At 67.2% G+C, this 54,388-nt stretch carries 62 protein-coding genes and 1 tRNA gene (1 of these 63 cut by a window edge); 31 read left to right on the forward strand and 32 right to left on the reverse strand.

Annotated elements, in window-relative coordinates; all coding sequences use genetic code 11:
• A partial coding sequence (locus SLQ33_RS29870; protein WP_319457546.1) for a hypothetical protein occupies window positions 1–926 on the reverse strand: 926 nt, incomplete at its 3' end.
• A gap of 282 nt (window positions 927–1,208) precedes the next feature.
• Here SLQ33_RS29870 and SLQ33_RS29875 point away from each other — a divergent pair.
• Window positions 1,209–1,282 (forward strand) — tRNA-Pro (locus tag SLQ33_RS29875).
• Window positions 1,283–1,351: 69 nt separating this feature from the next.
• On the opposite strand, the gene SLQ33_RS29880 is transcribed toward SLQ33_RS29875, so the two are convergent.
• From SLQ33_RS29880 to SLQ33_RS29890, 3 genes are all read right to left on the reverse strand, one after another.
• Window positions 1,352–1,492 (reverse strand): hypothetical protein, encoded by a 141-nt coding sequence (locus SLQ33_RS29880; protein WP_319457547.1) that lies wholly within the window; start codon window positions 1,490–1,492, stop codon window positions 1,352–1,354.
• Complete coding sequence (locus SLQ33_RS29885; protein ID WP_319457548.1) at window positions 1,465–2,271, reverse strand: tyrosine-type recombinase/integrase; 807 nt, start codon at window positions 2,269–2,271, stop codon at window positions 1,465–1,467. Before SLQ33_RS29885 ends, SLQ33_RS29880 begins: the two co-directional genes overlap by 28 nt.
• Before the next feature lie 277 nt (window positions 2,272–2,548).
• Window positions 2,549–3,154: a helix-turn-helix transcriptional regulator gene (locus SLQ33_RS29890; RefSeq protein ID WP_319457711.1), complete on the reverse strand. Its 606-nt coding sequence runs from the start codon at window positions 3,152–3,154 to the stop codon at window positions 2,549–2,551.
• Window positions 3,155–3,231: 77 nt separating this feature from the next.
• Here SLQ33_RS29890 and SLQ33_RS29895 point away from each other — a divergent pair, with 77 nt between their 5' ends.
• Complete coding sequence (locus SLQ33_RS29895) at window positions 3,232–3,429, forward strand: helix-turn-helix domain-containing protein (protein ID WP_319457549.1); 198 nt, start codon at window positions 3,232–3,234, stop codon at window positions 3,427–3,429.
• A 14-nt stretch (window positions 3,430–3,443) separates the two neighbouring features.
• On the opposite strand, the gene SLQ33_RS33660 is transcribed toward SLQ33_RS29895, so the two are convergent.
• Window positions 3,444–3,776, reverse strand: a complete 333-nt coding sequence (locus SLQ33_RS33660; RefSeq protein ID WP_413467747.1) for a DUF2510 domain-containing protein — start codon at window positions 3,774–3,776, stop codon at window positions 3,444–3,446.
• Window positions 3,777–3,980: 204 nt separating this feature from the next.
• Here SLQ33_RS33660 and SLQ33_RS29900 point away from each other — a divergent pair, with 204 nt between their 5' ends.
• From SLQ33_RS29900 to SLQ33_RS29910, 3 genes are all read left to right on the forward strand, one after another.
• Entirely contained in the window at window positions 3,981–4,199 is a 219-nt protein-coding gene (locus tag SLQ33_RS29900) for a hypothetical protein (protein WP_319457550.1), read from the forward strand.
• A 1,264-nt stretch (window positions 4,200–5,463) separates the two neighbouring features.
• Window positions 5,464–6,258, forward strand: a complete 795-nt coding sequence (locus tag SLQ33_RS29905) for an Rv3717 family N-acetylmuramoyl-L-alanine amidase (RefSeq protein ID WP_319457551.1) — start codon at window positions 5,464–5,466, stop codon at window positions 6,256–6,258.
• A gap of 59 nt (window positions 6,259–6,317) precedes the next feature.
• Window positions 6,318–6,797: a hypothetical protein gene (locus SLQ33_RS29910; protein ID WP_319457552.1), complete on the forward strand. Its 480-nt coding sequence runs from the start codon at window positions 6,318–6,320 to the stop codon at window positions 6,795–6,797.
• 11 nt (window positions 6,798–6,808) lie between these two features.
• Here the strand turns inward: SLQ33_RS29910 and SLQ33_RS29915 are convergent, their stop codons facing one another.
• The 3 genes from SLQ33_RS29915 to SLQ33_RS29925 are packed head-to-tail and all read right to left on the reverse strand — an operon-like array spanning window position 6,809 to window position 8,452.
• Window positions 6,809–7,060, reverse strand: a complete 252-nt coding sequence (locus tag SLQ33_RS29915; protein WP_319457553.1) for a hypothetical protein — start codon at window positions 7,058–7,060, stop codon at window positions 6,809–6,811.
• A gap of 59 nt (window positions 7,061–7,119) precedes the next feature.
• On the reverse strand, window positions 7,120–7,584 hold the full coding sequence (locus SLQ33_RS29920; RefSeq protein ID WP_319457554.1) for a GatB/YqeY domain-containing protein: 465 nt from the start codon (window positions 7,582–7,584) through the stop codon (window positions 7,120–7,122).
• A 10-nt stretch (window positions 7,585–7,594) separates the two neighbouring features.
• The gene (locus SLQ33_RS29925; RefSeq protein ID WP_319457555.1) at window positions 7,595–8,452 is read right to left on the reverse strand and encodes an SRPBCC family protein; all 858 of its coding nucleotides are present in this window, start codon (window positions 8,450–8,452) and stop codon (window positions 7,595–7,597) included.
• A 66-nt stretch (window positions 8,453–8,518) separates the two neighbouring features.
• Between SLQ33_RS29925 and SLQ33_RS29930 the strand changes: the two genes are divergently transcribed.
• From SLQ33_RS29930 to SLQ33_RS29950, 5 genes are read left to right on the forward strand one after another with little or no spacing between them, the layout of a single operon-like run.
• The gene (locus SLQ33_RS29930; protein WP_319457556.1) at window positions 8,519–9,814 is read left to right on the forward strand and encodes a hypothetical protein; all 1,296 of its coding nucleotides are present in this window, start codon (window positions 8,519–8,521) and stop codon (window positions 9,812–9,814) included.
• Between the two features lies 1 nt (window position 9,815).
• Window positions 9,816–10,466 carry a DUF4129 domain-containing protein gene (locus SLQ33_RS29935; RefSeq protein WP_319457557.1) on the forward strand — a complete coding sequence of 217 codons (651 nt, stop codon included), beginning with the start codon at window positions 9,816–9,818 and terminating at the stop codon, window positions 10,464–10,466.
• Complete coding sequence (locus tag SLQ33_RS29940) at window positions 10,463–11,599, forward strand: DUF4350 domain-containing protein (protein ID WP_319457558.1); 1,137 nt, start codon at window positions 10,463–10,465, stop codon at window positions 11,597–11,599. The genes SLQ33_RS29935 and SLQ33_RS29940 overlap by 4 nt, the downstream gene beginning before the upstream one ends.
• On the forward strand, window positions 11,596–12,552 hold the full coding sequence (locus tag SLQ33_RS29945; protein ID WP_319457559.1) for a MoxR family ATPase: 957 nt from the start codon (window positions 11,596–11,598) through the stop codon (window positions 12,550–12,552). Before SLQ33_RS29940 ends, SLQ33_RS29945 begins: the two co-directional genes overlap by 4 nt.
• Window positions 12,552–13,874, forward strand: a complete 1,323-nt coding sequence (locus SLQ33_RS29950; RefSeq protein WP_319457560.1) for a DUF58 domain-containing protein — start codon at window positions 12,552–12,554, stop codon at window positions 13,872–13,874. Before SLQ33_RS29945 ends, SLQ33_RS29950 begins: the two co-directional genes overlap by 1 nt.
• Window position 13,875: 1 nt before the next feature.
• Here the strand turns inward: SLQ33_RS29950 and SLQ33_RS29955 are convergent, their stop codons facing one another.
• A complete protein-coding gene (locus SLQ33_RS29955) occupies window positions 13,876–14,868 on the reverse strand; it encodes a stage II sporulation protein M (protein WP_319457561.1) in 993 nt (330 codons plus the stop codon).
• Window positions 14,869–14,896: 28 nt separating this feature from the next.
• On the opposite strand from SLQ33_RS29955, the gene SLQ33_RS29960 reads away from it, so the two are divergent.
• The 3 genes from SLQ33_RS29960 to lfrA are packed head-to-tail and all read left to right on the forward strand — an operon-like array spanning window position 14,897 to window position 17,991.
• A complete protein-coding gene (locus SLQ33_RS29960; RefSeq protein ID WP_319457562.1) occupies window positions 14,897–15,772 on the forward strand; it encodes an RDD family protein in 876 nt (291 codons plus the stop codon).
• Between the two features lie 48 nt (window positions 15,773–15,820).
• The gene (locus tag SLQ33_RS29965; RefSeq protein WP_319457563.1) at window positions 15,821–16,396 is read left to right on the forward strand and encodes a TetR/AcrR family transcriptional regulator; all 576 of its coding nucleotides are present in this window, start codon (window positions 15,821–15,823) and stop codon (window positions 16,394–16,396) included.
• Window positions 16,397–16,419: 23 nt separating this feature from the next.
• A complete protein-coding gene (gene lfrA, locus SLQ33_RS29970) occupies window positions 16,420–17,991 on the forward strand; it encodes an efflux MFS transporter LfrA (protein ID WP_319457564.1) in 1,572 nt (523 codons plus the stop codon).
• On the opposite strand, the gene SLQ33_RS29975 is transcribed toward lfrA, so the two are convergent.
• Window positions 17,936–18,433 (reverse strand): DUF1772 domain-containing protein, encoded by a 498-nt coding sequence (locus SLQ33_RS29975; RefSeq protein WP_319457565.1) that lies wholly within the window; start codon window positions 18,431–18,433, stop codon window positions 17,936–17,938. The genes lfrA and SLQ33_RS29975 overlap by 56 nt on opposite strands.
• Window positions 18,434–18,515: 82 nt before the next feature.
• Here SLQ33_RS29975 and SLQ33_RS29980 point away from each other — a divergent pair, with 82 nt between their 5' ends.
• Window positions 18,516–19,478: an AraC family transcriptional regulator gene (locus SLQ33_RS29980; protein WP_319457566.1), complete on the forward strand. Its 963-nt coding sequence runs from the start codon at window positions 18,516–18,518 to the stop codon at window positions 19,476–19,478.
• Here SLQ33_RS29980 and SLQ33_RS29985 read toward each other — a convergent pair.
• Together SLQ33_RS29985 and SLQ33_RS29990 are read right to left on the reverse strand one after the other, a co-directional pair.
• Complete coding sequence (locus SLQ33_RS29985; protein ID WP_319457712.1) at window positions 19,427–20,557, reverse strand: cation:proton antiporter; 1,131 nt, start codon at window positions 20,555–20,557, stop codon at window positions 19,427–19,429. The two genes, SLQ33_RS29980 and SLQ33_RS29985, sit on opposite strands and share 52 nt — an antisense overlap.
• 57 nt (window positions 20,558–20,614) lie before the next feature.
• Window positions 20,615–20,992 carry a hypothetical protein gene (locus tag SLQ33_RS29990; protein WP_319457567.1) on the reverse strand — a complete coding sequence of 126 codons (378 nt, stop codon included), beginning with the start codon at window positions 20,990–20,992 and terminating at the stop codon, window positions 20,615–20,617.
• 82 nt (window positions 20,993–21,074) lie between these two features.
• Between SLQ33_RS29990 and SLQ33_RS29995 the strand changes: the two genes are divergently transcribed.
• Window positions 21,075–21,332: a hypothetical protein gene (locus SLQ33_RS29995; protein ID WP_319457568.1), complete on the forward strand. Its 258-nt coding sequence runs from the start codon at window positions 21,075–21,077 to the stop codon at window positions 21,330–21,332.
• On the opposite strand, the gene SLQ33_RS30000 is transcribed toward SLQ33_RS29995, so the two are convergent.
• Window positions 21,329–22,630 (reverse strand): carotenoid oxygenase family protein, encoded by a 1,302-nt coding sequence (locus tag SLQ33_RS30000; protein WP_319457713.1) that lies wholly within the window; start codon window positions 22,628–22,630, stop codon window positions 21,329–21,331. The two genes, SLQ33_RS29995 and SLQ33_RS30000, sit on opposite strands and share 4 nt — an antisense overlap.
• A gap of 177 nt (window positions 22,631–22,807) precedes the next feature.
• Between SLQ33_RS30000 and SLQ33_RS30005 the strand changes: the two genes are divergently transcribed.
• From SLQ33_RS30005 to SLQ33_RS30030, 6 genes are all read left to right on the forward strand, one after another.
• Entirely contained in the window at window positions 22,808–23,515 is a 708-nt protein-coding gene (locus SLQ33_RS30005; RefSeq protein ID WP_319457569.1) for a GntR family transcriptional regulator, read from the forward strand.
• A 131-nt stretch (window positions 23,516–23,646) separates the two neighbouring features.
• Window positions 23,647–25,194 carry an NCS1 family nucleobase:cation symporter-1 gene (locus SLQ33_RS30010; protein WP_319457570.1) on the forward strand — a complete coding sequence of 516 codons (1,548 nt, stop codon included), beginning with the start codon at window positions 23,647–23,649 and terminating at the stop codon, window positions 25,192–25,194.
• Window positions 25,195–25,255: 61 nt separating this feature from the next.
• A complete protein-coding gene (locus tag SLQ33_RS30015) occupies window positions 25,256–25,783 on the forward strand; it encodes a PadR family transcriptional regulator (RefSeq protein WP_319457571.1) in 528 nt (175 codons plus the stop codon).
• 96 nt (window positions 25,784–25,879) lie between these two features.
• Window positions 25,880–26,596: a PadR family transcriptional regulator gene (locus tag SLQ33_RS30020; protein ID WP_319457572.1), complete on the forward strand. Its 717-nt coding sequence runs from the start codon at window positions 25,880–25,882 to the stop codon at window positions 26,594–26,596.
• A 99-nt stretch (window positions 26,597–26,695) separates the two neighbouring features.
• The gene (locus SLQ33_RS30025) at window positions 26,696–27,064 is read left to right on the forward strand and encodes a hypothetical protein (RefSeq protein ID WP_319457573.1); all 369 of its coding nucleotides are present in this window, start codon (window positions 26,696–26,698) and stop codon (window positions 27,062–27,064) included.
• An 84-nt stretch (window positions 27,065–27,148) separates the two neighbouring features.
• Entirely contained in the window at window positions 27,149–28,033 is an 885-nt protein-coding gene (locus SLQ33_RS30030; RefSeq protein WP_319457574.1) for an oxidoreductase, read from the forward strand.
• Window positions 28,034–28,085: 52 nt separating this feature from the next.
• On the opposite strand, the gene glpK is transcribed toward SLQ33_RS30030, so the two are convergent.
• Window positions 28,086–29,606 (reverse strand): glycerol kinase GlpK, encoded by a 1,521-nt coding sequence (gene glpK, locus SLQ33_RS30035; protein ID WP_319457575.1) that lies wholly within the window; start codon window positions 29,604–29,606, stop codon window positions 28,086–28,088.
• A 132-nt stretch (window positions 29,607–29,738) separates the two neighbouring features.
• On the opposite strand from glpK, the gene SLQ33_RS30040 reads away from it, so the two are divergent.
• From SLQ33_RS30040 to SLQ33_RS30060, 5 genes are read left to right on the forward strand one after another with little or no spacing between them, the layout of a single operon-like run.
• On the forward strand, window positions 29,739–30,116 hold the full coding sequence (locus SLQ33_RS30040) for a hypothetical protein (protein WP_319457576.1): 378 nt from the start codon (window positions 29,739–29,741) through the stop codon (window positions 30,114–30,116).
• Between the two features lie 22 nt (window positions 30,117–30,138).
• The gene (locus SLQ33_RS30045; RefSeq protein ID WP_319457577.1) at window positions 30,139–30,900 is read left to right on the forward strand and encodes a class I SAM-dependent methyltransferase; all 762 of its coding nucleotides are present in this window, start codon (window positions 30,139–30,141) and stop codon (window positions 30,898–30,900) included.
• A gap of 9 nt (window positions 30,901–30,909) precedes the next feature.
• Window positions 30,910–32,388 (forward strand): glutamate--cysteine ligase, encoded by a 1,479-nt coding sequence (locus SLQ33_RS30050; protein ID WP_319457578.1) that lies wholly within the window; start codon window positions 30,910–30,912, stop codon window positions 32,386–32,388.
• 52 nt (window positions 32,389–32,440) lie between these two features.
• Window positions 32,441–33,115, forward strand: coding sequence for a class I SAM-dependent methyltransferase (locus SLQ33_RS30055; protein ID WP_319457714.1), 675 nt, complete (start codon window positions 32,441–32,443; stop codon window positions 33,113–33,115).
• An 11-nt stretch (window positions 33,116–33,126) separates the two neighbouring features.
• A complete protein-coding gene (locus SLQ33_RS30060; protein ID WP_319457579.1) occupies window positions 33,127–33,564 on the forward strand; it encodes a hypothetical protein in 438 nt (145 codons plus the stop codon).
• A 3-nt stretch (window positions 33,565–33,567) separates the two neighbouring features.
• Here the strand turns inward: SLQ33_RS30060 and SLQ33_RS30065 are convergent, their stop codons facing one another.
• Window positions 33,568–34,158, reverse strand: coding sequence for a hypothetical protein (locus SLQ33_RS30065; RefSeq protein WP_319457580.1), 591 nt, complete (start codon window positions 34,156–34,158; stop codon window positions 33,568–33,570).
• A 93-nt stretch (window positions 34,159–34,251) separates the two neighbouring features.
• Between SLQ33_RS30065 and SLQ33_RS30070 the strand changes: the two genes are divergently transcribed.
• Entirely contained in the window at window positions 34,252–34,626 is a 375-nt protein-coding gene (locus SLQ33_RS30070; protein ID WP_319457581.1) for a VOC family protein, read from the forward strand.
• 74 nt (window positions 34,627–34,700) lie between these two features.
• Entirely contained in the window at window positions 34,701–35,318 is a 618-nt protein-coding gene (locus SLQ33_RS30075) for a dihydrofolate reductase family protein (protein ID WP_319457715.1), read from the forward strand.
• On the opposite strand, the gene egtE is transcribed toward SLQ33_RS30075, so the two are convergent.
• The 16 genes from egtE to SLQ33_RS30155 form a co-directional block, all read right to left on the reverse strand.
• A complete protein-coding gene (gene egtE / locus SLQ33_RS30080) occupies window positions 35,313–36,413 on the reverse strand; it encodes an ergothioneine biosynthesis PLP-dependent enzyme EgtE (protein ID WP_319457716.1) in 1,101 nt (366 codons plus the stop codon). The two genes, SLQ33_RS30075 and egtE, sit on opposite strands and share 6 nt — an antisense overlap.
• Window positions 36,413–37,378, reverse strand: coding sequence for an L-histidine N(alpha)-methyltransferase (egtD, locus tag SLQ33_RS30085; protein WP_319457582.1), 966 nt, complete (start codon window positions 37,376–37,378; stop codon window positions 36,413–36,415). The genes egtE and egtD overlap by 1 nt, the downstream gene beginning before the upstream one ends.
• The gene (egtC, locus tag SLQ33_RS30090) at window positions 37,375–38,067 is read right to left on the reverse strand and encodes an ergothioneine biosynthesis protein EgtC (RefSeq protein ID WP_319457583.1); all 693 of its coding nucleotides are present in this window, start codon (window positions 38,065–38,067) and stop codon (window positions 37,375–37,377) included. Before egtC ends, egtD begins: the two co-directional genes overlap by 4 nt.
• A complete protein-coding gene (gene egtB, locus SLQ33_RS30095) occupies window positions 38,060–39,334 on the reverse strand; it encodes an ergothioneine biosynthesis protein EgtB (RefSeq protein WP_413467748.1) in 1,275 nt (424 codons plus the stop codon). Before egtB ends, egtC begins: the two co-directional genes overlap by 8 nt.
• An 11-nt stretch (window positions 39,335–39,345) precedes the next feature.
• The gene (egtA, locus tag SLQ33_RS30100) at window positions 39,346–40,629 is read right to left on the reverse strand and encodes an ergothioneine biosynthesis glutamate--cysteine ligase EgtA (protein ID WP_319457585.1); all 1,284 of its coding nucleotides are present in this window, start codon (window positions 40,627–40,629) and stop codon (window positions 39,346–39,348) included.
• A gap of 135 nt (window positions 40,630–40,764) precedes the next feature.
• The gene (locus tag SLQ33_RS30105; RefSeq protein WP_319457586.1) at window positions 40,765–41,406 is read right to left on the reverse strand and encodes a sensor domain-containing protein; all 642 of its coding nucleotides are present in this window, start codon (window positions 41,404–41,406) and stop codon (window positions 40,765–40,767) included.
• A gap of 2 nt (window positions 41,407–41,408) precedes the next feature.
• The gene (locus SLQ33_RS30110) at window positions 41,409–41,837 is read right to left on the reverse strand and encodes an organic hydroperoxide resistance protein (protein ID WP_319457587.1); all 429 of its coding nucleotides are present in this window, start codon (window positions 41,835–41,837) and stop codon (window positions 41,409–41,411) included.
• A gap of 35 nt (window positions 41,838–41,872) precedes the next feature.
• Window positions 41,873–42,409, reverse strand: a complete 537-nt coding sequence (locus tag SLQ33_RS30115) for a hypothetical protein (protein WP_319457588.1) — start codon at window positions 42,407–42,409, stop codon at window positions 41,873–41,875.
• Window positions 42,410–42,694: 285 nt separating this feature from the next.
• The gene (locus SLQ33_RS30120) at window positions 42,695–43,102 is read right to left on the reverse strand and encodes a hypothetical protein (protein WP_319457589.1); all 408 of its coding nucleotides are present in this window, start codon (window positions 43,100–43,102) and stop codon (window positions 42,695–42,697) included.
• Between the two features lie 146 nt (window positions 43,103–43,248).
• The gene (locus SLQ33_RS30125; RefSeq protein ID WP_319457590.1) at window positions 43,249–43,683 is read right to left on the reverse strand and encodes a hypothetical protein; all 435 of its coding nucleotides are present in this window, start codon (window positions 43,681–43,683) and stop codon (window positions 43,249–43,251) included.
• Between the two features lie 163 nt (window positions 43,684–43,846).
• Entirely contained in the window at window positions 43,847–46,063 is a 2,217-nt protein-coding gene (katG, locus tag SLQ33_RS30130) for a catalase/peroxidase HPI (RefSeq protein ID WP_319457591.1), read from the reverse strand.
• A gap of 42 nt (window positions 46,064–46,105) precedes the next feature.
• Window positions 46,106–46,510 (reverse strand): Fur family transcriptional regulator, encoded by a 405-nt coding sequence (locus tag SLQ33_RS30135; RefSeq protein WP_319457717.1) that lies wholly within the window; start codon window positions 46,508–46,510, stop codon window positions 46,106–46,108.
• A gap of 319 nt (window positions 46,511–46,829) precedes the next feature.
• Window positions 46,830–47,162 (reverse strand): hypothetical protein, encoded by a 333-nt coding sequence (locus tag SLQ33_RS30140; protein ID WP_319457592.1) that lies wholly within the window; start codon window positions 47,160–47,162, stop codon window positions 46,830–46,832.
• Window positions 47,163–47,234: 72 nt separating this feature from the next.
• On the reverse strand, window positions 47,235–48,314 hold the full coding sequence (locus SLQ33_RS30145; RefSeq protein ID WP_319457593.1) for a DUF4185 domain-containing protein: 1,080 nt from the start codon (window positions 48,312–48,314) through the stop codon (window positions 47,235–47,237).
• A gap of 38 nt (window positions 48,315–48,352) precedes the next feature.
• On the reverse strand, window positions 48,353–49,399 hold the full coding sequence (locus tag SLQ33_RS30150; RefSeq protein WP_319457594.1) for an aspartate-semialdehyde dehydrogenase: 1,047 nt from the start codon (window positions 49,397–49,399) through the stop codon (window positions 48,353–48,355).
• A complete protein-coding gene (locus SLQ33_RS30155) occupies window positions 49,399–50,664 on the reverse strand; it encodes an aspartate kinase (RefSeq protein ID WP_319457595.1) in 1,266 nt (421 codons plus the stop codon). Before SLQ33_RS30155 ends, SLQ33_RS30150 begins: the two co-directional genes overlap by 1 nt.
• 101 nt (window positions 50,665–50,765) lie before the next feature.
• On the opposite strand from SLQ33_RS30155, the gene SLQ33_RS30160 reads away from it, so the two are divergent.
• Window positions 50,766–51,359: a nitroreductase family protein gene (locus tag SLQ33_RS30160; RefSeq protein ID WP_319457718.1), complete on the forward strand. Its 594-nt coding sequence runs from the start codon at window positions 50,766–50,768 to the stop codon at window positions 51,357–51,359.
• Here the strand turns inward: SLQ33_RS30160 and SLQ33_RS30165 are convergent.
• A complete protein-coding gene (locus tag SLQ33_RS30165) occupies window positions 51,356–51,823 on the reverse strand; it encodes a hypothetical protein (RefSeq protein WP_319457596.1) in 468 nt (155 codons plus the stop codon). The two genes, SLQ33_RS30160 and SLQ33_RS30165, sit on opposite strands and share 4 nt — an antisense overlap.
• Window positions 51,824–51,974: 151 nt before the next feature.
• Between SLQ33_RS30165 and SLQ33_RS30170 the strand changes: the two genes are divergently transcribed.
• On the forward strand, window positions 51,975–53,228 hold the full coding sequence (locus SLQ33_RS30170) for an ammonium transporter (protein WP_319457719.1): 1,254 nt from the start codon (window positions 51,975–51,977) through the stop codon (window positions 53,226–53,228).
• A gap of 109 nt (window positions 53,229–53,337) precedes the next feature.
• Window positions 53,338–54,388, forward strand: partial view of a type III glutamate--ammonia ligase gene (gene glnT, locus SLQ33_RS30175; protein ID WP_319457597.1) — the 5' portion only. It continues 263 nt past the right edge of the window; only the first 1,051 of its 1,314 coding nucleotides appear in the window; the start codon lies at window positions 53,338–53,340; its stop codon lies off the right edge, out of view.

Genomic DNA, 54,388 nt, shown 5'->3' on the forward strand with positions numbered 1-54,388 from the left:
GAGGCGGTGAGGTAGCGGCCAGCCCGCACGGGTTTGCGGGTGATGGTGTAGGACACCGACTTTCCGCCGATGATCCGCGCCTTCCATTCGCCGCCGCGGTGGGCGAATACGGCCTGACCGGAGAGCAGGTAGCGGCCGCGGGTGGCGTTGGCCAGATGCTCCAACGGCTTCGGCAGCCGCACACTGACCTGGCCGTCCGGGCTGACGGTGATGGTGAGATTGCCGTGGGGCTCATCGCCGGAGCCGTTGACGGTGATCCGGTACCGGGCCGCGTCCCAACGGTCGCGCCACTGCGCCGGTGTGAGGCCCGCGGTGTCGAGGTGGTGGCGGGTCTTGGCCAGCCGCTTGCCGCCTTCGACAACCCGCACGCGATTAGCGGCCCTGTCGGCCTCCACGCGGGTCAGCTCGGCGCGTAGATGCTGCAGCCGGCGCTGCTTTTCGAACCGTTCCGCGCGGGTGGGATAGCCCTTCGCGGACTTGGTCTTTCGGCGTTGCTTGCGTTGCTGCGGTGTCAGCGTGTCCTCAGTCGGCTGTGCGAGGCGTTTCTCGATCGTGGCGATCGCGGCGCGCAAGCCGATGATGTGGCGGTTCTGGGCGTCGCGCGACAGTCGGTATTGGTCGTCGTTGGCGGCGATGATCGCGTTGGCCCACCGCGCACTGGACTGTGCTGTCAACGCCTTCTTGCGCGTGTTGAGCCGGTCCCTGCGAGCGTGGCGCCGCGCATCGGTGTCCGGGTCCTGTGGCAGCGGCTGGGGACGACAAACCACGGTCAGGTCAGTGCGGCGCAACCGGCCCATATGCTCGGCCACTTGATCAAGTACGTGTTCATCGGCTGGTGTGGTCCGCAGCCGGGTCGTGATCGCCACACCCGCCGGCGCCGCTACCGGCGTCACGCCACGCCATTCCCGCAACTTCCGGGCCGTCATAGGACATCACCGCTCCTGGTCTCGGCTGCCACCGCGGCGCATCGTCGTTTCGTCCGGCTCAACGGTGGCCGTGAACACCATCGGCGAGTGCGCGCTCATGACCCGACCATCTCAAACGCCACCGACAAAGACCCCCGTGACCGACCACGGCCAACAGACCGACCAACAGCTAGCAACCCAGGTGCGCCATAACCCGTTAGCACGGTCACTATCGCGTCAAGCGCGGCGAGCACGTGTTTGGCTTCGGGCTCACCCGGTGCGATACGCTGTCGTGGCTCTACGCGGGGTGTGGCGCAGCTTGGTAGCGCGCTTCGTTCGGGACGAAGAGGTCGTGGGTTCGAATCCCGCCACCCCGACCGCGTTGACGCAGTTCAGAGGCCCTAGCCGGTTCGTCCGGTTGGGGCCATCTGCATTCCAGTCCGCAGTCAGTCCGCAGTAGATTCGACAGCCCGTTCGAGCACGCGCCCGCGGGCATCGTCGAGCGCCGCCGCGACCATCTCCAGGTCGTGGGGAAACAGGTCTGCGTAGGTGTCCAGGGTCAACACCGCGGACGCGTGCCCGAGCATCGTCTGCACAGCCTTCGGGTTCGCCCCGCGGAGATCGCAAGCGGCGCCGCGGTGTGACGCAGATCGTGCGGCGTGACGAGCGGAAACTCAGGCGTGATGGCCGATCCGCATACAGCGACTTCCTTCTCGCGGTGAAGGTCCGTTGCAGCCGACAGGGCGACGACGGCCGGCGCGAGCACGCGCGGCCGCCAGGTCGACACCCGCAGCACTCCCCCGGCTGGCGCGGTGAACACAAGCTCATCGCGGCCCTTGCCTCGCATCAGCGCGGCGAGCTCGTCGACCAAGAACCGCGGGAAAGGCACCGAGCGCCGCTCATGGGACTTCGGCGTCGACCACACCACCTTTCCGCCCACCTCGGCGACGGCGTGGTGCACGTGCACGCGGCGGCGCAGCATGTCGACGGCCTCCACCCGAAGCGCCGCCATCTCGCCCCACCGCAGCCCGGTGTAGGCCAGGAACCGCACGGCGCTCGCGTTCCTCTCATCCCGGCGGACAAGTAGCTCGACCTGATCGTGTGTCAGATACCCGCGCGAGCGGTGCTGCCGCCGCGGCGCCTTCACACCCGCACAGGGATTCCGCGCGAGGCGGCGATCTACGACGGCGAGCTCAGGGACCTGGCGCAGAACGCTCAGCGCGTTTTCGATCGTCGCTGGCCCAGCGCCTGCCGCCTTCGTGTCCTGCACCCACGCCTTGACGTCCGATGTCTGTACGTCCGCGACGGCAGTCGAAGCCCACCGATCCTCGACGTGAGCCGACCATGTCACGGCACGCGTCGCCATTGTTGTTGCCTTCAGATGCCCTTGCGTTCCAGTCCATTTCGCGTGCACGTCGCGGACCGTCACTAGACCGGCCTTAGGCGCGACGTACGCGCCGGTTACCTGGGCCGCGACGATCTCGTCCAGCCATCGCTGAGCGTCAATGCGGCGCTCGAACGACTTCGTATTTTAGGCGCCTTGGTCGTCTACATACCTTGCAAGCCAACGCTTTCCCTTGCCTGCGCGCGCAGTAGGCTGGCCGTCGGCGCGACGCCAACGATCCTCCACACCACTGCGGCGGTTACGTCTCTGCATCTTTGGCCGCCTGCCGGAGAATCCTCAAGGCTTCGCCAAAATCTAACGGGATATTGCCAAGGCGCTCATGAGAGACGCGACCGAACGTATGTGGCGAATGACCAAGTACAGCAAGCAGCTTCCGGCAGACCGCCTCCACACCTATCGCATCGTTTGCGATCTTCCGTAGTTCATCCGGCGGTAACAGCACGCGCGCCTCGGCGTCGGCCGCGAGTATGACCGCCAAGAAATAGGCGTCGGAGTACAGCGCCTCGATCTGAGCTAGGACCGCTGCATGCCTGTTTCGCAACTCCGTATAGGCATCACGGACTTCGATTAACCCAGCGGGCTCGTCTGGTTCCATGTCGCGCGTCAGCTGGTCGATGCTGACGTCAAGAACCTTCGCAATTGCCAGGGCCTCGGCCAGCTTCATCTCGCGCTGACCCTTCTCGATCCGAGTGATTGCCGAGGGGTCGAGCTTCACGGCAGCCTTCTCAAGCAACAACTCACTGAGCCTTCGCTGAGACACATTTATGGCGGCCCGCCGTTGTCGAACTGCCTTCCCGAAGTCGCGGGCAACCCCGTCCGGCTTGTGTTGCATATTCAACACCATAGTGCTTGACACGCATCACAACAGGGGTCATGATTCTGGTGTCAAATCAACACCACAGTGTGATAGGAGCACTAGCGATGGACTTACTAGGTGTGCGAACCGCGAGCTCGTACCTTGGCATTCCCGAAGCGACTCTTCGGTACTGGCGCCATGCGGGCCACGGACCGGCGAGCTTCAAGATGGGGCGCCGATTGGTGTACCGGCGAGAAGAGCTTGAGCGGTGGATCTCTGCACAAGAAACAGCCACCCTGCGCGGTGGCGGCCCAGCGGCATGATGCGCCGTCGGCAATCAAGCGTTGGGGTCCGGGCAGGTGTGTTCCGTCCACTGGCTGCCGTCCCAGTATCGGAGGGTCTCCGCGGCTCCGCTTGGATCAGGAAACCAGCCAGCCTTGACGTTGCCAGTGAATGGTTCGGGGATTCCGACGTCGTTGTACAGACCGCACCCCCGGCACCTGAGCCGCTTCTTTGCCGCCAGCGCCCCGGCTACACCCACCGGCCCGACTATCGCGAAGCCGACTGTCGCTCCCAGGACCTTCGACCCTGTGCGCCGCCGCGTCTCCAGCCCCTTGCTACCGCAGTTCCAACAGCGCAGTTCCCCATCGTCATCGACACGCACCCGCATGCTCACTTCGCGACCGTACCGCTGTCGCTTCGACGTTGCCCCCTATTCATTCGCGGAGTCCCTGCCGCGGTTGAAGAGCCGCACCGCGGCGGGCCCGTGCAGTACCTCGCAGTGCTCGCCGGGCCCGTTCGGGCAGCGGCTGGACGGGTTCGTGATCCATGTGCCAGGCCGTGGTCCGGACGAGCTCGCCGACGATGGGCACAAATGCCAGTGTCCGCCGTCGACGAACAGCAGGCGATACGCCTCCGGTGCACGAACTACGAGCGCTACGTCACACAGCAGGCGCACACCGAGATCGGCGTCAAGGCGCACAACGACTACTTCCACGAGTTGATGGCCCACGGATCCTGGGATAACTCGCCGACGTGGGTGTTTGCCAATGTCAGTGCCCTCGTGCAAGCTGTACGTGCGGTAGTTGAGTGACGTGGGTGTGGTAGCTGCACGGAACTTCGCGAAGGGGCTCCGGGTGACCGGGGCCCCTTTCGTATGCGCGACACACCCCACGACACGCCGTTGACTGTCGGAACGCTCGGTTACGGTTTGTTCACCACACCTGAGTGTCCGTCAATCAACCCGAGGGAGAGTCACCATGACCCACAGCCCGTTCCTCGCCGCCGCGTCAAGGATGTTCCGTGCACGAGACGCTATCGGGTAGCCCGAACTCAGGGTTGAGCCGCTGGCTCCCCACACTCCAAGCACACCGGCACGCCGGAATAACCGGTGATCCGCCCGTCCTGGGCCATCACCACCGCCCCATGCTTCGCAGCTTCAGGGTCGTTTGGTCGACCCTGAAGGCGGAACCACTCGTTGCCGCACTGTCGGCACCGCAGCGGATCCGTCCCGCTCAGTGGCACTCGCCGCCGATCATCAAGGGATACAACGCGATTCATGAGAGGAGGTTACGTTGAGTCGCAGCAGTGGTAGGCCCCTGGGGCCCGACAACACGTTCAAGACGGGACAGCGCGTCCCGTTCGACGGTTACTGGGTCGATCAGTACGGCCAGGTAAATAGGTTCGAAGCACACACCACCTTCCCGCCCGTAGTGGCGCGGAAAGGCGGTGAGTGCGCCTTCCGTCGGTTCGTCCGCAACGCTCAGGCCACGGCCTGATCTATCCCGCGTTCCGAGCCGAGTCACCGGAAGGGGGTGATACCGGCGGGGGTTCCTGGGTCGCGTCTTGCACACGCGGCCCAGGGCCTCCGCCCTCATGGTGCTCTCGATGGTGATGGTGTGCACCATATTGCACAGTTTTGCACCGTGGCCCGATTTGGTCGAGTCCAGTATCCGGTGTCGTGATCGTATCGACGTCTTCCGACAACTCCGCCGAAGCAAAGCTCCCGTGATCGAACGGGGAGTGGGTGCCAATCCGCAGCCAGTCCGCAGCAATTCCAGCGCGTGCTACCGACACCCAACGCTCCCAACGGTCTAACGTGCTTCTATCTCACGCAACCAACACGACCGTTTCGAGCAAACGCCCAGGTGAGATCGTTCGGGACGAAGAGGTCGTGGGTTCGAATCCCGCCACCCCGACCGCGTGTGATGTCGCAAGACACACGAATAGCTCTGGACCCCACGTTTGTGGGTTCAGGGCTTTTTTCGTGGCATGACGACGCTGTGAATCGGCTGCGCGCACGGTGATGGGCGGCGAGCCCTTGAGGTTCGGGGACACTCGCGGGTTAGCGTCTGCCGATGCAGGATCGCTGTTCGTGCGGGCCCAGGTCGGTGTCGCGGCGGGAGGCGCTCAAGTACGCCGCCGCGGCGCCGGCGATCCTCGCGCTGGGCTCAGCGGCGGCGACGATGGCGGCGCCAAAGGTCCTGGCGGCCAACGGCATCGCCGGCAAGATCGTGTTTCTCGATCCGGGACACAACGGTGCCAACGACGCGTCGATCAACCGTCAGGTTCCCGACGGACGCGGCGGCACCAAGGAGTGTCAGACCACCGGAACCGCCACTGACGACGGATATCCCGAGCACACCTTCAACTGGGAGGTGGTCCTTCTCATCCGCGAAGCACTTACCCGGGCGGGTGTGCGAACCGCATTGTCGCGGGGCAACGACGACGCGCTGGGCCCCTGCGTCGACACGCGTGCCGCGATGGCCAATGCCCTGACACCCGACGCCGTCGTGAGCATTCATGCCGATGGCGGGCCGCCGTCGGGTTCCGGCTTTCACGTGAACTTCTCGGATCCGCCCGTCACAGAGGCGCAGGCAGGGCCTGCCGTGCAGTTCGCCAAGGTGATGCGAGACCAGCTCGTCGCCTCGGGACTGCAGACCTCGACGTACCGCGGGTCCGGGGGGCTGTACGGGCGCTCCGACCTGGCCGGGCTGAACTTGGCGCAGTATCCGTCGATCCTCATCGAACTCGGCAACATGAAGAACGCTGTAGAGGCCGCGCAGTTGAAAAGCCCCGAGCGCCGCGTCGGGTATGCGGCCGCGGTCGCGCAAGGCATCGCCAACTACCTCAGCCAAACGCCGTCCCACTGAGGGCGGATACCCCTTATTGGCAATGGTTTCCATTAGTACGGTACAGTCCGGATCGACCCTTGTCGAAAATCATTGTCATTAAGGCGGGAAGGAAGACTGATTTGGAAGTACGTTGCGCACCAGCTTCGTTGGCCGTCGTATCGCCTGATCTCGACGGAATAGCTAGCGGAACAATCCAGCTCAGCGTCCCGCTACTCGACGGCGTCATCCAGGTAGGCATCGGCGGGGACGTCGCCACGGCCACGATCCAGGTGTCCAAGACCCCCACCACGGTCACGGTCCGGCGAACTGACGGCGCACCAATGCAAGCCCAGATACTTCACGAACATCAGGGTTACGCCGGACCGACGGTCCGGACGAACGTCTTCCGCACACCGGTGGATTGCCTCAGGCTCGAACAACGAGTCAGCGAGAACGGTCCGAGCCTTTGGTTCCCCGCCGAAACGGAGCACGTCAACCAAGGCCAGGAGCTCAGCCGATTCGTCGCCACGATCGCAACGTTTGGCTTGGCAAAACAGCGCCAGGCTTCACGCTGCTGAAACGAGTGCGGCTACGCGACGATCGCGAGCCCACGCTCGACGCGTTGCGCCACCTTGGCGTACAGCACGTACGAGCTCAACTCGAACACGCCGAGCAGCAGCAACGGCCAGACCACTCCGGCGGCGACGCTGAGGCTCACCCGATGCGTTGCCGGGCGCAGCTCGTCGCCCACCCACTTGCTTGCGATGAACACGACGACGGCGGTGACGATCGCCGAGGCCACGTAGACGAGAACGCAGGTCCAGAGCACGACTACCCCCATTGGCTATTCGGTCGTGACTGCGAGTGCCCACCAAGTAGCCGAGCTAAACGCGCGAACCGCTACAGCCGGTCCTTGATGGCGGCCGCAAGCCGTGGGCGGTCCACCTTGCCCTCGGCGATGGCCTGCGCCGCCTTCATCACCAGGCCCATGTTCTTCTGGTGCGGACGCGCCCCGAGCTCTTCGGCGACCTGAGCGATGGCCGTGTTGACCACGTTGGCCACCTCGTCGTCGTTCAGCTGGGTCGGCAGGTACTCGTCGATGACGGAGGCCTCGGCCCTTTCGGTGGCGGCGAGCTCGCCGCGGCCGTTGGTCACGTAGATCTCGGCGGCCTCACCACGCTTGCGGGCCTCCCGGGCGAGCACCGTGAGCACCTCGTCGTCCGAGAGCTCGCGGGACTGCTTGCCGGACACCTCCTCCGCCTGGATCGCGGCGATGGCCATGCGCAGCGTCGCGGTGCGCAACTTGTCCTGTGCCTTCATCGCCGTCGTCAGGTCCGCGCGCAGCCGATCCTTGAGTTCCGCCATGGGCTAGACGCTACGCCGGGGACTCGTCGCCTTGGTGCTGCTCGGCCAACGCGCCGATGCGCGACAGGTCGGCGCGCAGCGCGTCGGTCCGGTCATCGTGGGACGGCATCAGCACGCCGACCATGGCGGACACCCATGCGGGCATCGCGACGATCTGATAGGCCTGCGTGAGTCTCGTCCCCGTGGGGGTCGGCTCCAGGCGGAAGTGCCACGCGGTGGCGTCCCCCTGTCCGCCTGACGTGACGTACCCGAAGTCGAGGGGCGCTTCGAAGCGGAAGATCGTGCACGTCCGCGACCAGGTGGTGCGGCCGGTGCGATTGGCCCCGGCGAACTTCACGCCCAGTCCGGATTCGGTTGCGCCGTCAAGGAACTCGACTCCGCAGCATTCGTGGCTCCACTCCGGTGTGCGCGTGGGATCGGCGACGATCCGCCACACCGCATCGACGGGGGCGGCGACGTCGACGCCGACGGTGCAGCTCAGGTGCCGCTTCAGCCCCGAGTGCTCGGGCAGATACCAGCGCCGGTACGCCTCGCGCCGGTACCGACGTCGCGCGCCGAACGCCGCCAATCGGGACGCGGGCGAGTGGAAGCGCGTGCGGATCAGCGCCCTCGCCTCGTCGTCCGCGTCGTCCGCGAGCCAACACGCGAGCGCAGCCCGGTGCGCGCTGGACGATGGTTCAACGACGAATTCGTCCTGACCCTGCGACACAACGCTTCTCGCCATCCACGCCATGTGGTCCGCGATGGCGGTGCGCTGCGCGGGATCGGGCCCCGGCCATCGGGTCAACACCGCGTCGGCGCGGGCGACGTCGCGATCGCGAGCACGGCGGGCGACGCCGGCCAGGTCGGGGTCCACGGTGTGGGTCACGCGGCCATTATCGGTGGTACGACGGTGCACGTTGTCAAGACCGGCGACGATCGACAGGATGGTGTGATGAGCAACGAGGTCGGCGGGTTCGATCCGGTCGGCCTCCCGTCACCGCAGGGTGGATCGCCGCCCGCATACGCTCAGCCGCCAGTTGCGCCGAGTATGCCGCCCGCGCATCCGAATCCGGCCCCCGGCTATCCGCCGCCGAGCTACTACCCACCCAGTTACCCGCAGCCCGGCTACCCCGGCTATCCGCCGCGGGGCTACGCCCACGGTTACCCTCAGGCCCCGTACCCGTACCCGTACCCTCAGGCTCAATACCCGCCGCCGGGCTACGGCTATCCACCACCGAGTTACCCGGGCGCCGTAGCTGCGGCCCTCAAGCCGGGCATCATCCCGTTGCGTCCACTCACCCTGTCCGAGATCTACAACGGCGCGATCGCCTACGTCCGCATGAATCCAAAGGCAACGTTGGGCATGACCGCCATCGTGGTGGTCGTCTCGCAGGTCATCGGGCTGGTGCTCCAGATCTGGCCGTTGGCCGCCCTGGGCGCGCTGAACCCGTCGACGTTCGACCCCTTGAGCGGCAGTGAGCCCTCCGACGAGGCGTTGATCGGGTCGATGCTGTCCAGCTTCGCCGGGCTGGCCGCCACCGGCTTGGCGTCCATCGTGCTGAGCGGGCTGCTCACGGTGATCGTGGGACGGGCGGTGTTCGGTTCCAAGATCACCGCCGGGGAGGCGTGGCAGCGTGCCCGCGGACGCCTGCTCCCCTTGTTCGGGCTGACGGTGCTGCAGGCGGTCGGTCTCACGCTCGTCATCGTCGTTGCCGTCGTGTTGACCGTCTTAGCCGAGTACGTCGGTGGCGTGGCGGCGGCGGTGATCGTCGGCATCCTCATGTTCGTGGTGGTCGTCGTACTGATGATCTACGTGAGCACCATCCTGGTCTTCGCGCCCGCCCTCGTCGTGCTGGAGCGGCTCGGCATCGTACCCGCCATCGCGCGGTCGTTCGCCTTGGTGCGCAAGGACTTCTGGCGGGTGTTCGGCATCTGGGTGCTCGCGATGATCGTCGCGTACCTCATCACCATGGCCGTGTCGGCGCCCTTCACCATCGTCGGGGAGGTGCTGATGATGACGAGCGAATCCACGAACAGACTGGTGATCGCAATGGTGCTCATCGGCGTCGGTGGGGCCATCGGCCAGATCATCACCGCTCCGTTCAGCGCCGGGGTGGTGGTGCTGCTGTACACCGATCGCCGGATCCGTGCCGAGGCGTTCGACCTGGTACTGCAGACGGGTGCGACGGCTCCGGCCGACGCGCCTGCCGACTCCACCGACCACCTCTGGCTGACCGCGCGCTCGTGACGTGTCGGCGATAGACATCGGCCGCGACGCCGCACACGACGCCGCGCAGCAGGAACTCGGAAAGCCCATCTACCCCAAGGCATCCCTGACCGAACGCCTCTTCGACTGGATCGACGAGCTGCTGTACAAGATCATGGTGGAGGGCTCGTCGGTACCCGGCGGCTGGTTCACCGTGACGGTGCTGATCCTGTTGCTCGTCGTGGCGGTCGTCGTGGCGATCCGCGTCGCGATGCGCACCATGCGTACCAACCGCGGTGGCGGCGGCGCACTGTTCGGCAGCCAAGAACTGAGCGCCGCTCAACACCGTGCCACCGCGGAACTGTGCGCCGCTGCGGGTGATTGGGCCGCAGCCATTCGGCATCGATTGCGCGCCGTCGCGCGTCAGCTGGAGGAGACGGCCGTGCTCAACCCGGTGCCAGGGCGCACCGCCACCGAGCTTGCCCGCGACGCGGGTGCCGCCATTCCGGGGCTGTCCGGTGAATTACGCAGCGCTGCGGAGGCATTCAACGACGTGACCTACGGGGAGCGGCCGGGCACCGAGGCTGGCTACCGGTTGATCGTGGCCCTCGACGAGCACCTGCGCTCACGCCAGTCGACCAGCGTCGACGGCGCCGCGGCGGCGGACCCGAACGACTGGGTGGAGGTCAGATGACAACCACGGCCGTCGGTCCCACGCTCGGGCAACGCTGGCGCACCATCCGCTGGGTGCTACTGACCCTGGTCGTGCTGACCGCCATCTCGGTGGTCGGCATCTATCTGACGGCGCCGCGCCCCGGCGGCCGCATGGATCCCACGGCCACCTCGACGGACGGCGCACACGCCCTAGTGGCCCTGCTGCGTGATCACGGCGTCGAGGTGGTCGAGGCCGACAGCATCGACGACGTGGCCAAGGCGATGCGACCCGACGCCCTACTGCTCGTCGCCCAGACGCACTACCTGGTCAACGAGGACGCACTGCGGCGATTGGCCGACCTGCCGGGCGACCGGCTGCTGGTGGAACCGGTGTCGCGCACCCGGGAGGCGTTGGCGGCGGAGGTTCGCGCCGGCGACGAGAGCAGCTTCGGGGGCGACCCAGGATGCGACATGCGCGAAGCCGACCGCGCCGGCGACGTCGAGTTGGGCATCAGCGCCACTTATGAGGCGACGGGCGACGCCACGCTGACCCGGTGTTATGACGGCGCGCTGGTGCGCTACTCCGACGACGGCCGGACCGTCACGGTCGTCGGTAGTTCCGACTTCATGACCAACGGCGGACTGCTGGCGCGCGGCAACGCCGCCCTTGCGATGAATCTCGCCGGGGCGCGCCCGCGCGTCGTCTGGTATGCGCCGCAGCACGTCGAAGGCGAGTCCGACTCCAGCGCTTCACTTCTCGACCTCATCCCGGCACGGGTGACGTGGATCGTGCTTCAGCTGGTCCTGGTGGTGCTGCTCGTCGCACTGTGGAAGGGCCGCCGGATCGGACCCCTCGCCGCCGAAGACCTGCCGGTGGTGGTGCGCGCGTCGGAGACGATCGAGGGGCGGGGTCGCTTGTACCGGTCCCGGCGGGCACGCGACCGTGCCGCCGACGCACTGCGGACGGCGGCACTGCAGCGCACGGTGCCGCGCCTCGGCCTTGGCGTGCAGTCGGATCCCGCTGCGGTCGTGCAGTCCGTCGCACACCGCGTTGGCGGTGATCCGGCGATGATCGCGCACTGGCTGTACGGACCCGCGCCGGAGACCGACGACGAACTCACCGAACTCTCCCGCCAACTGGATCACCTCGAAAGGCAGGTCGCACTCTCATGAACGAGCCAGCGGATCAGGCACGGAAGGCGTTGCTGGACTTGCGCACCGAGCTCGCCAAGGCCGTGGTCGGGCAGGACGCCGTCGTCAGCGGGCTGGTGATTGCGCTGCTGTGCCGCGGCCACGTGCTCCTGGAAGGCGTACCAGGCGTGGCCAAAACGCTGCTGATCCGAGCGCTCGCCGCTGCCCTGCAACTGGAGTTCAAGCGGGTGCAGTTCACTCCGGACCTGATGCCCGGTGACGTCACGGGGTCGTTGGTCTACGACGCCCGCACCGCGGAGTTCGAGTTCCGCTCGGGCCCGGTGTTCACCAACCTGCTGCTGGCCGACGAGATCAACCGGACCCCGCCCAAGACGCAGGCGGCGCTCCTGGAGGCCATGGAGGAGCGGCAGGTCAGCGTGGACGGTGAACCTCGCCCACTGCCCGATCCGTTCATCGTCGCCGCGACGCAGAACCCGATCGAATACGAAGGCACGTACCAACTTCCGGAAGCTCAGCTCGATCGGTTCCTGCTCAAGCTCAACGTGCCGATCCCACCGCGCGACCAGGAGATCGCGATCTTGACGAGGCACGCGCACGGCTTCGACCCGCGCGACCTGTCGGCGATCCAACCGGTCGCGGGCCCCGCCGAACTGGCCGCAGGCCGTGCTGCCGTGCAGCAGGTGCTCGTCGCCGACGAGGTGCTCGGCTACATCGTCGACGTCGTCGGGGCCACCCGGCGGTCTCCGTCGCTGCAGCTCGGGGTGTCGCCTCGCGGTGCCACCGCACTGCTCGCCACCTCACGCACGTGGGCGTGGCTGTCGGGGCGCAACTACGTCACCCCCGACGACGTCAAGGCGATGGCACGCCCCACCTTGCGGCACCGGGTGGCGCTGCGGCCCGAGGCCGAACTCGAGGGCGCCAACCCCGACGGCGTACTGAACGGCATCCTGGCGGCCGTGCCGGTACCGCGCTAATGGTACTCACCGGCCGCGCTGGGCTGGTGGCACTGCTTTGCGTCCTGCCCATCGCCTTCTCACCCTGGCCCGCAACGGCATTCACGGCCCTGGCCTTGGCCTTGCTGTTGGCGATCTGCGTGGACGCGGCGCTGGCCGCCAACACCCGCGGACTGCGGTTCACGCGACTCGGTGACGGCTCGGCGCGGCTCGGCGAGCCGGTCGACGCCCGGCTGGTGATCGAGCACCGCGGCAAGCGCACGTTCCGCGGGCAGGTGCGCGACGCCTGGGCTCCCTCCACGCGCGCGGAGCCGCGCAGTCACGCAGTGAATGTCGCTGCGGGACAACGCGTGCAGGTCAGCACACTGCTGCGTCCCGTGCGTCGGGGTGATCACCAATCCGCCCTGGTGACAGCACGATCGGTCGGACCGCTCGGACTGGCGGGTCGGCAGAACTCGCATCGCGTGCCGTGGCAGGTGCGGATCCTGCCCCCCTTCCTGTCGCGCCAACACCTTCCCTCGCGCCTGGCGAGGTTGCGCGAGTTGGACGGCACCATCCCGGTGCTCATCCGCGGGCAAGGTACCGAGTTCGACTCGCTGCGGGAGTACGTCGTCGGCGACGACGTCCGCTCCATCGACTGGCGCGCCACCGCTCGGCGGGCCGACGTCGTCGTACGCACGTGGCGGCCCGAACGCGACCGCCGCGTCGTGATCGTGGTGGACACCGGCCGAACGTCGGCCGGCCGGGTCGGTGTCGACCCAACGGCGAGCGACCCAAGCGGCTGGCCACGCCTGGACTGGTCCTTGGACGCCGCGTTGCTGTTGGCCGCCTTGGCCTCTCGCGCTGGCGATCACATCGACTTCATAGCCCACGACAGGGTGTCGAGGGCAGGGGTGTACAACGCGTCGCGCAAGGAACTGCTCGCCCAGCTCGTCGAGGCGATGGCCCCGCTGCAACCGGCGCTGGTGGAGTCCGACGCACGCGCAATGGTGGCGACGGTCCGGCGTCGCGTCCGGCAACGCGCACTGGTGGTGCTCATGACCGACCTCAACTCCTCGGCGTTGGACGAGGGCCTGATGGGCGTGCTACCGCAGCTGACGGCCAAGCACCAGCTGCTGATCGCTTCGGTCGCCGACCCGCGCGTCGACCGGCTGGCCGCAGGCCGCGCCGATGCCGCCCAGGTGTACGACGCCGCGTCCGCGGAACGGGCGCGCAACGACCGCGGCCTGATGGCAACGCGGTTGCGCCGCATGGGAATCGACGTCGTAGATGCCGAGCCCGAGCAGCTGGCGCCCGCCCTGGCCGACCACTACCTCGCGATGAAGGCCAGCGGCAAGCTGTAGGTCAGCCCGTCGGGACGACGTCCGGCGCGTCGTCGACGTCCCCGGTCTCGCCCGCGGATACGGCCTTGCGCCCGAAGTGAATGACGTACGCGAGGAAGGCGGCCTCGGCCGCGACTCCGATGGCGATGCGCACGAACGTAGGCAACGGGGACGGCGTGACGAACGCCTCGATGAGGCCCGAGACGAACAGCACGGGGATGAGTCCGACGGCCACGGCGACGACGGCCCGCCCCCGTTCGGCCAGCACCTGTCCGCGCGGACGGTCCCCCGGTGACACCACCGACCAGCCCAGTCGCATTCCGACCGCGCCTGCCAGTAGCACCGCGGTGAGCTCGAGAAGTCCGTGCGGAGTCAGCAGGCCGAGGAACACGTCGCCCTTGCCCGCACCGAACATCAGCCCGCCTGCCACACCGACGTTCGCGGCGTTCTCGAACAGCACGTACGGAATGGGGATACCGAGCACGATCGCGTAGACGATGCACTGGGCGGCTACCCACCAATTGTTCGTGAACACGCGCAAGGCGAACGACCCGGAGGGATTCTCGCTGTAGTAGTCGGCGAACTCGTGATTGACCATCCGTTCGATGTCGCTGGGCGTGCCGAGGGTCGCCTGCACCTCCGGGGTGTGTGCGACCCACGCCCCGATGATCATGGCGACGACGAAGAACGCCGTCGCAGCACCGGCCCACCATCGCCACGTCCGGTAGGCACCAAGGGGGAACGACACGGTCCAGAACCGGGCGAACTCGCTCCACAGCGGTGCGTGGGCGCCGGTGACCGCCGCGCGCGCCTGGGCGACCAGCCCCGAGAGTCGGCCCACCAGCACGCCATCCGTCGATGCCGAACGGACCATCGACAGGTGCGTCGACACCCGCTGGTACAGGTCGACGAGCTCGTCGATCTCCTCCCCCGTGAGCGAGCGACGCCGCTTGACCAGCGCCTCGAGCCGATCCCACGTCCCGCGGTGGGCCAGGACGAACGCGTCGACATCCACCTCCCGAATCCTAGTAGCGTTGATTCACATGACGGCCCAACCGGAACCGATGGTGACCGGCGACGCCGTGGTGCTGGACGTTCAGATCGCTCAGTTGCCGGTGCGGGCCGTGTCCGCGCTCATCGACATGTCGGTCATCTTCATCGGCTACCTAATCGGGTTAGTGCTGTGGGCAATAACGGTCTCGGAGTTCGACGACGCGCTCTCGGCCGCGACGCTGGTCATCTTCACCGTGCTGGCGTTCGTGGGCTATCCAGTGGTGCTCGAAGTCGCGACCAGGGGCCGGTCGTTGGGCAAGATGGCGATGGGGCTTCGGGTCGTGTCCGACGACGGCGGCCCGGAACGCTTCCGCCAGGCCCTGTTTCGTGCGTTGGCGTCCGTGATCGAGATTTGGACCCTCGGGGGCGGGCCAGCCGTGATCTGCAGTCTGGTGTCGGCCAAGGGCAAGCGGCTCGGCGACGTGTTCGCGGGCACCATGGTGATTAGCGAGCGGGCGCCGCGACTGAGCCCACCGCCCCCCATGCCGCCGACGCTGGCCTGGTGGGCCGCCTCGCTTCAGTTGTCCGGGCTGCGCCCCGAGACGGCCGACCGGGCTCGCCAGTTTCTTTCGCGAGCACCGCAATTGGACCCACGGCTCCGTGACCAGATGGCCTACCAGATCTGCGCCGAGGTGGCGGCGCAACTCGCTCCGCCCCCGCCGCCCGGCGCACCGCCTCCACTCGTCCTCGCCGCGGTGCTCGCCGAGCGCCACCGCCGCGAGCTCGACCGGTTGCGGCCGGCGCCGCCCCCTTACCCGCCACCTGGCTATCCGGCTGGCTATCCGGCGCCGCAGTGGGCCCCGGCTCCCACCGCACCCGGGCCGCCCACCGGGCCTTCACCGGGCGGGTTCGCCGCCCCAGACTAGTGGGACACAGTTGTCCTATTATGGACATGCTGTGCTACATTAGTACCAATGACGGTCCCGCAATCGAACGATGGTGGTCCGCGGTCTCGTACCCGCCGGGCCATTCTCGACGCCGCGATGACGGTGCTCGCCGAGCACCCGACGGCGTCGCTCGGTGACATCGCCACCGCGGCCGAGGTGGGGCGCAGCACGCTGCACCGGTACTTCGCCGAACGCACCGACCTGCTGCGGGCCCTCGCGCGCCACGTCCACGAGCTCAGCAACGCCGCCATCGAGCACGCCGAGCCGGACTGCGGACCACCCGTGGAGGCGTTGCGCCGCGTCGTCGAATGCCAGCTCGACCTCGGGCCGATCGTTCCGTTCATCTACAACGAGCCCACGATCACGTCCGACCCGGAACTCGCCGCCGAACTCGACACGGGCGACGAACTGATCGTCGAGGTGCTCAACCGCGCTGCGTGTCAGGGTTCGGCGGGACCGCCCGGCTGGCCAAGGCTGGTCTTCTGGGCGCTGCTGCACGCCGGCTACGAGGCCGTGAAACAGGGCAGCGCGCCACGGGTCCAGATCGTCGACGCCATCATGGACAGCCTCGTCGAGGGCACCATCAACCCAAATCAACAGTAAGTCAAAGCCTTTCAGGAGTAGTCATGATCGCCCGGTTCGACGTCGAGCCGACCGTACGCACCCCGCGTCGGGCGTGGTTCGCGCTCGCCGTGCTGCTGCTGCCGGTGCTGCTGATCGCCGTCGACAACACGATCCTGGCGTTCGCACTGCCCAGCATCGCCCAAGAATTCACCCCGTCGGCGTCGACCCAGTTGTGGATCATCGACGTCTACTCGCTGGTGCTCGCCGCGCTGCTGGTGATGATGGGCAGCCTCGGCGACCGGTTCGGCCGCCGCAGGCTGCTGCTCATCGGGGCGAGCGGCTTCATGGTGGTGTCGGCCGTCGCGGCGTTCGCCCCCAGCGCCGAGTATCTCGTCGCGGCCCGTGCGCTGCTCGGCGTGTTCGGCGCCATGTTGATGCCTTCGACGCTGTCGCTGCTTCGCAACATCTTCGCCGACGCCTCCGCGCGTCGACTCGCGATAGCCATCTGGGCCTCCTTCTTCACCGCGGGCTCGGCGCTGGGCCCGATCGTCGGTGGCGTGCTGCTTGAGCACTTCCACTGGGGCGCGGTGTTTCTCGTCGCCGTGCCGATCCTGCTCCCGCTACTGGTGCTGGCCCCACGCCTAGTGCCCGAATCGTGCGACCCTCACCCAGGTCCAGTCGACCCGGTCAGCGTCGTGCTGTCGTTGACGACGATGGCCCCGCTCGTCTGGGCCATCAAGACGGTTGCGCACGACGGGTTGTCGTGGCTCGTCGCCGCCGCCCTGGTCGTCAGCGTCGGCTCAGGCGTGCTCTTCGTGCGTCGCCAGAACCGCAGCGCCGCACCGATGCTCGACATGCAGCTGTTCGGCTACGCGCCGTTCTCGTCGTCGCTCCTTGCGAACTTCATGTCGATCGTCGGGCTCATCGGGTTCATCTTCTTCGTGTCGCAGCATCTGCAACTGGTGCTCGGACTGAGCCCGTTGGCCGCGGGCCTGGTGACGTTGCCGGGGGCGGTGCTGTCGATGGTCGCGGGCATCGCCGTGGTGCGCGCGGTGAGATGGTTCGCTCCGCACGTTCTGATCATCGCTGGGCTGCTGCTGATCTCTGCTGGCTTCGGGATGATGCTGTTGTTCCGGCACGACCTCACGGTGGCTGCGGTGATCGCGTCGCTCGTCGTACTCGAACTCGGTGTCGGGATCTCGCAAACCATCACCAACGACGCCATCGTCGCGTCGGTGCCGCCCGCCAAGGCCGGCGCCGCAGCGGCGGTGTCGGAGACGGCATACGAGTTGGGCGCCGTCGTCGGCACTGCCGTGCTCGGCACGATCTTCACCGCGTTCTATCGCGCGAACGTCGAAGTGCCACGGGGACTGTCACCGACCCAGGCGGCCGACGCAGGTGAGAGCATCGGTGGTGCGGTGGCGGTCGCGCAGACGGCACCCGCCAACGTCGCCGAGCGCTTGCTCGACTCGGCGCACACCGCATTCGACTCCGGCATCGCACCGACGGCGATCATCGCTGGGACGCTCACGCTGATCGCTGCCGCCGTGGTGGCGTACGTCTTCCGCGACGGCAGCGTCAGCCCAGGCTCCGCAGCCCGATCAGCATCAGCGCCGATCCGACCAAGGGCGTGACCGTGCGGACGTGGTTCCAGTTGGTCCACGGCACCAAGTAGGCCTTCCACTCGCTCAGTGCGTCGGCGGCCGACAATGCGGACGGGTCGAGCCCGTCGAGGTGATTGTTGAGCGGCACGTTGAATGCCATCGTGACGACGAAGGCCAGCACGCTGAGCACCGCACCGGCCAGCAGGTAGCCGCTTCCGGGTGTCGACCATCGCAGCGCGGCAATCACTCCCACCACGGCGGCGAGCACGGTCGACCCCATGAAGAAGATCAGGAACGGGGCGCTTGCGTTCGCTTGGGCGTTGATTCCGCGCATCGCGGTGAGGGCCTCGACGGGCTCGGTGCGGTCGAGGCCCTTCATGACCATGGTCGAGAAGATGTAGAACATGCCGCCGACGGCGGCAGTGGAGATGGTGGCGGCGCCGGCGGCGATGACGTATGGACTCGTTGACATGGCTTCAGTCAACCGGCTCAGCGCGCGACGATCCATCGCTGAAAGTCCGATCTACATACGCAATCGTCTTACACTTTGCGGCGTGGATGCACTCGGCGGACTGCTCGACGGTGTGCGCGCTCGCGGCGCGTTCGTGCTCCGGATGTCGCTCGACCCGCCGTGGTCGATGCGCATTCAGGACGACGCGCCGCTGACGCTGATCTGCGTGACGCACGGCGGGGCTGTCATCGTGACGGAGTCCGGGGATACGCACCGGCTGCGGCCGGGTGACGTCGCCGTGGCGCGCGGCGTCGAGCACTATCTGTTCGCCGACGACGCGGCCACCGAACCTCAGGTGGTGATCCACCCCGGCAACCGGTGCACGACGTTGCGCGGTGACGACCTCCGATTCGAGATGTCCGTCGGCGTCCGGACGTGGGGCAACACCGCTGCAGGCGCCGACGGCTCCGTGATCGCCACCTACGAAGGCCGCAGCGAGGTGAGCGCGCGGTTGCTCAACGCCCTTCCGACCGTGCTGGTGCTGCGCGGAGACGAATGGCGTACACCGTTGGTCGAGCTGCTCTCGGCCGAGGCCGGTCGCGACGGGCCCGGCCAAGAGGCCTACCTGGACCGACTGCTCGACCTGCTGCTGATGGACGTACTGCGGACGTGGTTCGACCGTGACGAACGCGCCCCGATCTGGTGGCACGCCGAACAGGACACCGTCGTCGGACCGGCCTTGCGGCTCATCTACAACAACCCCGAGCATTCCTGGACGGTGGCGAATCTCGCTGCTGCCGTTGGCAATTCGCGCGCAGTCTTCGCACGCCGGTTCACGGATCGGGTCGGTGAGTCGCCGATCGCCTTCCTCACCAGCTGGCGGCTCGCCTTGGCCGCCGACATGCTGCGTTCCGGCGAGTCGACCATCGCGGCGATCGCGCGCCAGGTTGGGTACGCCACCCCGTTCGCACTGAGCAGCGCATTCAAACGGGCCTACGGCGTCAGCCCGAATGCCTACCGCACGGGCGCCTCGGGCGCTGCGTCGTCGGACGCCTCCACCGGCTGACGCCGCTTGAACAACGCGCCAGCCACCGAGGTGATCGCGATCGTCAGCAGGGCGCCGAGGATCAACGCCGACGGCTCACCCGGGCCGAGCAGGTTCCGCTCCGTACCCAACGTGGCGGCCGCGACGGGCACGCCGAGTTGCGCGGCGGCCAGCGCCCCCAGCGGTAATGGCTGACCCAGAAGCCGTGCGGCGCAGTGCGCGAGCACCGCGCCGACGCCGAGTCCCACCCCGAGCCCGATGAACTCGGGATGCTCGCCCAGCTCGCGCACCTGTAGCGAGGCGCCGAGCCAGACGAAGAACAGCGGCGAGAAGAAGCCCTCGCTGACGCCGAGCAGTTGGCGGGCCAGCCGCTTCGGTTCACCGATTCCGTTGACCACCAGCCCCAGCGCGAACCCCGCCAACATGATCGACACGTGTGTGCTGGTGGCCAGGGCCGACAGCGAGAACAACATGATGAGGCTGATCCGCAGTTCGAGCGCCAACTCGTGCCGCTTCGAGTACTCCCGCAACCGCGTGCGCGTCCCGCCCCGTTCGAAGTGCCGGAGCACGAAGAACAGCACCACCGCGCACGCCGCGATGGCCAACGCGCCAAGCGCGGCACGCGCCGCCCGACTCGGGTCGATCGCCAACGGCAGCAGCACGATCGAGGCGGCATCGGCGATGGCGATCTGAGCCTTGACCGAGAGCACCTGTGGCCCGTCGAGCTTCAGGGAGTCGATCACCGGCAGCGCGACGGCCGCCGACGAGGAGGCCATCAGCACGGCGTACAGCGCGGCGTGGCCGGTGCCGAACACCCGCGCCAACAACACCCCGAGCACCGCGGCGATGGCACCCACCAGCACCGCGCGAAGTACCGCCTTGGGGATGCCCGAGCGCAGCGTCGCGTCACGCACCGGGACGTGGGTGCCGACGACGAACATCACCAGGGCGAAGCCGATGTTGGCCAGCAGCGTGAACGTCGGATCGGTGGTGTCGACGATGTCGAATCCGGTGCGGCCGATCACGATGCCGGCGACGAGCTCGCCGATGATCACCGGGATGCGCAGGCCGGGGACGGCGACCAGCAACGGGCCCGCCATGCCGACGACGACGAGCAGCGCCAGGGTGTGGAACCCGAAGCCCGACACGTCAGCCGGTCACGTCGCCCACGACGCCAGACGGCACGGTATCGGGGTGTTCTCGTCGGTGAGATAGCTGGCACATACGCGGTGATAGCCGTCGGCGATCTGAAGCGGCGTGCCATTCCGGAAGTTGCCGCGCACCAACAGGATCGGGGACAGCTTCTTGCCTGCGGCGATCTTGGCGAGGTCTGTCTTCACGCGCGGGTTCGCATCGGTGAGCAACGCCAACTGGGCTGCACGCAGAATGTCCTTCGCCTTGCGGAACATCGGCTCTGCGGACTTCAACTCCGCCACGGTCTTCGTCACCGCAACCGCTTCGGCGATGAGGCTGAGGTAATCAGCCGCCGCGTCGTAGTCATGTGCCTCGGGCTCGGCTATCCACTTGACCGCCATCCGGTCACCTTAAACCGCACGGCTGAATTCGAGTAGGCCACTACTCACGTCGGTTGCCCAGGGCCGCGTCACCGTTGTCCACATGGAAAGACGAACGCTCAACAAGGTTGGCACGCGGTCGTTGCTCGTCGCCGCTTGCCTGGCGGTGATGGGACTGAGCGCCAGCGCCGCATTGGCGGAGCCGGCACCCGACCCGTTGCCGCTACGACTGGATATCGACTCGATCGGCCTCGAGCTGGTTTCGGTACCGACGCACGGGGATCCGTTTCACCGCACCGACGTGAACATGGTTTCGCTTCAGCAGCTGTTCAGCCAGCCGCGTGTGGCGAGCTTCGGCTAAGCGTTGACCCAGTTTCCGTGGAATCCATACGGCACGCGGGTCGGAAGCTTGATCCGGGCGACCGGGGCGCCTGCGAAGTCGGAGGCGTCGAGGATGACCAGGTCGCTACCGTTGCGCGCGGGATCGTAGACGTAGCCGAGGTAGTACCCGTTGCTTTCTCCTGGCGCTCCGGCGGCGGGTACGAACACCGCCTCACCCGGCCCACCGTCGCCGAGGTCGTGCTGCACCGCCGACCCGGTGGACAGGTCGTGGCGCACCCAGCCGTTCTTGCCGACGGACACGGAGTAGCGGGCAGGCAGGCCGGCCAGCCGGTCATCGATGCGGGGGAACTCGATGCCACGGTCGTCGAGTTGACGTTCGCTCACCCGGCCCGACTCCAGGTCGATGGTCCAGGTCCACAGCAGGCCTTCGGCGTCGAACCCGCCGCTGTCCCGCCAGAGTTCGGGGTAGCGAACCGCTTGCAGCACAATCGACTTCCCGTCGGCGGAGTCGTGCGCGTTGGCCACGTGAAAGACGTAGCACGGGTCGATCTCGAACCAGCGCACCTCACCGAACGGGTCGTCTCGGCGCAGCACACCAAGGCGTGCGCCGTATTCGTCGTCCCAGCGGTACGGCATGTCCCGCTCGCCGTTCATGGCGACCTCCAGGCTGAACACGATCGGCAGATCCATGAAGATCACGTGATTCGCGGTCAGCGCGAAGTCGTGCATCATGGTCAGCGCCTTGACGTCGAGCGGCCGGTTGATCACCAATTCGCCGTTCGCGTCGGCGCGGTGATAGGTGACGTGCGGCTCGAAGATGTTGCCGTAGCCGAAGAAGTGCAGTTCGCCCGTCGTCGGGCAGATCTTCGGGTGGGCGGTCATCGAGTCGACGAGCTTGCCGCCGAAGTCATAGGCGCCCACGGTCTCGAGGTCGTTGGTGATCTCGTAGGGAAGCGACGACTCGACCAAGGCCAGTGTGTGACCCGCGTGGTTGACGACGTGCGTGTTGGCGACGGCGGCCCTCAGGTTGCGCGTGCCGTCGGCGTTGTAGAGCGGGAACGGCTCGACGAAGCTGTCAGTGCGGACCCAGCGATTGCGGTACCACTTCGCCTGTCCGGCTTCGATGCGAACGCCGTGGATCATGCCGTCGCCGGTGAACCAATGTCCCTTGGCGTCGCGAGGATTGGGGCCGTTGCGCAGGTACCAACCGTCGAGTTCGGCGGGGATCGCGCCCTCGACGACTAGGTCGTATTCGGTCAGTTCGTCAGCGACGGGCGCATAGTTGCCGACGTTGAAGATCTGACCGTCATTCGGCAGGCCGGCATCGGTGGTCGGGAGGCCGGACGGAGATGTCGAGCGGTGCTGGATGTCAGTCACGATGAGTCTCCTTGCGGGCTGTTGAAAGAGTACGACCAGACTGACACTCCACTGATGACATGTCAATAGAGGAATATAAAGTCGGCGAGACGTCGCGCGACGTAGCAAGATCGAGTCGTGCCCGGGCGTCGACACTCAGCGCTGCTCGCCAAGCTCACCGCCAACCGGTCGGACAGCTCGCAGCGCGCGATCGTCGACGAACTGCGCCGGGTGATCCTCGACGGCGGTGCCCCACCCGGCTCGCCGATACCGGTCAACGAGGTCGCCGAGGTGTTCGGGGTCAGCCCCATCCCGGTGCGCGAGTGCCTCAAGACGTTGACCGCCGAGGGCCTGGTGGCTCATCAGCCCAACGTCGGGTACGCCGTCGCGCGCCTCACCGCCACCGAGCTCGCCGAGATGTACATCGTGCGTGAGACGCTCGAGTTCGCCGCACTGTCCGCCGCTGTCGCCAACGCCACCGATGCCGACCGCGATGCCGTCGCCACCGCGCATCGGCTGCTGGAAAGAGCAGTGGCAGAGGATGATCCGCAGACCTATCACCGTCAGAGCCGACACTTCCACATGGGGCTGACGCGACCGTCCGGCATGCATCGGCTCGTCCACATGCTCGAATCGGCATGGAACATCACCGAACCCGTGCAGTTGATGGTGCACGTCGACGCGTCCGACCGCGCCACGCTGCACGCCGACCACGGGCAGATGTTGGAGGCGTTCCTCGATCGCGACGCCGACGCCTTGCTCGCCATCAGCGGCGACCATCACCGGCGGCTCAACGCCGTCGTGTCCACCCTGCCGCCCGACAGCGGGTTGATCACACGCGACTGACAGCCGTTCACGAGTCAATGAGTCGGCCGGGTTTCTTGAGCCCGCAGAATATATTTCCCACGCAACGGCTGTGAAACACACCGGCGCTACTTTTCGTCCATCGCGTTGTCCGATGGACAGGAAGCAGCAACATGACAGATACCCGTGACCTCCCGCCCGGCGCCGAGACCGGCGCGGGCGACATCGTCGAAGCCGCGGGGCATCCCGTCGGCGGTGGCGTCATCAGGCCCGAGTACGACCCGCGGCTGACCAACGAGGACCTCGCCCCCTTGGGCAAGCAGTCCTGGACGTCGTACAACATCTTCGCGTTCTGGATGTCCGACGTGCACAGCGTCGGCGGCTACGTCACGGCTGGCAGCCTCTTCGCGCTCGGCCTGGCGAGTTGGCAGGTACTCATCGCGCTGCTGGTCGGCATCTCGATCGTGTACTTCCTGTGCAACCTGGTTGCCAAGCCCAGCCAGCAGGCCGGCGTCCCGTACCCGGTGGTGTGCCGCAGTTCGTTCGGCGTGCTGGGCGCGAACATCCCGGCCATCATCCGCGGCCTGATCGCCGTGGCGTGGTACGGAATCCAGACCTACCTCGCCTCGGCCGCGCTGGACATCGTGCTGCTCAAGCTGTTCCCCGGGTTGGCCCCTTACGCCGACGTCGAGCAATACGGTTTCACGGGTCTGTCTCTGCTCGGCTGGGGCAGCTTCACGCTGCTGTGGATCCTTCAAGCCGCCGTGTTCTGGCGCGGCATGGAGTCGATCCGCAAGTTCATCGACTTCTGCGGACCCGCCGTCTACGTCGTCATGTTCATCCTCTGCGGCTACCTGCTGTGGAAGTCCGGCTGGCACGTCAGCCTGTCGCTAGGCGGCGAGAAGCAGGGCAACACGCTGGTCATCATGCTCGGCGCGATCGCACTGGTGGTGTCCTACTTCTCCGGCCCGATGCTGAACTTCGGCGACTTCGCCCGCTACGGCAAGAGCTTCGCCGCGGTGAAGAAGGGCAACTTCCTGGGCCTGCCGGTCAACTTCCTGGTGTTCTCGCTGCTGGTCGTCATCACCGCGGCTGCGACTGTTCCGGTGTTCGGCGAACTGCTCACCGATCCGGTGCAGACCGTCGCGCGCATCGACAGCGTCACCGCGATCGTGTTGGGCGCCTTGACGTTCTCCATCGCCACCATCGGCATCAACATCGTGGCCAACTTCATCTCACCCGCGTTCGACTTCTCCAACGTCAGCCCGCAGCGCATCAGTTGGCGGATGGGCGGCATGATCGCCGCCGTCGGTTCGGTGCTCCTGACACCGTGGAACCTGTACGGCAACCCGGAGGTAATCCACTACACCTTGGAGACCCTTGGCGCGTTCATCGGCCCCCTGTTCGGCGTGCTCATCGCGGACTTCTACCTGATCCGCAAGCAGAAGATCGTCGTCGACGACCTGTTCACCATGTCCACGACAGCGAATTACTGGTTCAAGAAGGGCTACAACCCGGTCGCCGTGGTCTCGACGGTCGTCGGCGCCATCCTGGCCATGCTCCCAGTGCTGCTCGGAGGGATCGTCGTCGGCATGACCGGCGCGGCGCAGTACAGCTGGTTCATCGGCTGCGGCGTGGCCTTCGTCCTGTACTACCTGCTGGCCACCAAGAGCGCCTGGAAGATCACCCCCCTCGCCGAAGCCGAGGCCGCCAGCGCCTGATCCGACACACCGTTACGGCCCGACATTCCACAACTGGAATGTCGGGCCGTACGCTTTGGTGGTGAGTCTGCGATACGCCGCGCTGGGCATGCTCGCCCAGCACCCCGGTAGCGGGTACGACCTGCTTAAACGGTTCGAACAGTCGATGGCCAACGTCTGGCCGGCGACCCAGAGCCAGCTCTACGGCGAGTTGAACAAGCTAGCCGACGCCGGGCTCATCGAGGTCTCCGATATCGGCCCACGCGGCCGCAAGGAGTACCGCGTCACCGATCCGGGCCGTGCCGAGCTCGTGCGGTGGATCACTGACTCGCAGGACGATCCGCCTATGCGTCGGCCGGATCTGCTCCGGGTCTTCCTGCTCGGCGAGGTATCGGCCGACGTGGCCCGCCAGTACGTCACGACATTCGCCGAGCATGCCGACTCTGACCTGAAAAGGTATGAGCACCTTCGTGATTCGGTCGACTGGCGCGACGACTGTGAGGACTTCTACGGCCGCGCCGCCTTGGAGTACGGGATCCAGAACGCCGCGATGGAAGTGCGCTGGGCGCAGTGGCTGATCACCGCGATCGACGACCGCGCCCGAAGGTGACTTCGAAATAATCATTGCATCGCGATAGTTTCCGATATATCGTCAACGTATCGGAAGCGCACACCGTGCTTCCTGTCGAAAGAAGGAACTACAGACATGACCACCCCATTCACACCTCAAGAAGGCCCCTTCGAGGGTCGACCCGGCCTTGGTTTCGGCTTCGGATTCAGCCCCGAAGATCGGCGGGCCCTACACGAACAGCGCAGGCAGGCCCGGCGCGATTTCCGCGACCACGTGCGCGAACACCGCGGTGAGGCCGGCTTCGGCCCAGGTGGGTTCGGCGGCTTCGGCCCCGGTGGCTTCGACCCCGGTTTCGGTTTCGGACCCGGCGGACCCCGAGGCGGTCGACGCGGCGGACCGCGCGGCGGCGGACGTGGCAGGCGCGGTGACGTGCGTGCCGCGATCCTCAAGCTGCTCGTCGACCGGCCGATGCACGGCTACGAAATGATCCAGGAGATCAACGAGCGCAGCCAGGGTCTGTGGAAGCCCAGCCCCGGCTCGGTGTACCCGACACTGCAGCTGCTGGTCGACGAAGACCTGATCGCGGGCACCGAGAGTGACGGCAGCAAGAAGCTGTTCGAGCTCACCGATGCCGGTCGCGCCGCAGCCGAGAAGATCGAGACGGCTCCGTGGGACGAGATCACCGAAGGTGCCGACCCAGGCGCCGTCAACCTGCGCAGCGCCGTCGGCCAGCTGATGGGCGCAGTCCGGCAGTCCGCATTCGCGAGCACTGCCGAGCAGCAGCAGCGCATCGTCGACATCGTCAACAACGCCCGCAAGGAGATCTACCAGATCCTCGGCGAGACCGAGTAGCAGCTCGCGGGCTCGAAAACTGTAAGACACCTCAGGCGCGATGGCTCTTACCTGTGAGAGCGGCCCATCGGGGGCGGCGACCACACACAGGAGCACCACATGAACACCAAGCACAATCGCAAGAAGTCCGTCATCGCCGCGACGATCGCAGCCGCAGCCGTGCCCGCGGTTCTGTTCGCCGGCGCGGGCACCGCGCAGGCGGCGTCCACGCTCAGTACGGCCAGCGACGCGATGGGCGTCACCGTCGAGATCCACTCGACGGGCAGCCAGGGCCTGTGCTTCTACACTGCCGAGCCGTGGTTCGGATGGACGACCGTGAAGCCTCTTCCGGTGTACAAGGTTCCGTTCTACCTGCAGGCGAACCAAACCAACAAGCTGTGGTTTCCGGGCATCCAGACCGGCACCACATGGAAGGCCAAGGTCGAATGCCCGGTCGGCGGCGTTGACTACTTCAACCCCATCTACTGAGCATCGCCCGCGAGCACGACGTGATTTCGGCGCGGTTTCGTCCTCGACGGATGAAACCGCGCCGAATCCGTGTAGATACAAGGCATGACGACTTTCCACATTGGCTCGTATCCCGTTCACCGCGTCGGCTTCGGCGCCATGCAGCTGCCGGGCCCCGGCGTGTTCGGCCCGCCGCGCGACCACGACCAAGCCTTGGCGGTGCTGAAGCGGGCCGTCGAGCTCGGCGTCGACCACATCGACACGTCCCAGTTCTACGGGCCCAACGTCTCCAACGAGCTGATCCACGAGGCGTTGCACCCATACCCGGCCAACCTCGCGCTGGTCAGCAAGGTCGGTGCACGCCGCGACGACACGGCTGCGTGGCTACCGGCTCAGGAGCCCGACGAACTGCGGAAGGGCATCGAGGACAACCTGCGCACGCTCGAGGTCGACACGTTGGCGGCGGTGAACCTGCGCGTTCACAGCGGCGGCGAAGATCCCAACGCCCTGGGCGACGTGGACCATGAGCTGTTCGACCGTCAGCTGACGGCCATGATCACCGCTCGCGACGAGGGCCTCATCGCCGGGATCGGGCTGAGCGGCATCGGGCCCGACCATCTGCGAATCGCGTTGGACCGCACCGAGATCGTCACGGTCCAAAACGCGTACAACCTGCTCGACCGGACGTCGCAACCCATCCTCGACGCGTGCGTCGAGCACGGGATCTCGTTCGTGCCGTTCTTCCCGTTGGGCTCCGGCTTCACCCCCGACAATCCGGTGCTCGGCAACGCGGTCGTGCAGCAGGCCGCAGCCGACCTCGGCCGCACGCCTGCGCAGATCGTGCTCGCGTGGACGCTGTCGGTGGCTCCCAACGTGCTGCTGATCCCTGGCACGTCGTCGGTGGCGCACCTGGAAGAGAACATGGCCGTCGCCGACATCGAACTGCCCAACGACGTCAGAACCCAACTCGACGACCTCGCCCCCGCCTAATTGCGATTTCGGCGCGCTTTTGCCCGGTTTAGCGTCCAAAAGCGCGCCGAAATCACTCGACGTCGACCCAGTCCAGGGTGCGCTGAACGGCCTTCTGCCAACCCGCATAGCCGGAGGCCCGCTCGTCGTCGGTCCACGACGGCGTCCACCGCTTGCCCTCCTGCCAGTTGGCCCGCAGGTCGTCGGGTCCTGCCCAGAACCCGACGGCCAGCCCCGCCGCGTACGCCGCGCCCAACGCGGTGGTCTCCGCGACGACGGGCTTGACCACGTCGACGCCCAACACGTCGGACTGGATCTGCATGCACAGGTCGTTGGCGGTGATGCCGCCGTCGACCTTGAGCACCTCGAGGTGCACTCCGGAGTCGGCCTCCATCGCGTCGACGACGTCGCGGCTCTGGTAGCAGATCGCCTCCAGCGTCGCGCGGGCCACGTGGGCATTGGTGTTGAACCGCGACAGGCCGACGATCGCGCCGCGCGCATCGGAGCGCCAGTACGGCGCGAACAGGCCGGAGAACGCCGGCACGAAGTAGACGCCGCCGTTGTCGTCGACCTGCCGGGCCAGCGACTCGCTCTGTGCCGCACCGCTGATGATGCCCAGCTGATCGCGCAGCCACTGCACCGCCGAGCCGGTCACGGCGATCGAACCCTCAAGCGCGTAAACGGGTTTCGCGTCACCGAACTGGTAGCACACCGTCGTCAGCAGCCCGTTGGAGGACCGCACGATCTTCTCGCCGGTGTTGAGCAGCAGGAAATTGCCTGTGCCATAGGTGTTCTTGGCCTCGCCTGCCCGCAGGCACACCTGGCCGACCATGGCGGCCTGCTGGTCCCCGACGATGCCGGTGATCGCGACCTCGCCGCCCAGCGGGCCGTCCGCCAGCGTCGTGCCATACGCCTCGGGGAACGACGACGGCGCGATGCGCGGCAGCATCGCACGAGGAATCCCGAAGAACGACAACAACTCGTCGTCCCAGTCGAGCGTCTCGAGGTTCATCAGCATGGTCCGGCTGGCGTTGGTGACGTCGGTGACGTGCACGCCGCCGCGCGGCCCTCCGGTCAGATTCCACAGCACCCAGGCGTCCGCGGTGCCGAAGAGCGCGTCGCCATTCTCGGCGTCCGCGCGCACCCCGTCGACGTTCTCCAGGATCCACTGCACCTTGCCGCCGGAGAAGTACGTCGCGGGCGGCAGCCCCGCCTTCTGCCGGATGACGTCCCCGCGGCCGTCGCGGTCCAGGGCCGAGGCGATGCGGTCGGTGCGGGTGTCCTGCCACACGATCGCGTTGTAGTACGGCCTGCCGGTGCGCTTGTTCCACACCAGTGCCGTCTCACGCTGGTTGGTGATGCCAAGCGCCGCCAAGTCGGACGACGTGAGATTCGTCGAATTCAGCGCCGACATGATCACCGACGCAGTGCGTTCCCAGATCTCCACCGGGTTGTGCTCGACCCAGCCGGCCTTCGGCAGCAGTTGCTCGTGTTCGAGTTGGTGGCGGCCGACTTCAGCGCCGGCGTGGTCGAAGATCATGCACCGCGTGCTGGTGGTGCCCTGGTCGATGGCTGCGACGAAATCGGCCGGCATCCATACATCATGGACTACCTGGCCCAGCCCGAAACCGACATCGCGACCAGGCAGCCGATCGGCCGAACGCCACCGCGTGGTGGCGAGTCGCCGCTACAGTGCGCATGGTCGGGCATCCACGTGGACTGAAAGGTGCCGTTCATCAACGCCAGTGCGATCAGACGCGGCCGCAAGGTCGCAGCCCTCGTCGCGGCATTCGCTGCTGCTCCTCTGTTCGTGGGCGCTGTCGCCCACGCCGAACCCGAGCCGATTGCGCCCGCCGCAGATCCGAGAGCGGAGTGCGAGGCCCCCGAATTCGGGGGCGTCTTCGTAACCGCCAGCGCAGCGCACTCCGAATGTCAGTACATCGTCGAGGGTTACTTCTACTACGACAACTACGACAACGGCGCGTACACCGGCACGCTCGTCTACCGGGACGGGGCGAAGGTGCCGACGGAACGGCCGGTGATGCCCGAGCTGCTCAACAGCCCCCGTGGACTGCCCCTCGTACCGTTCCCCGGGCAGTTCTGACAACGCGTCCGCGAAGTCCATCATGGACTACATGGCCCAGCCCCAAACCGACATCGCCAGCATGCCCCGCGGCGGGCCGAACGCGTCGTGCCTGGACCGGGCACTGTGGACCGATCGGCTCGAGTACCTGGACCGCGACGACATCGACCCCGACATCAAGCGCAGCGTCGTGCGGGCGCTGGAGCGGACCGGCGAGTGGTTCGGCAACCACGAGAAGTTCGCCCACCTCGCCCTCGAGGAAGTGGCCGACGTCCCCGACCCGCGGATCCTCGAACTGGGCGCTGGGCACGGCGGACTGTCGGCCAAGCTGCTCGAGATGCACCCCACCGCACGGCTGACGGTGTCCGACGTCGAGCCCGACTCCGTGGCGGCGATCGCGGCGGGCCAACTCGGCGCCCACCCGCGGGCGGCGGTCCGCGAAGTGGATGCCACCGCGATCGACGCGGCGGACGGCGAATTCGACCTGGCCGTGTTCGCCTTGTCGTTTCACCACTTGCCTCCGCTGGCCGCATCCCGCGCGATCTCCGAGGGCACCCGCGTCGCGGCCAAGCTGCTGATCATCGACCTGCCCCGGCCGCCGTCGCCGCTGCACCTGTTGCGCCTGGCGGCGATGCTGCCGCTCGCCCCGTTCGTGCCGTTCATCCACGACGGCGTGATCAGCTCGTTGCGCACCTACAGTCCGTCGGCGCTGCGGGCGCTGGCGGCACACGCCGACCCGTCCATCGACGTCGAGTTGCGCGGCGGGTTGATCAGTCCGCAAGTGGTGCTGGCTTCTCGCCGATAGGCTCGGCTGGTGGGTGACGACGTCACGCAGACCGACTTCAGCCGGGCGCACCGCCAGGAGTACCGGCGGAAGGTCCAACTGTGTCTCGACGTCTTCGAGACGATGCTGCAGCGGTCGAGCTTCGAATTCGACCGGCCGATGACAGGCATGGAGATCGAGTGCAACCTGGTCGACGGTGACTACCAGCCGGCGATGAGCAACGCCGACGTGCTGGCGTCGATCGCCGATCCGGCCTATCAGACCGAATTGGGCGCGTACAACATCGAATTCAACGTGCCACCGCGCCCACTGCCGGGCCGAGCGGGGTTCGAGCTCGAAACCGAGGTGCGGGCTAGCCTCAACGCGGCCGAGTCCAAGGCCAACGAGGATGGCGCCCACATCGTCATGGTCGGGATCCTGCCGACGCTGATGCCGGAGCACCTGTCGGGTGAGTGGATGAGCGCCTCGACGCGGTACCAGGCGCTCAACGATTCGATCTTCACGGCGCGCGGCGAGGACATCGTCATCGACATCGACGGGCCCGAGCGGCTGTGCCTTCAGACCGCATCGATCGCCCCCGAATCCGCTTGCACCAGTATGCAATTGCACCTTCAGGTCTCGCCAGCCGAGTTCGCGCAGTATTGGAACGCAGCGCAGGTGCTGGCCGGCCCGCAGCTGGCGTTGGGCGCGAACTCGCCGTACTTCTTCGGCCACGAGCTCTGGGCCGAGACGCGCATCGAACTGTTCGCCCAAGCCACCGACACCCGGCCAGACGAGCTCAAGACGCAAGGCGTACGACCGCGAGTCTGGTTCGGGGAGCGGTGGATAACGTCGATCTTCGATCTGTTCGAGGAGAACGTCCGCTACTTCCCGTCCCTGCTGCCCGAACTGTCCGACGAGGATCCGGTGGCCGAATTGGCGGCCGGACGCACCCCGACCCTGCCCGAACTGCGTCTGCACAACGGCACCATCTACCGCTGGAACCGGCCGGTGTACGACGTTGTCGGCGACCGGCCGCATCTGCGCGTCGAGAACCGAGTGCTGCCGGCGGGTCCCACGGTGGTGGACATGCTCGCGAACTCGGCGTTCTACTACGGGCTACTGCGCGCGCTGTCGGACGAGGAGCGGCCCGTCTGGACCAAGCTGAGTTTCGCTGCGGCCCAACACAACTTCACCGCGGCCGCCCGACACGGAATGGACGCGCGGCTGTACTGGCCCGGCTTGGGCGAGGTGACGCCCGACGAGTTGGTGCTGCGGCACCTGTTGCCGATGGCGCACGAAGGGTTGCGCCGCTGGGGCGTCGCGAGCGAGGTCCGCGACCGGTTCCTCGGAACCATCGAGGGCCGCGCGAAGACGGGCCGCAACGGTTCGGCGTGGCAGGTGGCGACCGTGCACGCGCTGCAGGAGCGCAGCCTCACCCGACCGCGGGCCCTGGCCGAGATGCTCAAGCTGTATTGCGAACGCATGCACAGCAACCAACCCGTACACACGTGGGACGCTCCGGTCTAGGGCGGCAGGCGACTCCGCCGGCGCGCGTACGTTGGAGTTCATGACCGATTCGATGAATTCCGAGGTGATGGATTGGGACGACGTGTACCGCGAGGAGGGGGGCTTCGAGGGCCCGCCGCCGTGGAACATCGGTGAACCCCAGCCCGAACTGGCGGCTCTGATCCGTGGCGGCAAGGTGCGCAGCGACGTTCTGGACGCGGGCTGTGGCCATGCCGAGTTGTCGCTTGCGCTGGCCGCCGACGGCTACACCGTGGTGGGCGTCGAGCTCACGCCGACGGCCGTCGCCGCGGCGAAGAACGCCGCAGCGGAACGGAACCTGCCCAACGCGACCTTCGTGCAGGGCGACATCACCACGTTCTCCGGCTTCGACGGACGGTTCAACACCGTCATGGATTCGGCGCTGTTCCACGCACTTCCGATCGAGGGCCGCGACGGCTACCTGAAGTCGATCTACCACGCCGCTGCACCCGGAGCGGTCTACCACGTCCTAGTGTTCGCCAAGGGCGCGTTCCCCGCCGAACTGGACCGGAAGCCCAACGAAGTCGACGAAGCCGAATTGCGCGCGGCGGTCGGTACGTACTGGGAGATCGACGAGGTCCGCCCAGCGTTCATAAGCGCCAACCCCATCAAGATGGCCGACGCCCCGTTCGAGTCGGTGCACCCGCTCGACGAGAAGGGCCGGGTCAAGTTTCCCGCGTTTCTGTTGACGGCGCACAAGCCCGGCTGAGCGGAACGACCGTGAACGCGTTGCGGCTCCTGCTGCTGGTGTCGGCGCTGGCGTTGACCGGGTGTCAGGTCAGTCGGACGGCGGCGGCCGATCCCGTCGAGTACGACCTCGGCCAAACGTTCTCTCTGAGCGGAGGGCAAGAGGCAATGATCCGCGGCGAGCACCTCCGGCTGCGCTTCACCGACGTGCTGGAGGACTCGCGGTGTCCCAGCCAGGTCGAGTGCGTCTGGACCGGCCAAGCGCGCATCGCCGTGGTCGTCGAGCAGGCGGGACGGGAGCCAACGACCGCGGAGTTCAACACCAACCCCGCACCGGGCCAGAACGCTCAGACGGCTCAGGTGGGCCCGTACACGATTGCCTTGACGGCGCTTGACCCGTACCCGCAGACGCCAGAGCAGTCGATCGACCTCGCGGAATACCGGGCGACGCTGTCGGTGCGAAGCACGTAGGTGTCACGCAGGGTGATACCTCGTTGCGGTGAGCTGGTCGGAGACGGCGCAGGATTTGGTGTCGCGGAACCCTGACTCTCGCATCGCTGCCCGAATGGCAGTGTCGCCGAAGGTCACGTTCTTCCCCTTGGGATAGATCGTCCAGACCGGAAGCGCGGGCGCCGCGGCCTGCGCCGCTCGAGCAGCATCGAGCTCAGCCGGTCCGCCGATGCACGCGACGAGCATCGCGGCCTCAGCGGCATCGCGCGCCAACGCGCCGTCGAGTGCCTCCGTCAGGGCCGCATCGTCGAAGCCCCCGATGAGGAGCGCCTTGGCGCCCTTGTCGAGTCCGAGCTTGGCGCGCAGGCTCGGCGGCGGTGTGGCGATCGCCTTCGCCCAAGCCTCTGCGAGTTTTCGCCCAAGGTGCAAGCGGACCGCTTCGCCCGCAACGGCGAAGCAGAGCGTGTCGCCTTCGACCCGGACGCCCTCGAGGGTGTCCTTGGGATAGCGCCGACGCACCTCGCCGCGCAATATCAGTTCCCGGGTTTCGAGCAGGGCTTTGACCTCGCCGGCTTCTGCGCCCACTTCCGCGTTGACAAGGGCTTCGCGACCCATCACCTGTCTCCCAGCTCGCCGATGGCTGCCGCAACTCTGGCCTAGGTTTGGATCGTCGTCAACAGACTCAACGAACTCATCCAGGAGGGTCTCGTGGGAGATGTCCGATTGGGCGCGGTCGCAGTCGATTGTCCAGACCCCGAACAACTGAGTGCGTTCTACAAGGCCGTTTTGGACTTGGAGGTGCTGTTCTCCTCCGAGGACTTCGTCGCTCTGAAAGGTGCCGGCGTGCTGCTGACATTCGAACGCGTCGATGATCATCAGCGCCCAACCTGGCCAGTGGGCCCAGTGCCAAAGCAGCTTCATCTGGATCTAGCGGTCATCGACCTCGACGCGGAAGAAACCCGGATCTTGGCACTGGGAGCTACGAAGGCCGAAGTCCAGCCCAATCCGGATAGGTGGCGGGTGCTGATCGATCCAGTAGGCCACCCGTTCTGCCTCACCATCCTCAAGCCCGATCCGAGCTAACGATGAGAATCGCGTAGGACGGAGGTCAGCCCTTGTGTGGGCAATACGATCTCTCAGTTTCGAAGGAGCGCGTGGTGACGAGAACGAATCTCTCCATGTCGATGTCGGCAGACGGATTTGTCGCAGGACCGGATCAAAGCGTCGACGATCCGCTCGGTGTCGGAGGGCTAGCGCTTCACGATTGGCACCTTGGAAGTGCCCTCGACCATCCAGTCAACCGTCAGGTCGTGGCGGACATGATGGACGGTATGGGGGCGACGATCATGGGACGCAACATGTTTGGCCCGATCCGTGGCACCTGGGGTGACTCGAACTGGAGGGGATGGTGGGGTGAGGAGCCGCCCTACCACTGTCCAGTTTTCGTCCTAACTCACTACCCACACGAGCCGATCGAGATGGAGGGGGGAACCACCTTTCACTTCGTCACCGATGGAATCGAGTCCGCGTACGAACAGGCCAGCGCACTGGCGCGCGATCGGGATATTTCGATCGCCGGCGGCGCCTCGTGTGCTCGTCAAGCGATCCGCGCCGGGATCGTCGATGAGATCGACCTCCAAATCAGCCCGGTCATCCTCGGCGCGGGAGAGCGACTATTCGACGGCTTCGACGCGGGTAAACCGACGCTTGAGTTAGCCCGCGTGCTCCAAGCCCCGGGCGTCGTGCACGTGCGCTACCGCGTCGTCTCGTCATGACCGCGTCCTCGAAGCCTCGACCAACGCGGCGGCCAACGCCTCGAGCTCGTAGGCGGTGACGTCGACGTGCGGTGAGATCCGCAGCGCCGGGCGGCTCATCTCATGGGGCGCGCGCTCGAGACCCGCATACGTAGTGACGATGCCGCGCTCGGCGATCAGCCAGGCCCGCACCGCTCGAGGGTCCACCCCGTCCGGCGACGTCAGCGTGGTGATGGCACTGGGCTCGTCGACGGGCTCGACCACCTGCCACCCGGCCACGTCGGCCAGCGCCGTGCGCGTTTGCGCGCCGACCTCGGCGAGCCGCGCCCGGATGCGTTCCGGTCCCGCGGCGACGTGCTCGCCGAGCGCAACGGAAAGCCCGACCTGGATCGCCACGTTCGATTCAGCGTGCGCCAACCGGGCCAGCGTCTGCTCGCTGAGCAGTCCACTGCGTGCCGCCAGCATGCCGACACCGCGAGGACCTGCGGTCCACTTCCGCGACGACGAGTAGATGGCATCGGCGCCGACGTCCGCGCAGTCGAGGTGGGCGAAGGCTTGCGCCGCGTCGACGATCAATGGAATGCCTGCGGCCCGGCACACGGCGGCGAGCGCCGCGGCGGGTTGGACGGTGCCGCGGTGACTGCCCAGCGGCGTGACGTGAACGAGCGCAGGCGGATTGGCCGCCAACGCCGCGGCCGCCGCGGCTACGTCCAGCCGGCCGAGTCCGTCGACCGGAAGCAACCGAACATCGAATCCGTGTCGGGTCAGGATCAGGAGGTTCGGTCCGTACTCTCCGGGCAGGCACGCGACGGTGCGGTCACCGTGCCAGTCGCCGAGCAGGATGTCGAGTGCGTGGTTGGAGCCGGTAGTGAAGACGACGTCGGTGGCGACGAATCCGGTGAGCGCCGCGACGGCCGCCCGGCCCGCGTCGAGCACAGGCGCCGCCGCCTCCGCGGCCACGTACCCGCCGACCTCCGCCTCGTGGCGCGCGTGCTGTGCCGTCGCGTCGATCACCGCGCCGCTCTGTCGCGAGCACGCGGCGCTGTCGACGTGGATTCCTGCCACGGCCGGACGCGCCGACCGCCAGGTATCCGCAAGCGTCCCCTCGGTCGACATCACCGCGTGGACAGGGACAGCCCGAAGTCGCCTGCGGCATCCGTCCACCACTGGGTGCGGCGTAGTCCGGCGACCTCCAACTCGGCGCCGACCCGCTCGGGTCGGAACTTGCAGGACACCTCCGTCAGCATCTCCTCGCCCGCAGTGAAGTCGACGGTCAGCTCGAGCGCGCCGACGTGGACCCGTTGCGGAGTGCTTGCCCGCAGCCACATTTCGATGCGCTCCTCGTCGGCGTTCCACCGGGCCACGTGTTCGAACGCGGAAAGGTCGAAGTCCGCGTCGAGCTCGCGGTTGACCACCGCGAGCACGTTCTTGTTGAACCGAGCCGTCACCTCATCCGCGTCGTCGTAGGCCGCCACCAGCCGGGCGGTGTCCTTGACCAGATCGGTGCCGAGCAGCAGGGTGTCGCCGGGCTGCAGGGTGTCCGACAGTGCGGCCAAGAATTCAGCGCGCGGTTCGGTGGTGAGGTTGCCGATGGTCGACCCGAGGAAGATCACCAGCCGCCGCCCAACCTGTGGGATCTTGCCGAGGTGCTCCTCGAAGTCCCCGCAGACCGCGTCGATCTCGATGCCCGGGTACTCGTTCCCGATAGCCGCGGACGCCGCGACCAGCACCGAGGAGTCGACGTCGAACGGGATGAACCGTTGCAGCGCTCCCCCGTCACGCAGCGCGTCCAGCAGGATCCTCGTCTTCTCCGACGTTCCGCTGCCGAGCTCGACCAGGGTGTCCGCCCCTGACATCCTGGCGATCTCGGCCGCCCTGGCCCGCAGGATCTCGGCTTCGGCGCGGGTCGGGTAGTACTCGGGCAGCCGCGTGATCTGGTCGAAGAGGTCGCTACCGACGGAGTCGTAGAACCACTTGGGCGGCAACGACTTCGGTGTTTGGGTGAGCCCGTCGCGCACGTCGCGACGCAGCGCCGTGGCGGCGGAGTCTGCGGCGAGGTAGTTGGACAGGGTGGACGTCATGACGTTCCTTTCAGCGGGGTCAGCTCGACACGCGTGCCGGTGACCTCAACGAGGTGGCGATCGGGAAGCTCCTGCCAGTCCGGGTCGTCGTCGTAGGGTTCGCTGGCCAGCACCACGCCGTCGGGAACCGTTAGCACCGACAGCGTGTCGCCCCACGTGGTGGCGAGCAGCCGGGAACCGTTGGCGGCCAGGATGTTCAGCCGGGCATTCGGGTCGGCTGTGCCCACCTCGACGATGATGTCGCCCAGCTGGTCCAGTCCGCGTTCGAAGATCAGCGCGGCCAGCATGGCACTGTCCACGGTGGACTCCGCTGCGGGTGACGTCGGCAGCACCGCCCGGTCGACGACGCCGTTGTGCGACAGCAGCCACTGACCGTCGGTGAACGGAGCCGACGCCGACGGCTCGATGGGCATGCCGACGCTGGCGGAACGCACCGCGGCCACCACGCAGCCGCTCATGAGGGCGGGCGCCACCGACGCGAATGAGGTGTCGCCCCACAGCGGTGCCGCGCTACGCCACCGCCGGGCGACCTCCCGGTCGAAGAAGCCCACTCCCCAACCGTCGGCGTTCATCAGGCCGTGCTTCTGCCTGCGCGGCGAATAGGACTGCACCAGAAGGCCATGCGGCGGGTCGAGCACCAGCGACGCCACCGACACCGGGGCGCCGAGCCAGCCGAGGTGTCTACACATCCCAGGCCAACCTCACGCCAGAGAAGATCTGGCGGCGGATCGGGTGGTCCCAGTTGCGGAAGCTGGGCCGCAGGATTCCGGCGGCGACGGCCCACGAACCGCCGCGCAGAATCTTGTAGTCACCATCGAAGAACGGCTGCGTGTAGCGGTCGTAGATCATCGGCGTGAAGCCCGGCCACGGCCGCAGCGGCGAGCTGGTCCACTCCCACACGTCGCCCAGCATCTGCTCGACCCCGTACGCGGACGCGCCCGCCGGGTAGGCGCCGACCGGAGCCGGCCGCAGTGCGTCGCCACCGAGGTTGGCGATCCGATCGGTGGGCTCCGAAGCGCCCCAAGGGAACCGGCGACGACGACCGACCGCGGGGTCCCAGGCGCAGGCCTTCTCCCACTCTGCCTCGGTGGGCAGCCGCGCGCCGGCCCATGCCGCATAGGCCTCGGCCTCGAAGTACGTCACGTGCTGGACTGGTTCGTCGGCGGGAATCGCCTCGACGTGCCCGAACCGCGTGCGGGTGCCATCGGGGTTCCAGTACTGCGGTGCAACGAGATTGGCGTCGCGCAGATGAGCCCACCCGCGCTCGGACCACCACCGCTGCTCGCGGTAGCCGCCATCGTCGATGAACGCACGCCACTCCCCGTTGGTGACGGGGACCCGGCCGATGCGGAAGGTAGGCACGTCGACGGTGTGCGAGGGCCGCTCGTTGTCGAGCGAGTGCGGTTCGTCGACGGCGTCGACGCCGAGCACGAACGGTCCACCCGGTACGAGTACCGAAGTACCCGTGACGCCCGGTCTGCCCGCAGGCAACCGTGCGCCGGCGCCGAGGATGGCCGGGCCCGACCGCATACCGAGCGCCTGCAGCATCGTTTCGTCGTGCTGGTTCTCGTGGCTGATCACCAACCCGTACACGAAGGACGGGTCGACGCCCGTGCCGTCCGCTTCGGGCAGAATCTCAAGTGCGTCAAGCGCTTTCGCCCTCACTGTCCGACAGTAGGCGTGCGCATCGGCGGGCGGCAGCAATGGCAGGGCGACCCGGCTGGCGCGCGTGTGTTCGAACGCGTCGTACAGCCCCTCGACGGCGGGCGACAGCATCCCCGGCCGGTCGGGGTTGCCGCCACGCAGCAGCCACAGTTCCTCTTGCTGGCCGATGTGGGCGAGGTCCCAGACGAGTGGGCTCATCAAGGGGTCGTACTGCCGGAACAATTCGGCGTCGTCGAAGTCGACGAGCCGCAGCGTGCGCTCACGGGCGCGGGTGAGTTCCCGCGCGAGCATCTCGCGAGTGCTCAAGAGCGGTCCTCCGCGGATTCGACGACCGCCCGGGCGATTCCGTGTTCGACGACCAGGTCGGAGAAGTCATCGGCCGGGCTGCGGCCCTGCTCTACCTGGTCGAGTAGCCGCGCCATGGCGTCACGCAGTTCCGTGGGCGCCCGGTCGGCGGCGGCCTGCACGCACGCGACGGCCGCGGCGTGGAGCCGACGATCGCCGAGGCCACTCCGCGCGGCGCGATCCCACTCCGTCGCGACCGACTCGGTGGCCTCCGCGGCGATGTCCGCCGCGGCCGGATCGTCGAGCAGCGTGACGAGGGTGAACACCACTGCAGGCCACACTGAATCGGGCACGCTGTCCAGATATCTGATCTCGAGAAATCCGCGCGGTCGCACCGGGGGAAACAACGTCGTGAGGTGGTAGTCGAGGTCCGCTTCGGTGGGGCGACGCCCGTCGAGGAGCGTCCGACCGTCGGCCCAGTCGACGAACGGCACCCACTCCGTCATGGGCACCGCGGCGGTATCGGGGGCCGACTCGTGAACGAGCATGACGGGTGCGCGCAGCGCGTAGCGCGCCCAGTCGTTGGCTGGATCGTCCCCGCTGGCGCCGAGAATGGGGCCACACCGCGCCGAGTCGAGTTGACCCCATACCCGCTGACGTGTGCTGCGCCAGCCGGAGAACCGGGCACCGAGCAGGGGCGAGTTGGCGGAGATGGCGATCATCGTCGGCCCGAGCGCGTGAGCGAGCCGCACCCGCGCCGCCCACCCGTCGCGCGGACCCGCGTCGACGTTGACCTGAACCGACGCCGTCGACGTCATCATGGCGGCGCCTGCGGCCGCGGTGCCGCTGGCGGCGAAGAACCGCTCCATCGCGCGGTAGCGTGCGCCGGGGTTGATCCGCTTGGCGGGCCGAAGCGGGTCGGCGCCGAGCAGGACCAGCCCCAACCCCTGCTGGGCGAACGCGTCGCGCAGGACCCGGCGGTCCGCGGACATCGCGGCGATGGCGGCGCCGGGCCCGTCACCCGGTGGTCCCGAGAGTTCGACGGCGCCACCTGGTTCGACCGTGATCGCGCTTCCGCCGGGCAACGACGGCACGGTGGCGATCACGTCGGTGAGCCGGTCCCAGGTGGGCCGGGCCACGGGGTCGGCCAGGTCGAAGCAGTGCGCTTCGATCTCCAATCCGACCTTGCCGACCGGGCCGTCGACCAGACAGTCGCCGCCGACGTGCAGGGCTGCGCTATACGCGCTCGAGAGTTCCGTGGTGTCACGGTGCGCGCCGCGCACCTCCGAAGTGGTGGTCATTTCAACCATCCCCTCCCGGGCTTGGACGTGGCCTCGTACGCGTCGCCGGCATTCCTTCTATCTTCCAGAGCGCACCGACAAAGTCGCGCGAATTTCCCCTGCCGCCTTCCTGTGTGCGTCGTGATCCCCCGGGCGTTACTGCCCGAGGGTGTTCTGCATCGCCCCGGCCAGCACGTTCACCGCAGGTCCGCCGTTGCCAGGCTGACAGACTTTCGCTTGTAGCAGAACGTTCTCGCGCAAGCGGGTCTGAATGAAGCACCGGCGATCTGTACCCGCTTCCTGCTTGACCCACACCGCGTCGGTCGGCGTCGGGGACGCACCCGTGAAGGACCAGACCTCGGTGACGAAGTCGTCGAGGTGCATGGTCGTGGTCTGTCCGGCGCAGCCCGTCGTGCGGTCGACGACGCGGTGGAACGCCCTGGTGGCGGCGTCGTTGGTGGCGAAGACGCCGACGGCCTGCTTGACCAGGTTGGTGTCGTCGTTGGCGGCGCGTTGCGCGGTGGCGCCGTTGAAGGAGGCGAGGTCGGGATCCGCGTACACGTCGGGCAGCCCGATGTCGGCCCAGTTGTTGCACTCCGGGGCGTCGACCCAGAACCCCTGGAACGGCGCGGTGAACGTCGACTCCGACGCCATCGGAGCGCCCACGATGTTGCCCACCGAACCCTTGCCGAGCACGGCATAGGACACCACGCCTGGGTCGGATGGCCGGGCGGCCGCCGGAGCCGACACCGCGAGTGCGAGGCTCAGGCCCGTCGCGGCGGCGGCGACACTGCGCATGCTCAGACCTCGGCCGACAGCGTGACGTCGATGTTGCCGCGGGTGGCCTTGGAGTACGGGCATACACCGTGGGCCTTTTCCATCAGCTCGTCGGCAGCGCTCTGCTCGAGGCCGGGCAGGTAGCCGATCAGGTGAGCGTTGATGCCGAACCCGCCCTCGGAGTCCTTGCCGAACCCGATCTGCGCGGTGATGCCGGTGGCGCCGTCGAGGGCGATCTTCTCGGTGCGCGCGACGAGGTTCAGTGCCCCAAGGAAACACGTCGCGTAGCCGGCGGAGAACAGCAATTCGGGGTTGACGCCCTCGCCGCTGCCACCCATCTCCTTTGGCGGTCGGTTCTCGAGATCGAGCTTGCCGTCGGCGGACTTCACATGGCCGTCGCGGCCGCCTCCGGTGGCGGTGGACTCAGCGGTGTAAACGACTTCGATGCTCATGGGCTCGATCATGCCAGCCGCGCCCACGCGTGCGGTCAGATGATCGTCAGCGTGCAGTACGTCCGCGGGGGCGACGGGTACGGCCACGCGTACTGGCCTGCCGCCGACGGGCATGCCTGCTGGTCGCGTACGTCGAGCCGTTGGACGACCTGGACGAGCAGGCCCTGTTGCCCGCGTTCGGCACAGTCGGCCCGCTGCACCACGCCGATCGGCACGTCGAGCACGTAGCAGTGGTCGGCTACGAGGTTGGGTACCAGGCACAGGCGTGAGGTCGACGGATCAGCGAATTGTGTTGGCAGATGCTGGTATTCGATGCTCGGGCAGGCTCCGGACTCATCGGCGAGGGCGCCGACGGTGTAGCTCGGGTCAGCCGTACATGCGACTCGGCTCGCCCGCAGGGGTTCGGGCGCGGTCGACGGGATCTCGACGCACTCCCCGACCGCGAAGAGGTTGGCCCCGGCGCGTTGCGGCGCTTCGACGCGTGACCCGCAGCCGCTGACCGCCAGCAGGATCGCCACCGCAGCGACGAGCGCCCACCACAGCGATGCCCGACCCATCATGGTTAGCGACACTCTCACGAGTCAGGGGTCATCGCCACACATTCCCCAAAATTCTCAATAGTCCCACAGACCCCACGCGAATCACGCGATTGTGATTCGTTGCGGCGTGTCGCGCCGGTCGCGATCACGACGACGGCCCTGGTGCAGAACTCGATGACGTTCGCCACGAGTTCTGCACGACGGTCGTGCCGAGTGACGAGTCACGACCCTGACGCAGAACTCGACGCCCGCGCGACAGCCGACAAACAGCGCACCCCTCGGCCGGGGGGAGGCCGAGGGGTGCGGGTCTGGAAGGGGTCAGCGAGGCGCGTTCGGAGTCGACGGCGTCGGTGACTCAGGAGATTGACGTCCCTCAAAGCCGTGATCACCGGGGAAGCCGCCCGGTCCACCCGGGAAGACGAAGCCCGGGCCGGGGCGCATCATCGGGCCGGGAAACATCGGGGGCGGGCCCTGGCGGTGCATCGAGATCTCGGGGCCGCCGCCGCCGTGGTGCCGACCACCATGGCCGGAGTGTGCGCCAAGGACGAAGCCGCTGAAGAAGATCGCGCCGACGATGAACACGACGCCGGCGACGATGCCGACCCACGCGGCGACCTGGGTGACCCTGCTGGACTGGCGGACGACGACCGGCTGGGGTGCCGGCGGGGTGGCGACGGGCTCGATGGGCCCGGTCGCGGGTTCGGAAGACGACGTTGTTTCACTCATGACGTCGATAGTGGTCGGTCCGCCGAAGTGCCAGTGATGAATCGGCTATGAATCAGCTGTGAAGAGCCCCGACGCCGAAACTGCAGGGAGATCGCGAATCTGGACGGAATCGCGATCTCCCCGCAGTGTCGGCGGGGTGGTCGGGCCTAGCGCGCGGAGATCGGCGCCGTGGGCACCTTGGTGACGGGCACCTTCTTCACGGGCAGCGGGCTCGAGATGACGTGCTCGTTGCCGTCCGGGTCCTGCCAGTGGCATTCCTCGATGCCCGCGGTCACGACGGTCGCGACCCAACCCTGCGTGATGACGCAGCCCTGGCCGAACGTGGTGCCGGAGACGGACTGGGCGGGGGCGCCAATCGGGCTCTTCCTGATCCACTCGTTGCCGGTGTTCGGGTCCTGCCAGTGGCATTCCTCGATGCCCGCGGCGATGACGGTCGCGACCCAGCCGTGCGTGGTGGTGCACGCCTGGGCGAATGTCATTGGGGCGGCTTGTGCTGCGGGGGCGGCGAGGATGCCGAGTGCGGCGGCGCCGGCGCCGAGTGCGAGGGTGGCGGCGGTGATGCGGCGGGTGGTGGTGCTCATGGTGTGCTCCTTGGGTTGGGTCGCGGCGCTCTGCCGCGTTCATCAGCTAGGAGCGACGGGCCACCCGGATTCCCTCACTTTTTTTCCCGACGTTCTTCCAAACGCACGACGCCCCGCGAGCCGGAGCTCGCGGGACGTCGCGTTGGGGCTGCGATCAGGCTTGTTAGCCCAGGTCGTACCGGTCGAGATCCATCACCTTGGCCCACGCGGCGACGAAGTCGTTGACGAACTTCTCCTTCGCGTCGTCGCTGGCGTAGACCTCGGCCAGGGCCCGCAACTCGGAGTTCGACCCGAACACCAGGTCGGCCCGGGTGCCCGTGTACTTCACCGCACCCGAGGCGTCGCGGCCCTCGAAGGTGTCCGACGAATCGTCGGTCGCCTTCCAGGTGACGCCGAGGTCGAGCAGGTTGGTGAAGAAGTCGTTGGTCAACGTCCCCACCTTGTCGGTGAACACGCCGTTTGACGACTTGTCCCAGTTGGCGCCGAGCACGCGCAGGCCGCCGACGAGAACCGTCAGCTCCGGCGCCGTCAGGGTGAGCAGGTTCGCCCTGTCGACCAGCAGGTACTCGGCCTGCAGCCGGTTGCCCTTGCCGATGTAATTGCGGAACCCGTCGGACTTCGGCTCGAGGTAAGCGAACGACTCCTCGTCGGTCCACTCCTGAGTGGCGTCACCGCGACCCGGCGTGAACGGCACCGTGACGGTGACGCCGCCGTCCTTGGCAGCCTTCTCGACCGCGGCCACGCCGCCGAGCACGACCAGGTCGGCGAACGACACCTTGTCTGCGCCGAACGACTCCTGGACGCCCTCCAGCGTGCGAATGACCTGGGCGAGCTCGTCGGGGTTGTTGACCTCCCACGCCGCCTGCGGTTGCAGCCGGATGCGCCCGCCGTTGGCACCGCCGCGCTTGTCACTGCCGCGGAACGTCGACGCCGATGCCCATGCGGTCGAAACCAGTTGCGGGACAGTCAGACCCGACGCGAGGATGTCGGCCTTGAGCTTGGCGACATCGGCGTCGGACAGCTGGCTCTGGCCGGTCGGAATCGGATCCTGCCAATCCAGTTTCTCCGCAGGCACCTCGGGCCCGACGTAGCGCTGGATGGGCCCCATGTCGCGGTGGGTCAGCTTGTACCAGGCGCGGGCGAACGCGTCGGCGAACTGATCCGGGTTCTCGTGGAACCGCTTCGAGATCGGCCCGTAGATCGGGTCGAGCCGCAGCGCGAGGTCCGTCGTCAGCATCATCGGCTTGCGCTTCTGCGATGCGTCCTCGGGGTCGGGTACGAAGGCCGACTCGGGGGCGTCCTTGGCGACCCACTGGTTGGCGCCCGCGGGGCTCTTCGTCAGTTCCCATTCGAAGCCGAACAGGTTGTCGAAGAACAGGTTCGTCCACTCGGTCGGCTTCTGGGTCCAGACGACCTCGAGCCCTGAGGTGATGGCGTCGCGGCCCTTACCGCTGCCGTAGGCGTTGGCCCAGCCAAGACCCTGCAGTTCGAGCGGGGCAGCCTCGGGTTCCGGGCCCACGTTGGCATCGGGATCCCCCGCGCCGTGCGTCTTGCCGAACGTGTGGCCACCGGCGATCAGCGCGACGGTCTCCTCGTCGTTCATGGCCATCCGGCCGAACGTCTCGCGGATGTCGACAGCCGCAGCCAGCGGATCCGGAACGCCGTTGGGCCCTTCGGGATTGACGTAGATGAGACCCATTTGCACCGCACCAAGCGGGTCTTCCAAATCACGCTTGCCGGTGTAGCGCGCGTCGCCAAGCCACTCGGTCTCGGGGCCCCAGTAGACGTCGTCCTCCGGCTCCCACACGTCAACACGACCACCCGCGAAGCCGAAGGTCTTGAAGCCCATGGACTCCAGCGCGACGTTGCCCGTGAGCACCATCAGGTCAGCCCAGGACAGCGCCTTGCCGTACTTCTTCTTGACGGGCCACAACAGGCGACGGGCCTTGTCGAGGTTGCCGTTGTCGGGCCAGCTGTTCAGTGGGGCGAAACGCTGCTGACCGGCGCCCGCGCCGCCGCGGCCGTCGCTGACGCGGTAGGTGCCGGCACTGTGCCAGGCCATGCGGATCATCAACGGTCCGTAGTGGCCGAAGTCGGCGGGCCACCAGTCCTGCGACGTGGTGAGCACCGCTTCGATGTCGCGCTTCACCGCGGGCAGGTCCAGGCCACTGAACGCCGCCGCGTAGTCGAACTCGCCACCGAAGGGGTCGGTCTCGACGGGGTTCTTGGCAAGGATCTTCAGGTTGAGCTTCTTGGGCCACCAACTCTCGTTGGTCCGTGCGCTCTCCGTTGGGTACGGAGCGCGAAAGGCCGGGCAGCTATCGATGCTCGACTCATTCATTTCTCCGACTTCTGCGTTCGGATGCTGACCTTCGGCCATGAGAAATCCTTTCCGGGGCTGGCGGGTTAAGGGGTATTGCGATCAATCAGTTGGCGCGGTGGAGCAGTCGGGGCACATGCCCCAGTAGATGACCTCGGCTTCGTCGATCGTGAAACCGTTGTCATCCGACGCGACGAGGCATGGCGCGTCGCCGACGGCGCAGTCGACGTCGGCGATGACACCACACGCCCGGCACACGACGTGGTGGTGGTTGTCTGCGACCCGCGACTCATAGCGAGCCACGGAGCCAGATGGCTGGATTCGTCGCACCAGTCCCGACGCCGTCAACGCATTGAGCGAGTCGTAGACGGTCTGGTGTGACACATCGGGGAGGCCCTCCCGCACGGCACGGATGATCGAATCCGTGTCGGCGTGCGGATGCGCGTAGACCGCGCTCAGCACCGCCACCCGAGGACGGGTGACTCGGAGTGCAGACTCGGCCAGCATCTGCCGGAAGTCTGTCGTCTGCCCCACGTCCTGAACCCTAGCCCTTTTCTGGAATGAGTCAAGAAAAATCTGAGCGACGTTTCGGGACGGGCGGATTCAGCGTCGCGCTTAGCTAGAAAGCGCTCGCCCCGCCACCTGGAGAGGTGGCGGGGCGAACTCGATCGAGACGTTTGTTGAACCGGGGGCTGACAGATCCCGATCCCGGTTGAGAGGCGGGGGCCCCCGGTTCACCTACCACCATGGACACCGCGGGACCGCTGAGCAAGCGATGCCAGAGCAACCGCAGGGAAGTCTCATCAGAACCCAATCGACGCAACCGTCACGGGCAGGGATGCGGGATGAACAGCGCCCAGCACACGTTGGGCGGCTGCCACGGGTACGGGCCAGGCGGGTTGTCACCCTCCCAGACGGTGGAGGAGACGTTGCCCTGCCCACGGTTGACGTAGTGGAAGGAGTGGCAGACGTTCCAGTCCCAGTTCGGACGCGCGTCGGAGGGGGTATTGAATCCGCCGCCGTAGCCGCCCATGTCATCGCCGGGGCACCAGGAGTAGGGCCCGCCGGCGTTGGCGATACCGGCGCCCAGTCCCATGCTGGCAAGGCCCAAACCACCGGCCACCAGCGCTGTCGTTGCCAAACGCTTGACTCGCTTCATGGTGCGTTCCTTTCAGTGAGGTTCCTGAAAGGTTGCTTCGGACTTCTTGGCAGATTCTTGGGAGCCGCGCCACTAGGGCTTGAAGGGGTTCACCGCGTACTGGATCACGCGATATGGCGCGTTGTCGGCCTGTGGCGCCGTGTTCCACTGACTGACGAACACCCGCAGCTCGTCCAGTGTCGATCCAGGCGAGACATAGCCGCCGTACGGCTGCGCGAGCCGGTTGTCCTCCGGCGGCGGCAGGTCGTCGGCGACGTCGGGCCACGGAGCGGCGACCACCACCGTCGTGACGGGCGCCGAGCCCAGCCGGGTCGGGTCGTCGGCGACGCGGACCTCCATGTTGCCGGTGCTGGCGTTGAAGTAGCTCAGCACCGTCTTGCCGTCGACCTGACGGATGCTCATCTCGCCGACCCGGTCGTTCCACAACGGCGTCGGCGGCTTGTTCCAGCCGGCAGAGGCCGACCAGCTCTGCCACTTCGAACGGTCGGTGAGCTTCTGCGGCGTGACCCGGTACAGCTCCACCGGTCCGCTGCGGTCGAAGTCGTTGGCCACGATGTACACCCATCCGCTTGGCGAGTCGGGCGTGGGAATCGGGTCGTAGTACCCGCTGATCTGGGACTGTCGTCCCCCGGCGTAGTCGCCGGGCCGTTCGGACGTGGGCACCGTCGGCCAACTCCCCCGCGCCGGGTCGGCCTTCACCAAGCGCGACGTCGCGGGCACCAGGTCCCGCACGGTCGTGACCATCACGTAGTTCTCGCGGTTGATCGAGATGACGCCCGCGGGCAGCTGCGACATCCCCTGCGGCGTCGGGTCGGCCAGCAGTGGCTTGTCGGTACCCATGACGCCGTCGTAGCGCACCCCGGTTGGTTCGTCGACCGAGTCGGTCTCGACGCGCAGCGCGATGGGTGAATACCAGCCGCCGAACCCGACGCCCTGGCCGGCGAAGCTGTCCCCGCACACCTGCAGGATGCCGCTGGGGAACTCCACGAACTCACACAGGTCCGTCGCACCGATGCCGTAATCCCTTGTCGGCGTTCCGGTTCCAGCGGTCGGTCCGATGCGCATGACCTGGCCGGGCGCCAGCGGCGCTAGCACGGGGGCAGGCACCGGAGCGGGCGGGTCGGCGTGCGCCTCCGGCGATGCGGGCAGCATGAGGCACGCGACGACCGCAATGCCCAACGCCGCCCGAATCACAACTGGGCGGCGAGTAACTCGGCGATCTGAATGGTGTTGAGCGCGGCACCCTTCCGCAGATTGTCGCCGGAGACGAACAACGCCAGGCCGCGCCCGTCCGGCACACCAGGATCTTGGCGGATGCGGCCGACGAACGAGTCGTCGGCGCCCGCAGCAGCCAGCGGGGTCGGCACTTCGACGTACGTAACACCGGGGGCATCGGAGAGCAATTCGCGGGCGCGTTCCGGCGAGATGGGCCTGGCGAACTCGGCGTTGATCGACAGCGAGTGACCGGTGAACACCGGCACCCGCACGCACGTTCCGCTGACCAGCAGATCGGGAATGCCGAGAATCTTGCGGCTCTCGTTGCGCAGCTTCTGATCTTCGTCGGTCTCGCCCGACCCGTCGTCGACCAGTGACCCGGCCAGCGGCACCACGTTGAATGCGATTGGGGCGACGTACTTCTGGGGCGCGGGGAAGTCGAGCGCCGAGCCGTCGTGCACCAACTGCTCCGCGCCGTCGATGACCGCGCGGGCCTGCGACGCGAGCTCCTCGACACCGGCCAGGCCGCTACCCGACACCGCCTGGTAACTCGACACGATCAGGCGCGTCAGCCCCGCCTCGTCGTGCAGCACCTTGAGCACCGGCATCGCGGCCATGGTGGTGCAGTTGGGATTGGCGATGATGCCCCGCTTGAGAGATCGAGCCCGGTTTCCGACGTCTCTATCGAAGTTGACCTCCGAAACCACCAGCGGCACTTCGGGATCCTTGCGCCAGGCCGACGAGTTGTCGACGACCACCGCGCCCGCGGCGGCGAAGCGTGGGGCCTGCACTCGCGACATCGTCGCGCCCGCGGAGAACAGTGCGATGTCCAGCCCGGCCGGGTCGGCGGTCTCGGCGTCCTCGACCTCGATCTCCTGCCCGCGGAACGTCAGCTTCTTACCCTGCGACCGGGCCGAAGCGAAGAACCGCACCGACGTGGTGGGAAAGTCGCGTTCCTCCAACAGCTTCCGCATCACTTGGCCGACCTGTCCGGTCGCGCCGACGACACCAATCGAAACCATTAGATCCCACTTCCCGCGTACACGATCGCCTCTTCCTCGCCACCCAGGTTGAATGCCTCGTGCAACGCCGCGACGGCCTTGTCCAGCTCGGTGTCCTTGACCAGCACGGAGATTCGGATCTCGGAGGTGGAGATGAGGTCGATGTTCACGCCGACGGCCGCGAGCGCCTCGCAGAACGTCGCGGTGACGCCGGGATGGCTGCGCATGCCCGCGCCCACCAGCGACACCTTGCCGATGTGGTCGTCGTAGAGCACTGCGCTGAAACCGATTTCGTTCTGCAGCGAGGACAGCTTCTCCACCGCGCCCGGCCCGCTCTCGCGTGAGCAGGTGAACGTGATGTCGGTCTTGCCGTCCTCGATCTTGGAGATGTTCTGCAGCACCATGTCGATGTTGACGTCGGCGTCGGCCACGGCACGAAACACCTTGGCGGCGTAGCCGGGAACGTCGGGCAGCCCGACGACGGTAACCTTCGCCTCACTGCGGTCGTGAGCTACCCCGGTGAGGATGGCGTCTTCCATGGGGATGTCCTCCATCGATCCTTTGACGAGCGTGCCCGGTTTGTCGGAGTACGACGACCGCACGTGAATCGGAACGTCGTAGCGGCGGGCGTATTCCACGCAGCGCAGCATCAGCACCTTCGCCCCTGCGGCCGCCATCTCGAGCATCTCCTCGAAGCTGACGGTGTCCAGGTGGCGCGCATTGGGCACGATCCGCGGATCGGCGGTGAAGATGCCGTCGACGTCGGTGTAGATCTCGCAGACGTCGGCCTTCAGAGCCGCGGCCAGCGCGACGGCGGTGGTGTCCGACCCGCCGCGGCCCAGCGTGGTGACGTCCTTGCTGTCCTGACTCACGCCCTGGAAGCCGGCGACCAGCACGATCAGCCCCTCGGCGAGTGCATCCTGTAGCCGACCGGGCGTGACGTCGATGATCTTGGCGTTGCCGTGCGTGCCGGTGGTGATGACGCCGGCCTGCGATCCGGTGAACGAGCGGGCCTCGGCACCCAGCGACGAGATGGCCATCGCGACCAGCGCGTTTGAGATCCGCTCGCCGGCGGTCAGCAGCATGTCCATCTCGCGCGCAGGCGGCGCCGGGCTGACCTGACGCGCGAGGTCAAGTAGGTCGTCGGTGGTGTCGCCCATGGCGGAGACGACCACGACGACGTCGTTGCCGGCCTTCTTGGTCTCGACGATGCGCTCGGCGACGCGACGGATCCGGTCGGCGTCGGCCACCGAGGATCCGCCGTACTTCTGCACGACGAGTGCCACTGTCCGCCTTTCGTGCGATCCGGTCCCATAAAGGATAAGGGGTCTGCACACGCGATTTTTCCCTCACGTCCGTAGCGTGGATCACCGTGGCTGACCATGCGATGAGCCAGGACAGGCAGGCCGACACGTCGGTGCCGATCCACCCCCACCTCGCGGCACGCTGGAGTCCACGGGTCTTCGACCCCGATGCCGTGCTGACCGGCGCACAGGTCGCGGCCCTGCTGGAGGCCGCGCGTTGGGGCGCGACCTGGGGTGATCGCCAGCCGGTGCGGTTCTTCGTCGGGTTCCGCGACGACGACACGTTCGACGCATTGGCCGCGACGCTGAAGCGGGGCAACTCGTATGCGCGCGCGGCGAGCGCCCTGATCCTGGTGTGCGCCGACGAAGGTCCCGACGAGCGGACGAAGCTGTACTCGGTGCTGGACGCGGGAGCCGCCGTCGCGAACGCGACCGTCGAAGCGGTTTCGCGGGAGTTGATCGCGCATCCGATGGCGGGGTTCAACGCCGACGAAGCGAGGGAGGCGTTCGGCATTCCCACCGAGGTGCGGCCGCTCGCGATGCTCGCGGTCGGCGTGCTCGGCGACTACGCGACGGCGGCGCCGGAACTCGTCGAGCGGGACACCCGACCTCGTGCCCGGCTGCCGCTCGACCAGATCGCGTTCTCGGGCCGCTGGGGCCAGCCCGCGGAGCTCTAGCCGGCGCAGGCTTTGGACAGCTGGCCGAGCTCGGCCTCGAACTGGTCGTAGAGCCCCGCCACCGCGATCGCCGCAGGAGGCGGGGCAGCGCCGGGCGCGGTGGCTGCGGATTGCGCGTTCAGGTCGATGCGGGCGCGAACGAGTCGTTCCGTCGTCTGCGCGAGTTCCTTCGCCTGGCCGGCCAGGTCTGGCGCAGTCACCTTGGCCGCCCGATCGGAGATGCCGTCCGACCAGGTCCGGTAGTCGAGATCGCTGGGCTCGGTCGCTTTCTCGTGCGAGCCCTGCTCGGGCTCGTGCGTCTTGGAGTTCAGCGATTCGATCTGAGTTTTGTTGAACGCCAACAGTTCACGCACCGGGGCGCAGTCGGCCTTCGACGGCCCGCTGAAATAGGTCCAGGCCAACGAAACGACCGCGATGATCACCACCGCCAGCACCGAGATGCCGACCGGCCTCCTGCGCCACATGCTCCGATGCTTCCACACCGTGCCGAGCGGACTTATTAACGTGCCGGCAACCTCGCGCGACTGTCCACGTAACAGAGACATCGGTTACTGCCAGTGAACGGCCCGGCTGAGCGGGCCGCCTCAATCCCAGGAGAAGTAAGTAATGGACGTAGTGGACACAGGCACCACGGCATTCATGCTGTGTTGCATCATCGGGCTGACCCTGATGATTCCCGGACTCGCCCTGTTCTACGGCGGCATGGTCTCGGTCAAGAGCTCGACGAACATGATGATGATGACCTTCGGCGCGGTCGCCGTCGTCGGTGTGCTGTGGGTGCTCTTCGGCTTCTCGATGGTCTTCGGCACGTCGTACGGCGGCTTCGTCGGCAGCCTTACCGAGTTCGCCGGAATGAAGGACCTGCTCGAGTCGCAGACGACCATCTCCGGTCTACCGGTAAGTCTGTTCGCGCTCTTCCAGGCGCTGTTCGCAGCCATCACCGTCGCGCTCATCTCGGGTGCGGTCGCCGACCGGATGAAGTTCGGCGCGTGGATGCTGTTCGCGACCGTTTGGGCAGTGCTGGTCTACTTCCCCGTTGCACACTGGGTGTTCGCGTTCGACGGCGTCGTTACTGAGAACTCCGTCGGTGGCTGGATTGCCAACCAGCTGAAGGCAATTGACTTCGCCGGTGGCACCGCGGTGCACATCAACGCAGGTGCAGCCGCGCTGGCCGTCGCGATCGTGCTCGGCAAGTCCGCGATGTTCGGTCAGCTGCGCAAGCCGCACAACGTGCCGCTGACGCTGCTCGGCGCCGGTCTGCTCTGGGCGGGCTGGTACGCGTTCAACGGTGGTTCGGCGCTGGCCGCGGGCAACTCGGCCGCCATCGTGATGGTCACCACGTTCGTCGCCACCTGCGCCGCAACGCTGGCCTGGATCGGCGTTGAGAAGCTCAAGGACGGCCACGTCACCGGCGTCGGCGCCGCTTCCGGTGCCATCACCGGTCTGGTCGCCATCACCCCCGCCTGTGGTGCGGTGACGCCCGTCGGAGCGATCGCCGTCGGTGCCATCGCCGGTGCCATCTGCGTCTATGCGGTCGGCCTGAAGTCGAAGTTCGGCTACGACGATTCGCTCGACGTGGTGGGCGTCCACCTGGTCGGCGGTGTCATCGGCACCCTGCTGATCGGTTTCTTCGCCAGCGAGGGCATGCCCAACGCGACGAACGGCCTGTTCTACGGCGGCGGGTTCGACCAACTGTGGAAGCAGGCGGTCGCCGCCTTCGCGGTCCTGGCGTACTCGTTCGTGGTCGCCTACGCGATCGCCTTCGCCATCAAGAAGACGATGGGCATCCGCATCTCGCCCGAGGAAGAAGAAGAGGGCATCGACACCAAGTTCCACCGCGAGTCCTCGTACGACATGGCATCTGCCTGACGCGGTAGCCCCGGCCGGCGCGGGATCTTCCCGCAGCGGTCGGGGCTTCTCGCGCTGCATTGTGTTTCCTATCCTGATACTGTGATTCTTAACAAGAGACAGGACTTCGATGGCCGACACCGAACTCGCGAACCTCGCCCGGGACGCAGACACCCGGTTCCTCCTCGCCCTCTTCGTGGACCTACGGGGTAAGCCCTGCGCCAAGCTGGTGCCCGTCGAGGCCATCGACCTGCTCGCCACCGACGGCGTCGGATTCGCCGGATACGCCGTCGGCGCCATGGGCCAGGAGCCCAAGGACCCCGATCTGATGGCGATCCCGGATCCCGCCTCCTTCACCCCGATCCCCTTCATCAAGGAGGGGCTGGCGATCGTGCATTGCGACCCGCACGTCGAGGGCGCGCCGTGGCCCTACGCACCCCGCGTCATCCTCAAGTCGCTGATCCAGACCGCCGCCGACGCCGGCTACGAGCCGTGGGTCGGCGCCGAGGTCGAGTACTTCCTGTTGACGCGCAACGCCGACGGGACCCTCGCCACGGCCGACGCCGACGACACCGCCGCGCAGCCGTGCTACGACGCCCGCGGCGTCACCCGAATGTACGACCACCTGACCACGGTCTCGATGGCGATGAACCAGCTCGGCTGGTCGAACTACGCCAACGACCACGAGGACGGCAACGGCCAGTTCGAGCAGAACTTCCAGTTCGCCGAGGCACTCACCACCGCCGACCGCGTGGTCACGCTGCGCTACCTGCTATCGATGATCGCCGCCGAGCGCGGAATGATCGCGACGTTCATGCCGAAGCCGTTCGCCGACCGCACCGGCAGCGGACTACACCTGCACATGTCCCTGACCAGTGGTGGCGCCCCCGTCTTTCCCGCCGGCGACGACAGCCGCGGGCTCGGTCTCTCGGACACCGCCTACTCCTTCATCGCGGGAGTCCTCGAGCACGCGTGCGCGCTGCAGGCCATCGTCGGGCCAACAGTCAACTCCTACAAGCGAACCGGCGCGCTGACGACGGCCTCCGGCGCGTCGTGGGCACCGAGGACGCCGACGTACGGCGGCAACGACCGCACGCACTACGTCCGGGTGCCCGACGACCAGCGTGTCGAGCTGCGGGGCGGCGACGGATCGGCGAACCCGTACCTCGCCATCGCCGCAG

This window comes from Mycobacterium sp. RTGN6 (assembly GCF_033804605.1).
GTDB lineage: Bacteria > Actinomycetota > Actinomycetes > Mycobacteriales > Mycobacteriaceae > Mycobacterium.

Bases quoted from the DNA above. Each gene is read 5' to 3' on its own strand.
- SLQ33_RS29880 (WP_319457547.1), bottom strand. From the start codon at position 1,492: ATGCTCGGGCACGCGTCCGCGGTGTTGACCCTGGACACCTACGCAGAC.
- SLQ33_RS29885 (WP_319457548.1), bottom strand. From the start codon at position 2,271: ATGGCGACGCGTGCCGTGACATGGTCGGCTCACGTCGAGGATCGGTGG.
- SLQ33_RS29890 (WP_319457711.1), bottom strand. From the start codon at position 3,154: ATGGTGTTGAATATGCAACACAAGCCGGACGGGGTTGCCCGCGACTTC.
- SLQ33_RS29895 (WP_319457549.1), top strand. From the start codon at position 3,232: ATGGACTTACTAGGTGTGCGAACCGCGAGCTCGTACCTTGGCATTCCC.
- SLQ33_RS33660 (WP_413467747.1), bottom strand. From the start codon at position 3,776: ATGCGGGTGCGTGTCGATGACGATGGGGAACTGCGCTGTTGGAACTGC.
- SLQ33_RS29900 (WP_319457550.1), top strand. From the start codon at position 3,981: ATGCCAGTGTCCGCCGTCGACGAACAGCAGGCGATACGCCTCCGGTGC.
- SLQ33_RS29905 (WP_319457551.1), top strand. From the start codon at position 5,464: ATGCAGGATCGCTGTTCGTGCGGGCCCAGGTCGGTGTCGCGGCGGGAG.
- SLQ33_RS29915 (WP_319457553.1), bottom strand. From the start codon at position 7,060: ATGGGGGTAGTCGTGCTCTGGACCTGCGTTCTCGTCTACGTGGCCTCG.
- SLQ33_RS29920 (WP_319457554.1), bottom strand. From the start codon at position 7,584: ATGGCGGAACTCAAGGATCGGCTGCGCGCGGACCTGACGACGGCGATG.
- SLQ33_RS29930 (WP_319457556.1), top strand. From the start codon at position 8,519: ATGAGCAACGAGGTCGGCGGGTTCGATCCGGTCGGCCTCCCGTCACCG.
- SLQ33_RS29940 (WP_319457558.1), top strand. From the start codon at position 10,463: ATGACAACCACGGCCGTCGGTCCCACGCTCGGGCAACGCTGGCGCACC.
- SLQ33_RS29945 (WP_319457559.1), top strand. From the start codon at position 11,596: ATGAACGAGCCAGCGGATCAGGCACGGAAGGCGTTGCTGGACTTGCGC.
- SLQ33_RS29950 (WP_319457560.1), top strand. From the start codon at position 12,552: ATGGTACTCACCGGCCGCGCTGGGCTGGTGGCACTGCTTTGCGTCCTG.
- SLQ33_RS29960 (WP_319457562.1), top strand. From the start codon at position 14,897: ATGACGGCCCAACCGGAACCGATGGTGACCGGCGACGCCGTGGTGCTG.
- SLQ33_RS29965 (WP_319457563.1), top strand. From the start codon at position 15,821: ATGACGGTCCCGCAATCGAACGATGGTGGTCCGCGGTCTCGTACCCGC.
- lfrA (WP_319457564.1), top strand. From the start codon at position 16,420: ATGATCGCCCGGTTCGACGTCGAGCCGACCGTACGCACCCCGCGTCGG.
- SLQ33_RS29975 (WP_319457565.1), bottom strand. From the start codon at position 18,433: ATGTCAACGAGTCCATACGTCATCGCCGCCGGCGCCGCCACCATCTCC.
- SLQ33_RS29985 (WP_319457712.1), bottom strand. From the start codon at position 20,557: ATGGCGGGCCCGTTGCTGGTCGCCGTCCCCGGCCTGCGCATCCCGGTG.
- SLQ33_RS29990 (WP_319457567.1), bottom strand. From the start codon at position 20,992: ATGGCGGTCAAGTGGATAGCCGAGCCCGAGGCACATGACTACGACGCG.
- SLQ33_RS29995 (WP_319457568.1), top strand. From the start codon at position 21,075: ATGGAAAGACGAACGCTCAACAAGGTTGGCACGCGGTCGTTGCTCGTC.
- SLQ33_RS30010 (WP_319457570.1), top strand. From the start codon at position 23,647: ATGACAGATACCCGTGACCTCCCGCCCGGCGCCGAGACCGGCGCGGGC.
- SLQ33_RS30020 (WP_319457572.1), top strand. From the start codon at position 25,880: ATGACCACCCCATTCACACCTCAAGAAGGCCCCTTCGAGGGTCGACCC.
- SLQ33_RS30025 (WP_319457573.1), top strand. From the start codon at position 26,696: ATGAACACCAAGCACAATCGCAAGAAGTCCGTCATCGCCGCGACGATC.
- SLQ33_RS30030 (WP_319457574.1), top strand. From the start codon at position 27,149: ATGACGACTTTCCACATTGGCTCGTATCCCGTTCACCGCGTCGGCTTC.
- glpK (WP_319457575.1), bottom strand. From the start codon at position 29,606: ATGCCGGCCGATTTCGTCGCAGCCATCGACCAGGGCACCACCAGCACG.
- SLQ33_RS30045 (WP_319457577.1), top strand. From the start codon at position 30,139: ATGGACTACATGGCCCAGCCCCAAACCGACATCGCCAGCATGCCCCGC.
- SLQ33_RS30055 (WP_319457714.1), top strand. From the start codon at position 32,441: ATGAATTCCGAGGTGATGGATTGGGACGACGTGTACCGCGAGGAGGGG.
- SLQ33_RS30065 (WP_319457580.1), bottom strand. From the start codon at position 34,158: ATGGGTCGCGAAGCCCTTGTCAACGCGGAAGTGGGCGCAGAAGCCGGC.
- egtE (WP_319457716.1), bottom strand. From the start codon at position 36,413: ATGTCGACCGAGGGGACGCTTGCGGATACCTGGCGGTCGGCGCGTCCG.
- egtD (WP_319457582.1), bottom strand. From the start codon at position 37,378: ATGACGTCCACCCTGTCCAACTACCTCGCCGCAGACTCCGCCGCCACG.
- egtC (WP_319457583.1), bottom strand. From the start codon at position 38,067: ATGTGTAGACACCTCGGCTGGCTCGGCGCCCCGGTGTCGGTGGCGTCG.
- egtB (WP_413467748.1), bottom strand. From the start codon at position 39,334: ATGCTCGCGCGGGAACTCACCCGCGCCCGTGAGCGCACGCTGCGGCTC.
- egtA (WP_319457585.1), bottom strand. From the start codon at position 40,629: ATGACCACCACTTCGGAGGTGCGCGGCGCGCACCGTGACACCACGGAA.
- SLQ33_RS30105 (WP_319457586.1), bottom strand. From the start codon at position 41,406: ATGCGCAGTGTCGCCGCCGCCGCGACGGGCCTGAGCCTCGCACTCGCG.
- SLQ33_RS30110 (WP_319457587.1), bottom strand. From the start codon at position 41,837: ATGAGCATCGAAGTCGTTTACACCGCTGAGTCCACCGCCACCGGAGGC.
- SLQ33_RS30120 (WP_319457589.1), bottom strand. From the start codon at position 43,102: ATGAGTGAAACAACGTCGTCTTCCGAACCCGCGACCGGGCCCATCGAG.
- SLQ33_RS30125 (WP_319457590.1), bottom strand. From the start codon at position 43,683: ATGAGCACCACCACCCGCCGCATCACCGCCGCCACCCTCGCACTCGGC.
- katG (WP_319457591.1), bottom strand. From the start codon at position 46,063: ATGGCCGAAGGTCAGCATCCGAACGCAGAAGTCGGAGAAATGAATGAG.
- SLQ33_RS30135 (WP_319457717.1), bottom strand. From the start codon at position 46,510: ATGCTGGCCGAGTCTGCACTCCGAGTCACCCGTCCTCGGGTGGCGGTG.
- SLQ33_RS30140 (WP_319457592.1), bottom strand. From the start codon at position 47,162: ATGAAGCGAGTCAAGCGTTTGGCAACGACAGCGCTGGTGGCCGGTGGT.
- SLQ33_RS30145 (WP_319457593.1), bottom strand. From the start codon at position 48,314: ATGCTGCCCGCATCGCCGGAGGCGCACGCCGACCCGCCCGCTCCGGTG.
- SLQ33_RS30150 (WP_319457594.1), bottom strand. From the start codon at position 49,399: ATGGTTTCGATTGGTGTCGTCGGCGCGACCGGACAGGTCGGCCAAGTG.
- SLQ33_RS30160 (WP_319457718.1), top strand. From the start codon at position 50,766: ATGAGCCAGGACAGGCAGGCCGACACGTCGGTGCCGATCCACCCCCAC.
- SLQ33_RS30165 (WP_319457596.1), bottom strand. From the start codon at position 51,823: ATGTGGCGCAGGAGGCCGGTCGGCATCTCGGTGCTGGCGGTGGTGATC.